The 57671-nt window shown below is 37.0% G+C and carries 59 protein-coding genes, 2 tRNA genes and 2 pseudogenes (2 of these 63 cut by a window edge); 22 read left to right on the forward strand and 41 right to left on the reverse strand.

Annotation, left to right across the window (positions count from 1 at the left end; translation table 11 throughout):
* Both HNQ98_RS07310 and HNQ98_RS07315 read left to right on the forward strand, forming a co-directional pair.
* Positions 1 to 105 carry the 3' end of an aminoacyl-tRNA deacylase gene (locus HNQ98_RS07310; protein ID WP_135197857.1) on the forward strand. The gene continues 396 nt to the left of window position 1, outside the view, so 105 of the gene's 501 nt are visible here — the last part of the coding sequence; its start codon lies beyond the left edge, outside the window; its stop codon occupies positions 103 to 105.
* Positions 98 to 640 (forward strand): metalloprotease family protein, encoded by a 543-nt coding sequence (locus tag HNQ98_RS07315; protein WP_135197858.1) that lies wholly within the window; start codon positions 98 to 100, stop codon positions 638 to 640. Before HNQ98_RS07310 ends, HNQ98_RS07315 begins: the two co-directional genes overlap by 8 nt.
* Before the next feature lie 63 nt (positions 641 to 703).
* Here HNQ98_RS07315 and dnaB read toward each other — a convergent pair whose 3' ends face one another.
* The 15 genes from dnaB to HNQ98_RS07390 form a co-directional block, all read right to left on the reverse strand.
* Positions 704 to 2170, reverse strand: coding sequence for a replicative DNA helicase (gene dnaB / locus HNQ98_RS07320; protein WP_135197859.1), 1467 nt, complete (start codon positions 2168 to 2170; stop codon positions 704 to 706).
* Position 2171: 1 nt separating this feature from the next.
* A complete protein-coding gene (rplI, locus tag HNQ98_RS07325) occupies positions 2172 to 2624 on the reverse strand; it encodes a 50S ribosomal protein L9 (RefSeq protein WP_019040144.1) in 453 nt (150 codons plus the stop codon).
* Between the two features lie 51 nt (positions 2625 to 2675).
* Positions 2676 to 4703, reverse strand: coding sequence for a DHH family phosphoesterase (locus HNQ98_RS07330; RefSeq protein ID WP_135197860.1), 2028 nt, complete (start codon positions 4701 to 4703; stop codon positions 2676 to 2678).
* A gap of 244 nt (positions 4704 to 4947) precedes the next feature.
* Complete coding sequence (gene rpsR / locus HNQ98_RS07335) at positions 4948 to 5232, reverse strand: 30S ribosomal protein S18 (protein ID WP_014974955.1); 285 nt, start codon at positions 5230 to 5232, stop codon at positions 4948 to 4950.
* 36 nt (positions 5233 to 5268) lie between these two features.
* The gene (gene ssb, locus HNQ98_RS07340; protein WP_014974956.1) at positions 5269 to 5817 is read right to left on the reverse strand and encodes a single-stranded DNA-binding protein; all 549 of its coding nucleotides are present in this window, start codon (positions 5815 to 5817) and stop codon (positions 5269 to 5271) included.
* A gap of 33 nt (positions 5818 to 5850) precedes the next feature.
* Positions 5851 to 6147, reverse strand: coding sequence for a 30S ribosomal protein S6 (rpsF, locus tag HNQ98_RS07345; protein ID WP_014974957.1), 297 nt, complete (start codon positions 6145 to 6147; stop codon positions 5851 to 5853).
* A 186-nt stretch (positions 6148 to 6333) separates the two neighbouring features.
* Complete coding sequence (locus HNQ98_RS07350) at positions 6334 to 7782, reverse strand: Sapep family Mn(2+)-dependent dipeptidase (RefSeq protein WP_135197861.1); 1449 nt, start codon at positions 7780 to 7782, stop codon at positions 6334 to 6336.
* Positions 7783 to 7836: 54 nt separating this feature from the next.
* Entirely contained in the window at positions 7837 to 8661 is an 825-nt protein-coding gene (locus HNQ98_RS07355) for an energy-coupling factor transporter transmembrane component T family protein (protein ID WP_135197862.1), read from the reverse strand.
* Between the two features lie 54 nt (positions 8662 to 8715).
* Positions 8716 to 10410 carry an ABC transporter ATP-binding protein gene (locus tag HNQ98_RS07360; RefSeq protein ID WP_135197863.1) on the reverse strand — a complete coding sequence of 565 codons (1695 nt, stop codon included), beginning with the start codon at positions 10408 to 10410 and terminating at the stop codon, positions 8716 to 8718.
* Between the two features lie 52 nt (positions 10411 to 10462).
* Complete coding sequence (locus tag HNQ98_RS07365; RefSeq protein ID WP_014974961.1) at positions 10463 to 11029, reverse strand: ECF-type riboflavin transporter substrate-binding protein; 567 nt, start codon at positions 11027 to 11029, stop codon at positions 10463 to 10465.
* Positions 11022 to 11906, reverse strand: coding sequence for an SAM hydrolase/SAM-dependent halogenase family protein (locus tag HNQ98_RS07370; RefSeq protein WP_041773237.1), 885 nt, complete (start codon positions 11904 to 11906; stop codon positions 11022 to 11024). The genes HNQ98_RS07365 and HNQ98_RS07370 overlap by 8 nt, the downstream gene beginning before the upstream one ends.
* 408 nt (positions 11907 to 12314) lie before the next feature.
* Entirely contained in the window at positions 12315 to 12854 is a 540-nt protein-coding gene (locus HNQ98_RS07375) for a hypothetical protein (RefSeq protein WP_014974963.1), read from the reverse strand.
* 219 nt (positions 12855 to 13073) lie between these two features.
* The gene (gene adhP / locus HNQ98_RS07380; protein ID WP_014974964.1) at positions 13074 to 14129 is read right to left on the reverse strand and encodes an alcohol dehydrogenase AdhP; all 1056 of its coding nucleotides are present in this window, start codon (positions 14127 to 14129) and stop codon (positions 13074 to 13076) included.
* 219 nt (positions 14130 to 14348) lie between these two features.
* The gene (gltX, locus tag HNQ98_RS07385) at positions 14349 to 15845 is read right to left on the reverse strand and encodes a glutamate--tRNA ligase (protein ID WP_135197864.1); all 1497 of its coding nucleotides are present in this window, start codon (positions 15843 to 15845) and stop codon (positions 14349 to 14351) included.
* A gap of 392 nt (positions 15846 to 16237) precedes the next feature.
* The gene (locus tag HNQ98_RS07390; protein ID WP_135197865.1) at positions 16238 to 16639 is read right to left on the reverse strand and encodes a VOC family protein; all 402 of its coding nucleotides are present in this window, start codon (positions 16637 to 16639) and stop codon (positions 16238 to 16240) included.
* Between the two features lie 823 nt (positions 16640 to 17462).
* Here HNQ98_RS07390 and trpX point away from each other — a divergent pair.
* The 4 genes and pseudogenes from trpX to HNQ98_RS07410 form a co-directional block, all read left to right on the forward strand.
* Positions 17463 to 18467, forward strand: coding sequence for a tryptophan ABC transporter substrate-binding protein (trpX, locus tag HNQ98_RS07395; RefSeq protein ID WP_135197866.1), 1005 nt, complete (start codon positions 17463 to 17465; stop codon positions 18465 to 18467).
* Entirely contained in the window at positions 18464 to 19363 is a 900-nt protein-coding gene (locus HNQ98_RS07400) for an ABC transporter permease (RefSeq protein ID WP_135197867.1), read from the forward strand. The genes trpX and HNQ98_RS07400 overlap by 4 nt, the downstream gene beginning before the upstream one ends.
* Entirely contained in the window at positions 19356 to 20111 is a 756-nt protein-coding gene (locus HNQ98_RS07405; protein ID WP_135197868.1) for an ABC transporter ATP-binding protein, read from the forward strand. The genes HNQ98_RS07400 and HNQ98_RS07405 overlap by 8 nt, the downstream gene beginning before the upstream one ends.
* 116 nt (positions 20112 to 20227) lie before the next feature.
* Positions 20228 to 20622 (forward strand): annotated as a pseudogene (locus tag HNQ98_RS07410) (lactate/malate family dehydrogenase); the annotation flags it as partial.
* 68 nt (positions 20623 to 20690) lie between these two features.
* Here the strand turns inward: HNQ98_RS07410 and HNQ98_RS07415 are convergent.
* From HNQ98_RS07415 to HNQ98_RS07435, 5 genes are all read right to left on the reverse strand, one after another.
* On the reverse strand, positions 20691 to 21170 hold the full coding sequence (locus HNQ98_RS07415) for a hypothetical protein (protein ID WP_135197869.1): 480 nt from the start codon (positions 21168 to 21170) through the stop codon (positions 20691 to 20693).
* Entirely contained in the window at positions 21167 to 21823 is a 657-nt protein-coding gene (locus HNQ98_RS07420; protein ID WP_135197870.1) for an ATP-binding cassette domain-containing protein, read from the reverse strand. The genes HNQ98_RS07415 and HNQ98_RS07420 overlap by 4 nt, the downstream gene beginning before the upstream one ends.
* 2 nt (positions 21824 to 21825) lie before the next feature.
* Positions 21826 to 22488 carry a hypothetical protein gene (locus HNQ98_RS07425; RefSeq protein ID WP_135197871.1) on the reverse strand — a complete coding sequence of 221 codons (663 nt, stop codon included), beginning with the start codon at positions 22486 to 22488 and terminating at the stop codon, positions 21826 to 21828.
* Positions 22489 to 23181: 693 nt separating this feature from the next.
* Positions 23182 to 23979, reverse strand: coding sequence for a hypothetical protein (locus tag HNQ98_RS07430; protein ID WP_135197873.1), 798 nt, complete (start codon positions 23977 to 23979; stop codon positions 23182 to 23184).
* Between the two features lie 74 nt (positions 23980 to 24053).
* The gene (locus HNQ98_RS07435) at positions 24054 to 24473 is read right to left on the reverse strand and encodes a hypothetical protein (protein ID WP_135198208.1); all 420 of its coding nucleotides are present in this window, start codon (positions 24471 to 24473) and stop codon (positions 24054 to 24056) included.
* Positions 24474 to 24922: 449 nt separating this feature from the next.
* On the opposite strand from HNQ98_RS07435, the gene HNQ98_RS07440 reads away from it, so the two are divergent.
* Positions 24923 to 25837, forward strand: coding sequence for an L-lactate dehydrogenase (locus HNQ98_RS07440; RefSeq protein WP_135197875.1), 915 nt, complete (start codon positions 24923 to 24925; stop codon positions 25835 to 25837).
* 48 nt (positions 25838 to 25885) lie between these two features.
* Here HNQ98_RS07440 and HNQ98_RS07445 read toward each other — a convergent pair whose 3' ends face one another.
* The 3 genes from HNQ98_RS07445 to HNQ98_RS07455 are packed head-to-tail and all read right to left on the reverse strand — an operon-like array spanning position 25886 to position 29539.
* Entirely contained in the window at positions 25886 to 26842 is a 957-nt protein-coding gene (locus tag HNQ98_RS07445) for an ABC transporter permease (RefSeq protein WP_135197876.1), read from the reverse strand.
* 1 nt (position 26843) lies between these two features.
* Positions 26844 to 27983 (reverse strand): ABC transporter permease, encoded by a 1140-nt coding sequence (locus HNQ98_RS07450; protein WP_135197877.1) that lies wholly within the window; start codon positions 27981 to 27983, stop codon positions 26844 to 26846.
* A complete protein-coding gene (locus HNQ98_RS07455) occupies positions 27983 to 29539 on the reverse strand; it encodes an ABC transporter ATP-binding protein (protein ID WP_135197878.1) in 1557 nt (518 codons plus the stop codon). The genes HNQ98_RS07450 and HNQ98_RS07455 overlap by 1 nt, the downstream gene beginning before the upstream one ends.
* 439 nt (positions 29540 to 29978) lie before the next feature.
* On the opposite strand from HNQ98_RS07455, the gene HNQ98_RS07460 reads away from it, so the two are divergent.
* On the forward strand, positions 29979 to 31382 hold the full coding sequence (locus HNQ98_RS07460) for a TrkH family potassium uptake protein (RefSeq protein ID WP_014974973.1): 1404 nt from the start codon (positions 29979 to 29981) through the stop codon (positions 31380 to 31382).
* Between the two features lie 62 nt (positions 31383 to 31444).
* Entirely contained in the window at positions 31445 to 32107 is a 663-nt protein-coding gene (locus HNQ98_RS07465; RefSeq protein WP_014974974.1) for a potassium channel family protein, read from the forward strand.
* Positions 32108 to 32150: 43 nt separating this feature from the next.
* On the opposite strand, the gene HNQ98_RS09345 is transcribed toward HNQ98_RS07465, so the two are convergent.
* The 6 genes from HNQ98_RS09345 to HNQ98_RS07495 form a co-directional block, all read right to left on the reverse strand.
* Positions 32151 to 32819, reverse strand: a complete 669-nt coding sequence (locus HNQ98_RS09345) for a matrixin family metalloprotease (protein WP_135197879.1) — start codon at positions 32817 to 32819, stop codon at positions 32151 to 32153.
* Between the two features lie 176 nt (positions 32820 to 32995).
* Positions 32996 to 33415 carry an OsmC family protein gene (locus HNQ98_RS07475; RefSeq protein ID WP_135197880.1) on the reverse strand — a complete coding sequence of 140 codons (420 nt, stop codon included), beginning with the start codon at positions 33413 to 33415 and terminating at the stop codon, positions 32996 to 32998.
* 9 nt (positions 33416 to 33424) lie between these two features.
* Entirely contained in the window at positions 33425 to 33952 is a 528-nt protein-coding gene (locus HNQ98_RS07480; protein WP_135197926.1) for a PadR family transcriptional regulator, read from the reverse strand.
* Positions 33953 to 34022: 70 nt separating this feature from the next.
* Positions 34023 to 35558 (reverse strand): MFS transporter, encoded by a 1536-nt coding sequence (locus HNQ98_RS07485; RefSeq protein ID WP_135198209.1) that lies wholly within the window; start codon positions 35556 to 35558, stop codon positions 34023 to 34025.
* A 280-nt stretch (positions 35559 to 35838) separates the two neighbouring features.
* On the reverse strand, positions 35839 to 37170 hold the full coding sequence (locus tag HNQ98_RS07490) for a dihydrolipoyl dehydrogenase family protein (RefSeq protein ID WP_135197882.1): 1332 nt from the start codon (positions 37168 to 37170) through the stop codon (positions 35839 to 35841).
* Positions 37171 to 37291: 121 nt separating this feature from the next.
* The gene (locus tag HNQ98_RS07495) at positions 37292 to 37591 is read right to left on the reverse strand and encodes a hypothetical protein (protein ID WP_014974980.1); all 300 of its coding nucleotides are present in this window, start codon (positions 37589 to 37591) and stop codon (positions 37292 to 37294) included.
* A 97-nt stretch (positions 37592 to 37688) separates the two neighbouring features.
* Here HNQ98_RS07495 and HNQ98_RS07500 point away from each other — a divergent pair, with 97 nt between their 5' ends.
* Positions 37689 to 38078 carry a GTP-binding protein gene (locus tag HNQ98_RS07500; protein ID WP_135197883.1) on the forward strand — a complete coding sequence of 130 codons (390 nt, stop codon included), beginning with the start codon at positions 37689 to 37691 and terminating at the stop codon, positions 38076 to 38078.
* A gap of 2 nt (positions 38079 to 38080) precedes the next feature.
* Positions 38081 to 38587 (forward strand): YbhB/YbcL family Raf kinase inhibitor-like protein, encoded by a 507-nt coding sequence (locus HNQ98_RS07505; RefSeq protein ID WP_135197884.1) that lies wholly within the window; start codon positions 38081 to 38083, stop codon positions 38585 to 38587.
* A 28-nt stretch (positions 38588 to 38615) separates the two neighbouring features.
* On the opposite strand, the gene HNQ98_RS07510 is transcribed toward HNQ98_RS07505, so the two are convergent.
* A complete protein-coding gene (locus HNQ98_RS07510) occupies positions 38616 to 39125 on the reverse strand; it encodes a hypothetical protein (protein WP_223822781.1) in 510 nt (169 codons plus the stop codon).
* Positions 39126 to 39147: 22 nt separating this feature from the next.
* On the reverse strand, positions 39148 to 39447 hold the full coding sequence (locus HNQ98_RS07515; RefSeq protein ID WP_197731447.1) for a PadR family transcriptional regulator: 300 nt from the start codon (positions 39445 to 39447) through the stop codon (positions 39148 to 39150).
* Between the two features lie 243 nt (positions 39448 to 39690).
* Here HNQ98_RS07515 and argC point away from each other — a divergent pair, with 243 nt between their 5' ends.
* The 8 genes from argC (at position 39691) to HNQ98_RS07555 (ending at position 45289) form a co-directional block, all read left to right on the forward strand.
* Positions 39691 to 40731 (forward strand): N-acetyl-gamma-glutamyl-phosphate reductase, encoded by a 1041-nt coding sequence (argC, locus tag HNQ98_RS07520; RefSeq protein ID WP_135197886.1) that lies wholly within the window; start codon positions 39691 to 39693, stop codon positions 40729 to 40731.
* A gap of 22 nt (positions 40732 to 40753) precedes the next feature.
* Positions 40754 to 41968: a bifunctional glutamate N-acetyltransferase/amino-acid acetyltransferase ArgJ gene (gene argJ, locus HNQ98_RS07525; protein ID WP_135197887.1), complete on the forward strand. Its 1215-nt coding sequence runs from the start codon at positions 40754 to 40756 to the stop codon at positions 41966 to 41968.
* A gap of 38 nt (positions 41969 to 42006) precedes the next feature.
* On the forward strand, positions 42007 to 42744 hold the full coding sequence (gene argB / locus HNQ98_RS07530) for an acetylglutamate kinase (protein ID WP_135197927.1): 738 nt from the start codon (positions 42007 to 42009) through the stop codon (positions 42742 to 42744).
* Between the two features lie 24 nt (positions 42745 to 42768).
* Positions 42769 to 43890: an acetylornithine/succinylornithine family transaminase gene (locus tag HNQ98_RS07535; RefSeq protein ID WP_135197888.1), complete on the forward strand. Its 1122-nt coding sequence runs from the start codon at positions 42769 to 42771 to the stop codon at positions 43888 to 43890.
* 55 nt (positions 43891 to 43945) lie between these two features.
* Positions 43946 to 44017 (forward strand) — tRNA-Asn (locus HNQ98_RS07540).
* A 127-nt stretch (positions 44018 to 44144) separates the two neighbouring features.
* Positions 44145 to 44432: an AFWIR motif membrane protein gene (locus tag HNQ98_RS07545; protein WP_014974989.1), complete on the forward strand. Its 288-nt coding sequence runs from the start codon at positions 44145 to 44147 to the stop codon at positions 44430 to 44432.
* A 40-nt stretch (positions 44433 to 44472) separates the two neighbouring features.
* Positions 44473 to 44847, forward strand: a complete 375-nt coding sequence (locus tag HNQ98_RS07550; RefSeq protein ID WP_135197889.1) for a TIGR02328 family protein — start codon at positions 44473 to 44475, stop codon at positions 44845 to 44847.
* Between the two features lie 202 nt (positions 44848 to 45049).
* Positions 45050 to 45289 carry a hypothetical protein gene (locus HNQ98_RS07555; protein ID WP_135197890.1) on the forward strand — a complete coding sequence of 80 codons (240 nt, stop codon included), beginning with the start codon at positions 45050 to 45052 and terminating at the stop codon, positions 45287 to 45289.
* Between the two features lie 26 nt (positions 45290 to 45315).
* On the opposite strand, the gene HNQ98_RS07560 is transcribed toward HNQ98_RS07555, so the two are convergent.
* The 5 genes from HNQ98_RS07560 to HNQ98_RS07580 all read right to left on the reverse strand — a co-directional run bounded on the left by HNQ98_RS07560 (position 45316) and on the right by HNQ98_RS07580 (position 50158).
* Positions 45316 to 46083 (reverse strand): helix-turn-helix domain-containing protein, encoded by a 768-nt coding sequence (locus HNQ98_RS07560; RefSeq protein ID WP_135197928.1) that lies wholly within the window; start codon positions 46081 to 46083, stop codon positions 45316 to 45318.
* A gap of 375 nt (positions 46084 to 46458) precedes the next feature.
* Positions 46459 to 46546, reverse strand: a tRNA-Ser gene (locus HNQ98_RS07565).
* A 50-nt stretch (positions 46547 to 46596) separates the two neighbouring features.
* Complete coding sequence (recQ, locus tag HNQ98_RS07570) at positions 46597 to 48414, reverse strand: DNA helicase RecQ (protein ID WP_014974993.1); 1818 nt, start codon at positions 48412 to 48414, stop codon at positions 46597 to 46599.
* Between the two features lie 95 nt (positions 48415 to 48509).
* Positions 48510 to 49166: a histidine phosphatase family protein gene (locus HNQ98_RS07575; protein ID WP_135198210.1), complete on the reverse strand. Its 657-nt coding sequence runs from the start codon at positions 49164 to 49166 to the stop codon at positions 48510 to 48512.
* A 167-nt stretch (positions 49167 to 49333) separates the two neighbouring features.
* Complete coding sequence (locus HNQ98_RS07580) at positions 49334 to 50158, reverse strand: LysR family transcriptional regulator (protein ID WP_135197892.1); 825 nt, start codon at positions 50156 to 50158, stop codon at positions 49334 to 49336.
* A 142-nt stretch (positions 50159 to 50300) separates the two neighbouring features.
* Here HNQ98_RS07580 and HNQ98_RS07585 point away from each other — a divergent pair, with 142 nt between their 5' ends.
* On the forward strand, positions 50301 to 51299 hold the full coding sequence (locus tag HNQ98_RS07585) for a YeiH family protein (RefSeq protein WP_014974996.1): 999 nt from the start codon (positions 50301 to 50303) through the stop codon (positions 51297 to 51299).
* 96 nt (positions 51300 to 51395) lie between these two features.
* On the forward strand, positions 51396 to 51734 hold the full coding sequence (locus HNQ98_RS07590; RefSeq protein ID WP_019040374.1) for a hypothetical protein: 339 nt from the start codon (positions 51396 to 51398) through the stop codon (positions 51732 to 51734).
* A 29-nt stretch (positions 51735 to 51763) separates the two neighbouring features.
* Here the strand turns inward: HNQ98_RS07590 and HNQ98_RS07595 are convergent, their stop codons facing one another.
* Both HNQ98_RS07595 and HNQ98_RS07600 read right to left on the reverse strand, forming a co-directional pair.
* Positions 51764 to 53119, reverse strand: a complete 1356-nt coding sequence (locus HNQ98_RS07595; protein ID WP_135197893.1) for a Na+/H+ antiporter NhaC family protein — start codon at positions 53117 to 53119, stop codon at positions 51764 to 51766.
* Between the two features lie 321 nt (positions 53120 to 53440).
* Complete coding sequence (locus HNQ98_RS07600; protein ID WP_014974999.1) at positions 53441 to 54658, reverse strand: MDR family MFS transporter; 1218 nt, start codon at positions 54656 to 54658, stop codon at positions 53441 to 53443.
* Positions 54659 to 54822: 164 nt separating this feature from the next.
* On the opposite strand from HNQ98_RS07600, the gene zwf reads away from it, so the two are divergent.
* Positions 54823 to 56283, forward strand: a complete 1461-nt coding sequence (gene zwf / locus HNQ98_RS07605) for a glucose-6-phosphate dehydrogenase (protein WP_014975000.1) — start codon at positions 54823 to 54825, stop codon at positions 56281 to 56283.
* 68 nt (positions 56284 to 56351) lie between these two features.
* Here zwf and HNQ98_RS07610 read toward each other — a convergent pair.
* From HNQ98_RS07610 to HNQ98_RS07620, 3 genes and pseudogenes are all read right to left on the reverse strand, one after another.
* Positions 56352 to 56531, reverse strand: a pseudogene (locus HNQ98_RS07610) (hypothetical protein); the annotation flags it as partial.
* Positions 56532 to 56814: 283 nt separating this feature from the next.
* The gene (locus HNQ98_RS07615) at positions 56815 to 57162 is read right to left on the reverse strand and encodes a DUF6176 family protein (RefSeq protein ID WP_172600988.1); all 348 of its coding nucleotides are present in this window, start codon (positions 57160 to 57162) and stop codon (positions 56815 to 56817) included.
* A gap of 193 nt (positions 57163 to 57355) precedes the next feature.
* On the reverse strand, positions 57356 to 57671 hold the final stretch of the coding sequence (locus HNQ98_RS07620; protein WP_135197894.1) for an ABC transporter substrate-binding protein. The gene runs 1550 nt beyond the window's last position; the window shows 316 of its 1866 coding nt (coding positions 1551-1866); the start codon falls outside the window, past its right edge — the gene reads right to left on this strand; it ends in the stop codon at positions 57356 to 57358.

Raw genomic sequence — 57671 nt, forward strand, 5'->3', positions numbered from 1 at the left:
TTTCTAGTTAGCGGTGGTGAACTGAGTAAATCAGATAAAGTTAAACCAACAGATGTTGCAACACTTACCAGTGCAACTTTTGTCGATCTATTAGAACATGATTGATTTACTCGTTCGACACTATATTTGGTGGTTCATCATCCCTATCATCATAACCTATATCCTCAGCTTAATCTCACAACAGATTACTCGTTGGGCGATGCAGCAAACTTCGTATGCCATTATCGCAATAATTGGATTTTTTGGCATTGTCATTCATGAGTTGAGCCACTTAATCATCGCGATACTGTTTCATCACAATATTACTGATTTTAAACTATGGCAAATCAGTAATGACGGTGTGCTTGGCTATGTTAATCACACATATAACAAGAACAGCTTTTATCAGCGCTTTGGTAATGTCTTTATTGGGTTGGCACCTATTTTTGGTTTGGGTCTAGCGGTTTATAGTTTGACATTGTTCATGTATCCACCCCTATTATCTTGGCGATTGCTGGTGGTTATCTGTTTGATGATTAGCTTCGTTTTTGGTTTCAATTTATCACGTGCTGATTGGATAAATTTTTGGTATGGTGTCCCATTTTACCTTATCATTATTTTCATTGTCACTATTATACAGATGCTATTAAAAAAGGATTGAATCTTTTCTGATTCAATCCTTTTTAATAGCATCTGTGACTAGGAATACCGGCAACGTTGATAATTACCAACCTGGGTTACCATTTGGCCCAGCAATCGGATCGTCTCTAAATAGTGGCGCCATAGGACTAAATTTAAATGTTGGTTTATTAAACATTAACGTCGCCGTACCACGGGCACCTGCTCGGTTTTTTTCTAAAATGATCTCGATAGGAACTGCTTCTTCTTCATCTCGAGGATCAGTTTCGCCGCTGTCTTCGCTACCATCATTGCGATAATAATCATCACGATATAAAAATGCGACAATATCTGCATCTTGTTCAATAGAACCAGATTCTCGCAAATCTGATAGTACAGGTCTTTTATCCGTGCGTTGCTCCACACCACGACTTAACTGCGCTAGCGCTAAAATTGGCGTATGCAATTCTTTGGCTAATTTTTTGATTGATCTAGAAATTTCTGCAACAGCTTGCTGCCTGCTCTCAGTATTATTAGATTCAATCAAACCAAGATAATCAATAATTACCATGCCAATTGGATGTGGATTTTCCACACGTTGCTCAGGCGTCATATCCGCAACCAAATCTTTTTCTAATTTACGTAATTTAGCACTGATTTGATTGATTTTTATACCAGCAGTATCATCCATATAAATTTGCATATTAGCTAACGACTGCATAGCTAAAGTTAGTGATTGCCAATCATCTGATGTCATCTGACCAGTGGTTAGGTGGTTCGAATCAATCGCTCCTTCGGCAGCAACCAATCGTGTTACTAAATCAACTGCCCCCATTTCCAAACTAAACACAACTACTGGTACTTGTTCAGCTTTAGCAACATTTTTAGCAATATTTAATACGAACGCCGTTTTACCAACAGCCGGACGCGCACCAAGAACAACCATCTGATCCTCACGAAACCCATGAGTTAATTTATCTAATTCTGGATAACCTGTGGCTAACCCAACGATATCATTGTCGTTATCCACAGCATTGTCTAAGTTCGATTGGAATTCTTGCAAAACATCTTTTATCTTTTGAAAATCTTCATCACCACGGTTTTCAGCTAAGGTATCTAGATTACGATTTAACACTTCCAAAATTTCTTCACTAGGTTCAGCAGAATCATATGCCAATGACATACTGCGTGTCATCAAATCAATCATACGTCTTAAAATCGCTTTTTCTCGAACAATATTAGCATAATGCCGTAAATTAGCTGATGATGCAGATGATTCTGAAATCTCAGCAAGATACGGCATGCCACCAACATTATTTAACTGCTGCATACTATTTAATTTATCTTGCAAAGTCAACATATCAATTGGACGTTGTTCATCGACCAATTGTTGCATTGCTTTAAAAATTGTTTGATGTGCTTGTCGATAGAAATCATCAGCTTGCAAAATAGCGCCAGCTGCTACCATCGCATTATCTGATTTAACATCAAAAAAAATGGCGCCGAGTACCGCACGTTCGGCATCCACATCTTGTGGTACTTGTCTATATTCGTATGATCCCGGATTGTCCATATTAACCCTCGCTCACGTGCACCCGCAAATTAGCTGTTACTTCTCGATGTAACTTCAATGGCACACTCGTATATCCCAAAACATGAATCGGTTGATTCAATACAAGTTTGCGCTTATCAATTTTCAAATGTTTTTGTTGTTCTAAAGCAGCAACAATTTGTTTAGTTGATACCGCACCAAACAAGCGCCCATCAGCACCTGATTTACCAGTCAACTCAACCACAAAACTATCATCTTCAATTTTTGACTTCAATGCATTTGCATTTGCCAAAGCTTCGGCAGCTGCTTTTTCTTCAGCTTTTTGACGACCCTTGACGGCACCTAAGTTTTTACCTGTTGCTGGTTCGGCTTTCTTATTTTTAATCAAGAAATTATTGGCATAACCATCTGGTACATCCTTAATTTCACCTTTTTTACCGCGTCCCTTAACATCTTCCAAAAATACGACTTTCATATGACTCTATCCTCCAAGTTCAAGGTGTTCCCCACCGTTTGTCTTAATTAATTATTCTTCTGCAGCCTCTGCTAACGCTGTGTGCAATTTTTCAGTTGCCTCATCAGTTGTGACATCGGATATTTGTGTTGCAGCATTAGATAGATGACCACCGCCGTCCAATGCTTCCATAACACGCTGCACATTACGTTGACCTGTAGAACGTGCTGAAATGCCAACACGATCATCATTACGTTTAGTGATCACATAAGATGCCTCTACACCACTAATTTGTAATAATTCATCAGCTGCTTGGGCAGTAATCAACCCAGAATAAACAGCCCCATCTTCACCTGTTACAATCGCATTACCATCTTTCACTATTGCTAAATTAGTGAGATGCGTCCGTGATTTGAAATCTGTGAACTTTTCTTTCATGAATGACTGAATCAAGTTACTATCAGCACCATTGGCACGCAAATAACTTGCTGCATCAAATGTACGAGAACCGGTGCGCAATGTGAAATTCTTTGTGTCAATCTGAATACCACCAAGCATGGCAGTTGCCTCTAATTTAGTAATAGGTGCATGACTTTGATCCTGATACTGTAGCAATTCTACTACCAACTCCGAAGTTGACGATGCATATGGTTCAACGTATGATAATAATGGCTTTTCAGAAAGCCCCTGCTCAGCCAAACGATGATGATCAATCACGACAACACGATTAGCTAAACGTTCAAGTAATTGCGGCACACTAGTAATTGACGCACGCGCGTGATCGACTAAAATCAATAAGGTATTATTACGTACAAGTTTCAGCGCACGAGCTTCATCCACAATTGAATCATTGATATTTGCACCTGGTGCAACAATGTCTGGTGGATTCTTCCTAATTTCCTGTAGCAACAGTGTAATATCACTATACACTGATTTTTCATCCACAACCAAAAAAGCCGGTTTATTTTTGGTTTGTGCCATTCGCCAAATGCCCAATCCTGCACCAATTGCATCAAGGTCAGGCGTCTTATGGCCAGCGATCATGATATTATCTGATTGCTCCATCAATTCAGCGACTGTTTGTGAAATCATCCGCGCGCGTACACGTGTACGTTTTTCCATTGGATTGGTTGCACCACCATAGAAACGCGCTGCCTCTTGACTAGACTTAACAACAACTTGATCACCACCGCGACCTAATGCCAAATCTAAATGCGTTTGTGCCATTTTTGCCAATGCAATAATATCTTGTTCACCATAGGCAATACCCATAGATAGTGTCACAGGCGAATTTTGTTGAGCTGTTGCTTCACGAATAGACTTTAAAATTGAAAATTTATCTTTTTCAGCTTCTTGTAAAGCTTTCTGATATCCAAACATGACATAATGAATCGTATTTAGTCGACGCAAATAAATATGGTGCGTTGTCGCCCACTCAGAAAGTGCACCAGTGACGTAAGTCCGCAATGTGGATGTTTCTGACTCACTCATACCGTCAGTGACTTCCTCATAATTATCAACTGAAATCAAGCCACTAAACAATTGATGTTCATCATATTCTTGTGAAATTGCCGCATATTCACTAATATCCATCATGTAAATCACACGCAAATTCTGCTGTACATAAAGTGAGAATTGTTTATTTTGCCATGTGATTGTATTTGTTTCTCTAGCATCTGAATAATTTTTAATGCTTGATGCTAATTGCGTATCTAATTCATCTAATGTTAAACCTAATACATCTCGCTTATTAAGATAAGCCTGCATATATGGATTAATCCAATCAATTTTCTCGGATTCATTCAGTAATATGATCCCAATTGGCATCCGAATTAAGGCCTCTTGCTCACTGCGGGAAATACGATATCCCAAACCTGACAGATATTCCTGAACATCTTCGTTAACTTCTTTCAATGCTTGAACAGAGTAGACTAAACCAATAATAACAACGATGATCCATATTAAACCAAAAATCCAATTGATGAGCAACGCAAAAATAACACTTAGTCCGCTGACTGAAAACAATAGCAGTGCAACCATACCAAGTTTTGAATTTTGAAAGAATATGGGTAATGATTTAAAATCCAATAGCTTTTTCACAAATAACCTCAATGCTCTCTCATTGTGTCCTATTTTAAAACATCAAACACAAAAATAAATGTATACTCTATTTTACCACAGTTATGATTTTCCAAAATAAACAAAACAGTCAATACTTTGCGACCGAAGTTTGCTAAAAATTACAAACTTGCTTTATTGACGATAAAACCCCCAAGGCTGGATTAAAATCCAATCTTGGAGGTTTTTTATAATTACCTAAGTTTCCAAAGGTAATTGATATTAATTAGTCTTCTGTAACGAATGGTAGCAAAGCCATGATACGTGCACGCTTGATAGCTGCAGTAACTTTACGTTGGTTCTTTGCTGAAGTACCAGTCACACGACGTGGCAAAATCTTGCCGCGTTCTGAAATGAAGCGTTCCAACAATTCAGTGTTCTTGTAGTCGATGTAGTCGATGTGGTTAGCTGCAATAAAGTCAACCTTACGACGACGACGTGGACCGCCTTGTGGGCGACGTGAACGTTGTGGACGTTCTGAGTTTTGTGGACGTGAGTTTTGTTCTGACATGATTAAAGCTCCTTTCTTAATGTTTAATTTATATTTTTAGAATGGTAAATCATCATCTGATATATCAATTTCTGTATTGCCACTAGCCGCAAATGGGTTAGGTGCATCATTTTGTGTCGTTGCTGTCGATTGTGAGTTTGAATTTTGGTTCGCACTTGCAAATGGATCAACACCACTAAATGAATTATCACTTGGTGCACCAAAGTTGCCACCATTGTTAGATGGTGTTGATGAGCCGTTTTGTGAACGACGTTTCTCACTTTCAGCGCGTGATTCAAGCAATGAGAAATTATCTACAACAACTTCGGTAACGTAAACACGTTGACCTTGATTATTTTCATAATTTCTTGTTTGCAATCGGCCTTCAACGGCTACCAAAGCACCTTTACCAGTAAAATTCGAGAAATTTTCAGCTGCTTTACGCCAGATAACAGCGTTAATAAAGTCAGCTTCCCGCTCACCAGCTTGGTTAGTAAATTGGCGGTTAACTGCAAGACTAAATGTCCCAACAGCTGTACCTGATTGCGTATAGCGCAATTCCACGTCACGGGTCAATCGCCCAATCAATACTACTCGATTAATCATATTAAAAGCTCCTTCACCAGTGGAATTTCAGAATTATTCTGCGTCGCGCTTAACGATCATGTGACGCAAGATGTCTTGTGAAATCTTTGCCAAACGATCAAATTCGTTGATAGCAGCATCGTCTTCTGCAGTAAAAGTAATTACGTGATACAAGCCTTCGCGGTATCCAGCAACTTCATAAGCAAAACGACGAGTTGCCCAGTCAGCTGACTTAACAATTGTTGCGCCATTGTCAGATAAGATACCATCAAAACGCTCTACAAGCGTCTTTTTTGCATCTGAATCCAAATCTGGGCGAACGATATAAGTCAATTCGTATGATATAGCCATGTTTTATTTCCTCCTTTTGGTCTCTGGCAGCCTAAGCTGCAAGGAGTGCATGCAATTTTATGCATTCACAGTTATTAATGATACTACAAAACTACTAGTAATTTCAAGTACTTCGCAAAATTTTCCACCTGGTACGATCATAATACGTTTGACACGGACCTCATACTTACTGAACCTCATCACAGTTTATTTTGATATGTCATGCAATGCGTGTGCAAAAATAGCCTGTGTCTTTGGAATATGATCTAGTAAAGCATACTCATCAGGTTGATGACTAGTAATCTCCACGTCAGGAAATTGACCACCAAATGCCACACCTCGTTTTAATAACCGTGCATAGGAACCACCGTTGGAAATTTTATACGTTTTTTGTGTGTGCGTATGCTCAGCGTAAATTTCTTCTAACACATTGACAATAGGATCTTTTAAGTCCACCATATGTGGCTGGTTACCAAACTGAGCTTCTTTAAAAATTCTAGCCTTTAACCCACCGATATGCCGCTGTACTTGAGTCAAAATAGCCGTTTCTGTGATCCCAATTGGGAAACGAAATTGAATGCGAATATCACTATTTGCACTGTGATAATAATTCATCTGGCCAATATTCATGGTTAAATCACCCATGATATCATCATGAAACACTAATCCCAACTTTTCTCCAAAAACATTTTGATGGTTACCATTTCCCAAAAATTCAATAAATGCATGCGCTTGATCCGTAAATTCAAATTGATCTAAGAAATGTGCCAAATAAGTACCTGCATTGAGGCCATCTTCAGGATAGGCACCATGAACTGATTTACCGTATAACGTTAATGAAATATGACCATCATCGTACTGTCCAATACCCGTAATCACTGGTAAATTAGTTAGATAGGCTTCATATTGTGCCAAAAACTTATTGATATCTGCGCCATCGGGTAAACGTACAATAGCTTTTGCTACACCCGGTACGACGTTATCACGATTCCCAGATTCGAAGCTAATCAGCTGCATGTATGTTGTATTATACATTTGATTACCTTGAAATTTGATCACAATTGTTTGTACACCCTTTTCTCCAGGGACAACAGGAAACGTGCCATCAGGTGAAAATCCAAGTGTTGGCTCGCCGATTTGTTCAAGATAGGTTTTCATGTCACGCCAATCTGACTCTTCATCACTACCAAAAATTAAACGAATTTTACGTCGTGGCCAAAAGCCGCTATCTCTTAATTGACGTAGTGCATAATAACTTGCCAATAGATCGACCTTCATATCGTGAGCACCGCGTGCGTAGATTCTATTACCAATAATTTTAGGACTAAAAGGTAACGTTGTACGCCATGATGCCGCATTCCCTGGGACAACATCTACGTGAGATAACACACCGACTGTTTCGCTGGCATCACTTGGACCATAATCAACGACCACAACCATATTATCTGCTACACGCTCGACAGTGAAGCCATCTCTAGTTGCTATATCTACTAAATAAGCCAAAGCCATTTCAATACCAGCTCCAAATGGGTGCTGTAATGTTGCAGTTACGGGATCTAATACCGATGGAATAGCTAAGAATTGTAACAAATCCTGAACTAATTCCGGTTGGTAAGCTTCTGCCTCTTGTTGCCATTGAACAATCGATTTTATCATATTACATCAAGCACACTGATAGTCATTAGCAACAATACCAGTATCCATTCTCCTTTACTTGAAGGGATTATATAGCCGACCACCATTATGAATCAAAAGTGCCACACCAATGCCGACGATGATTAATGAACCAATAAACATGCAGACATCGCGTATTGAAAACGACTGCTCTTGGTACCAAGAGCGTTGTTTCTGCCGACCAAAACGGCGTAACTCCATCGCTTGGCTGATTGTTTCAATACGATCTAAGCTCGTGAATACCAATGGCAAAATAATTTGCACAGCACCTTTGGCGCGGTTTTTCAATGATGCTTTTTTAGAAATTTCATAACCACGTGCCTGCTGTGCCAAATTAATCGTATGATAATCACTTTGAACATCAGGAATATAGCGTAAGGTAATCGAGAACGCGTAAGCAATTTTGTATGGCACCCCAATTTTGTTTAATCCAGCTGAAAATTCGCTTGGGTTAGTGGTAAATAAAAGAATAATCGCCAAAGGCAGTGAAAAGAGATATTTAAGCAACAGATTAAATTCATAAAACAGTTGTTCTTGGGTAATCGACCAATAGCCACTACCAAAAACCACATGGCGTGTACCATATAATTGAGTACCATATTGAGGTGCCAAAACAGCGATCATCACTAAATTAATCACTGCAAAAATTAACACTAATTTCAGCATGACAGCATACTCACGATATTTTATTTGTGCCGTTTGCATTAAAATCACTGCAAATAACCCAAGAGCAAACAAGAAACGTGTATCATATGATATCATCCCCATCGTCGTCAGTAACAAAAAACCAACCAGTTTCGACGTACCTGTTGTGTGATTTAGCCAAGTGTTTCTCTTCTTATATCCAAATAAATTATTCATTGTTTCACATTATTCCCCATAGCAGTTGCTGAAATTAATAGCTATCATAATTCATTACGGATTCCAGACTGGTTCAGTTACAATTGCAGCATTTAACTCTTCTGGATGAGAGATATCTAACCGTGCCGCCAATTGGTAAATACTTGTCGTACATAAACTTGCCATTTCAACTAACTGCTCATTGGCAAGTAATTCTGCCGGTGTCGTATCACCAATTAACTGACCATTAACAATCACCAATGTCCGTTGAACAAAATTAGCAAGTAAATGCATATCATGTGTAATGATAATAATCGTTGTCTGTTCATTATGATTGATACGCGATAAAAACTTGAGTAAATTAGCTGTATGTGTCGCATCTTGACCCGCGGTAGGCTCGTCTAAAATCAAAATTTCAGGTGATAAAACAAGTACTGAAGCAATGGTCAATCGTTTTTTTTGTCCAAAACTTAATGCCGATATTGGCCAATGTCGCATGCTATCTAAATCAATTAACTTCAAAACGCGACGAACACGTGCCTCAATTTCATCTTCTGAGACATGTCGTAAAATCAAACCACTAGCCACTTCTTCAAAAACTGTGGTTTTCGTAATCATGTGATTGGGATTTTGTAACACATAACCAATATGATCAGCACGTTCCTTAATTGACTGCTGTAACACGGATGTCCCATCCAGCAAAATATCGCCAGAATCTGGTGTTAAAAAACCAGTTAATAAATGTGATAATGTCGTTTTACCAGAACCATTTTTACCAACAATACCTAAAATTTCACCTTGATTGATCACTGTGTGAAATTGTTTAAATAATGGTTGGCTCCTCTCATAACTAAAATCTAAGTCTTCAATGATTAGCTGTGGCGTTAAATGGCGGTCTCGTTTGACTGTTTGTTTGAGCTGCTCAATGGCCAATTTATGCTGGCTAACATCGACCGCCTTAACATCCGATATGCGCGGTATTGCCGTGATATCAATTTGCGCGCGTCGCAATAATTGAATGTATAGTGGTTCATCTAACCCGTTTTGAGAGAGAATACCAGACTGAATGATTTTTGTTGGTGTCCCATTAGCCACAATACGTCCCTGTGACATCACAATCACACGGTCAACATTTGCATTGAGCACCTCCTCAATACGATGTTCAATAATCACAACTGTTAAATCACGTTCTGTTTGTAACTTATCAATCATTGCCATAGCCGCAGCGCCTGCTGCTGGATCTAAACTAGCTAGTGGTTCATCAAACAATAATAATTTACCGTCATCAACCAATACACCAGCCATAGCTGTACGCTGTTTTTGACCACCAGATAACGCCTGTGGAGACAGATCTAAGCGTTCTCCCAAGCCAAATCGTTTAGCCCACTTGGACACAGCTGTTTTAATTTTACCCACTGGTTGATGATCATTTTCTAAAGCAAAAGCAATATCTTCCGCTACTGTTAGACCAACAAATTGAGCATCAGAATCTTGTAAAACAGTCCCTGCTTGTAATGATAAATCAAACAGTGACTGATCCAATATATCTTGACCATTTAAAGTTAATGATCCAGATACATCACCAGGATAAGCTTGTGGTATTAAGCCATTCAATAGACGTAATAGTGTTGTTTTCCCCGACCCAGAAGCACCTGCAATCAAGACTTTTTCACCGGGATAAATCTGGAAACTTAAGTCGTGTAATGTTGGTTCTGCTTGTGCATGATATTTGAATGTCACATGTTTAAAATCGATTAACGGCGCTGTCATGATGTTTCCTTGACTTTCTATATGTACGCAGGATTAGAACCTGCTTGCTGAGTTATTCACTGCGAAGGCTACTCTTTTTGGGACGTGATTTCACGTAGGCCACCAAAAGTAGCGAACCAATCACAGCCACTGACACAATATTAACCACAGCTGTCACCGCGCCTTGTAAAAATACTTTTTGTGCTGCTTCTTTATAAATTAAAATATCTCCAACTGGTGCTACCACAACCCAAACAAATATATTAACAACAACTTGCCAGATATTGAATTGGATTAATTTTTTAGCTGTTAAATCACCATACTCTAATAATAAGAACCGTCTGCTGAGACCAAGTAAGAAGCCAAATAACGCGTCAGCAATAACCCATGACCACCATGGTGAGCCATAAGTCACGGCATCATTTAATGTGTGGCCAATGAACCCTACCAAAAGACCCACGACTGGACCAAATAAACCAGCAATTAATGCTAACCAACCTTCAGCAACGTTAATGTTTGTATTTGAAATACCAGTTGGAATTGATATAAACTTCATCAGTACAAAAAATACGGCAGCCCCAATACCTGTTGCAACTACTGAACGTACTGAAAAACCATTTGATTTCTTTCTGTTATTCATTGTCTTCTCCTACTTTCTGTACTGTTTTGGTGAGTGTAACTTGCCAATCTGGCCCAGCCCCCACATGGTAGCTTTGCTCAAAACTACCAGTGTGTACACCCAAAGCCACCGTATAAACAGAATTAATATAAATTAGTGCTTCACCTGGATTAACGTCATTGAAAGTGTGTACATAAGGTAATAACTCATCAAACAACATATGACCTTGATTTTTAATTTGTACACGCAATACATCACCGTACGACAACTGCAATTTTTCAAACTCATTTAATGGTATATTTGACCAGAGTGAGCCAAAGTTGACATCAGTAATATCTATATTACCAACCAACTGTGGCTGGCCAGCCGTATTTTCTTGATAACGACCTGGCTGGATTGGCAGTTTAACCAAATCATCTGGTGCTAATGTTTGTCCATAATCATCATAATGAGTCTTCCCACTCGCTAATTGTGCCCCATTAAAGGCATAGATATCACGACCATGGAAAGTAGATGATTTTTCTGATCCTGGCAAACGTTGTGTCGTTTCATTAATCACACGTGCACTTTCAATCAAGTGATGTGACAATAAATGAGATAATGTGCCATTATCCGGTGTTACAATGTACTGTCCACTGATTGTTTTAGCGACGATTGATAACCGTTTAGAGCCAACACCTGGATCAACCACTGAGACAAAAACTGTCCCTGCTTGCCAATAACTAAAGGTTTGAAACAAACGAAACGACCCCTCAAAAATATTAAATGGTGCAATACCATGTGTTAAATCACTCACAATAATGTCATTTGAAACACCATAGGCGACGCCATGCATGGAGCTCACGGCACCATCTTGTAGCCCAAAATCAGTTTGCAAAACGAGATGTTTATTTGTCATATTCTTTAATGTGTCTGGCATGAATTGATTTAGTCAGTTCCGAATGAATCTGGTACTGAGGGACATCTGTACGAAACACGTTTCCTTTCAATATTGTTAAACTAATAAAAAAGCCCTGTTAATTATCAAATTAACAGGGACGTAAAGACGTGGTACCACCCAAATTCAACGATAATTGAGATAAGCATTCCAATCATCATACTCTTAGTTGATAACGGTACTAACCGAATAAATAGCTTTCACTATTGATCTCTTCCACGCTCATCTTCAACACATTGCATCATGTCAGTTTCCACTACCCTGACTCACTTGTTTTCTGCGCCCTGCCTACTCTTCGCTTCACTGATTTATTAACATGAGTTAATTTTAAGACAGTTATTAACATTTGTCAATCAAACAACCATTTTATTAATCTGGCAAAATAATTTGTGTTGATGGTCCTTGTTTATCTGGCTTATTTTCTTGCTCCTGTACCAAATAACTCGGAAACAAAGTCAATTCTTTCTCTTCGAAACCCACAACCGATGAACCCAGAATACGTGTCACAAGTTCTAGTAACCGTTCTTCAAATATCTCTTTATCAATTGTCTCAATTTCTGGTTTTAAAGCTTGTTGATACATATTAATATGTACATTTGGTACGAGCGCATAGTCACGGCTGATTAACCCAGCCCATTCTTCAAATACTTCGTTGGGAATTTCTTCGTTTTCGTTGGCAATAGGCATAAAATTAATACTAAACGTATTATTAGCTTCACCAGCCTCGTCAAACTCTGCTTTCGTGATATTGCCTTCAGTTAATTCCAAGGCAAAATCAAAATCAAAAGCACGTCGCTCATCAAAAATATGAATAAATCCCGCCGTTATTTGATCCTGACTAGCAGCATCTACGACACGTAGAATACGGTCACGCTGACCATTAAACAATTGTTGTGTAAAGTATGGCATTTTTTTATTACGTCGCAGGATCGCTGGTCCTTAAACTAAAGCAACCAAGCAACATATTTCCTCCACTGTATTTGTTACCCAATTCTAACACAAACTCGCTTCTCAGGTCACCAAAGCTCATGTTAAACTCAAAATTAGAAATCAAAGTACATTTTATTCATAAAAACAGCAGACAAGCTTTAAGCCAATCTGCTGTTTTTTAATATTTATTAAATCATATTAGAGTGTTGTGAAATCAAATACTTTACGGCCTGTAATACTACCAGCCTTCATTTCATCAATTACTTCATTCATATCGTTAAAGTTAACTTTTTCAACAATAGGCTTAACCTTACCTTCAGCACCAAATTGGAAAGCTTCCTTCAAATCAGCACGTGTACCAACTAATGAACCACGTACTTCAATGCCATCCAAAACTGTCTTAGCAATATTCAAAGCCATATCACCTTGTGGCAAAGCGACAGCTACTAACTTTCCCATTGGGCGAAGTGAGTTAACAGCTTGGTTAAATGCTGCTGCATTCACAGCAGTTACTTGTGCAGTGTGGGCACCACCAGTTGCTTTTTGTACCTCTTCAGCAACATCAGCTACCTTTTTACGATTAATCAACACTTCAGCACCATTAGCCTTAGCAGCTGCTAACTTGTCATCATTCCCATCAATGACAGCTACGTGTGCACCAAAGACGTTATGAGCATATTGCACAGCCAAATTACCTAAACCACCAGCACCATGAACTGAAACCCATTGACCAGGCTTTGTTTCACCAACTTTAAGTGACTTATACATTGTGACACCAGCACATGTGATAGATGTTGCCTCAACAGGGTCTAAGCCATCTGGTACTTTAACGGCATACTGGGCATTAACAACAACTTGTTGTGACATCGCACCATCAACTGTATAGCCAGAATTACGAACTTTACGGCAAAATGTTTCATTACCTGAAACACAAAAGTCACAAACACCACAAGCATCGTAGAACCAAGCGACTGAAACACGATCGCCAATCTTTAAATAATCACTAGCGCCTTCAGCTAATTTTGATACACGCCCAACACCTTCATGCCCAACAACACGACGGAAATTACCATTACGTTGTCCTATTTCATTTGGATTACCAAAGTCACCACTAGCTACATGTAAATCTGTATGGCATAAGCCAACATATTCCATATCAACCAAGGCTTCGCCAAAAGCTAATGGCTTTGGCTCCCAATTATCTACTAAATCAACGTAACCATCTGGTGTTTCACGTACAATTGCTGCTTTCATGAGCAAACTCCTTTATCTTCGTGCGATTTCATGTGAACTATTTTACATGTAAGTTGTACCCGTTTTGATAGTGATTGTAAAGGTTTGCATCATTAAAATTACAAATTCTAAAAAAGTAAGTGAAATTTATCGTTTTTTGCACAATAGCATATAACTATACTCTGATTAGTGACTCAAAAAAAGTTTCTATGAAATTTAATTTCATAGAAACTTTGTCAATTAATTCAAATACTTAGTTTTAACATCAGCCATTGTTTGTAATACAGTTGCTTTATCCAAAACGACCAACATTTCAGGCAAATTTGGTCCTTGTACTTCATGTGTGGTGGCGATACGGATGGGATTCCATAGATTACGCCCTTTAATCTCAAGATCATTTTGGATTGCACGAATTGTATTCATGTAATCATCGGCAGTAGCTGTCTCGGGCAATGCAGTATAAGCTTTTTCCCAAGCTGAAAATACTTTACGCCCATCGTCAGATGTCAAGTAATCCAACATTTCTTCTGTAAGTTCACCTAGCGCAAAGAATGGTTGACGCACTAACTCCACAATCTCTCGCGTATAAGAAATACCTTCGACACCAGCGACTTTAATCACTTCAGTCAACCAGTCATTTTTTTCTTGCGCTTCAGCTTCAGAAACAAATCCCGCATCGACTAATTCTTGAATGAGTTGTGGCATCACATTATTCAAGTCACGACGCATCCATTGATTATTAATCCATTCTAATTTTTTCTGATCAAACTTAGCATTAGCCTTTGACAGACGAGTTTCATCAAACATTTGCTTAAATTCTTCAAGTGAGAAAATTTCATCTTCACCTTTGGGTGACCAACCAAGTAACCCAATGAAGTTTACCATAGCTTGTGGTTGATAGCCTAACTCTTTATATTGTTCGACAAACTGCAAGACATTTTCATCACGCTTTGACAACTTTTTACCTGTCTCACCATTAATTATCAATGCCATGTGCCCAAACTTTGGAATATCCCAACCTAATGCTTCAAAAATCATCATTTGCTTAGGTGTATTTGAGACATGGTCATCCCCACGCAAGACATGCGAGATTGCCATTAAATGATCGTCAACAACAACAGCAAAGTTGTAAGTTGGCATGCCATCAGCTTTTTGGATAACCCAATCGCCACCAATTTCTTTGCCTCCAATTTCAATATGTCCTTTAACAATATCATCCCACGCATAGATTTTGTCTTCTGGTACACGAAAACGAATAACAGGCTTTAACCCTTGAGACTCAAATTCAGCATACTTAGCCTCACGCGCTTCATCTGATAAGCCTTTATATTCATAAACGTAATGTGGTGCTTGTTTAGCGGCTTGCTGCGCTGCACGTTCTTGTGCCAATTGCTCAGAAGTCTTATAAGATTTATAAGCTAAACCTTTTGCCAATAACTCGTCAATAAATTCTTGATAAATACCTTGCTCATTACGTTCTGATTGACGATATGGCCCGTATTCACCTGGCTTTTCAGGTGATTCATCCCAATCTAAACCAAGCCAAGCCAGATTATCTAGCTGTGACTTCTCACCGTCGGCAATATTTCTGGCTGCATCAGTATCTTCAATTCGAATAATAAATTGCCCATTATAATGACGCGCAAAAAGCCAATTAAAAATGGCTGTACGCGCATTACCAATATGTAAATGTCCAGTTGGTGATGGCGCATAGCGGACACGAATGTCATTTGTCATGTTTCAAAATCTCCTATTTTGGAATATTAATCATGTTTTGTCTAGATACTAGTATACAACATTCTACGCCTTAATTTCCAACACACTACGTGCAAAAACACAAAGTATCATAACTCCAACATCTCTAAGCGAAAATGAAATAATATTGATATTCATAACAACAATAGACATGGTATGTTGCTGAAAGTCAATCTCTCAGAATAAATATTAATAAGCAATAGTTAATTTCATTTATTGGCATGGACGATTGGAGAGCTAAATTCACCACAAATCCTATAGCCATTAAATAAATTAAATAAGTAGTTTAAATAACTAATCAACATAATAGCAGTTACCAAAAATAAAAAAGAATTGAATCTTAATTAACTGACTCAATCTTTTTGCCTGATAAATTATAATTCTGTACTAACTAATTCCACTTTGATTCGATCTGGATCTTCAAAATACAACGCATAACTTTCAGAACTTGCAGCATGAGGATAACGCTCAGGATATAATTCGATATAGTGAGCATTAATCATTTGTAAACGTATATTATCTAATTGATTATTTTTTGCTACAGAAAAAGCTAAGTGGTTTAGCCCTACTCTTGTCCGATTATATTCGGGTGTTATTTTATTTGATTGGACAAAGACAATGTAGGTATTATTTAAAATATAGCTAATACCAGTGTTCCACTTCTGGTGAATGCTGTAACCTAAATTATCCAAAAGTAATAAGTCCCAAAATAATCGTGTTTTATTTAAATCGCTGACGTAAATTTCTATATGATTTATCAGACCGTTACTACTCATGTTTTCACATTCCAATCATTTATCTAAGTAAGCTCAAAATTCTATTTTATAATAGTTTATCATCTATTTATATTCAATGCCTAATCAAGTGCTATCTCTTTATTTTTCTCATGTATTTAATAACTAATAATAAAATACTTCAGTAATTAGAAATTGTTGAACAGAAAGAAGTAGCCAGGTATGTTCCAAAATTAATATTAGACTTAAAAATTATACTGACTTTTAGATCAACATGTATATTATTTTCCATGAATAATAATTTCGTACAACACCATATAACAAAATAGCAAAAATACTTCCAGTTGCTATTAAAACTATTAATTTAAATATTTTCGCTAAAATAGAATTTACTGAAATGATCCTATACGGAATTTATTAGATTGAATAGGCATAAGTCCATATTATACACATTCAGTGTTAGTACAAAACCAGTTATAGGTAAACCCAATTCTTCCCTAAAAACTAGACCTCACTGTCCACTAATGGACTGACAGAATTTTTTACATTACTGAAAGACTTGATTTAAAAAAACTATTGACAACTCATCAAATTCTTAGTATTCTTAATTTACAAACAACTCGGAGAATAATTATGCAAAATACATTAGCACAATTTAGCAATGCCTGGTGGCGTCGATAAAGTCAGCTTTTCGGTAACGGATAAAGCTGATGTTTAAAACATTCGTTTTATCCATATCGACGTATTTTGTGCAACATTTGAGTCTGTGTGGAAATATGCCATGCGGACTTTTCTTTTGACCTTGGAAAGCCCTGTGTGGCTAATCAAGGTCAATTTTTATTTTGAAGAAAATGTGGAGAATATTATGAATAAACGCCTTCTATCAACTATTGCTATTATTATTGCATTTCTAGCGGTAGCCTTTGTGATCACGAGTAAGCCCACACAGCAATCACGTACCAAAACATATGTTCCAACTGTGGGTATCTTACAATTAGTCACTCATCCAGCACTTGATGAAATTCATCGTGGTGTCGTTGCTGGCTTGAAATCCCAAGGTTATTCTGGTAACAAAATTAAAATTGATTATCAAAATGCCCAAGCTGATCAGTCCAATTTAAAAACAATGTCACAAAAGTTTACTAATGAAAATGCTGATTTGGCAGTTGGCATTGCAACACCTGCTGCCTTGTCTCTCGCAAAAACGGCTGATGGTAGTAGTCCAGTCATTCTAGCAGGTATTACTGATCCTGCTGGTTCTGGTTTAGTGAAAAGTACAAAACGTCCTGGCAATAATGTGACAGGTACCTCTGGTGATTCACCCTTACAACAACATCTCGGTGTAATCAAAAGAGTTGCTCCTCAAGCTAAAAAATTAGGCATTATTTATACAACATCTGATCATGGTGGTGAATACAATGCTAAAAATATGGAAAAAATAGCCAAAAAAGCTGGTTATGACGTTAAGCTATATACCATTTCAACAACAAATGACATGCAACAAGTTGCTGAAACAATGGCAAATGCCGTCGACGTCGTCTATGCACCACAAGATAATGGTGTAGCAAGTGCCATGAAAACATTAATTAACATCACCAATAAGGAAAAAATACCTGTTATTCCAGCAGTCAATACGATGGTTAAAGATGGTGGTATCGCAACCATTTCAGTCAGTCAATATAATATTGGTTACCAAGCTGGTGTAATGGCTGGCCGTGTCCTTAAAGGTAAAGACACCGCTAACTACCCCGTCAAAACAATTACTGATGGCGATATGACAGTTAACTTAAAACAAGCGAAGTTATTGGGTATTAAACTGCCAACTAGTATGGTAACCGAAGCTGAAAATAAGGGAGAGGTATTCAAATGAGTATGATTGTATCAAGTATTGGACAGGGACTTCTGTGGGCTGTCCTTGGTGTTGCTCTATTCCTAACATTTCGTATTTTAAACTTCCCAGATATGACAGTTGAAGGTTCCTTTCCTCTAGGTGCATCAACAGCGGTTACGATGATTACACATGGAATTAACCCCTTTGCAGCAACTTTAGCTGCCTTCTTCGTTGGAACAATTGCCGGTTTGATTACTGGTTTACTTTATACAAAAGGCAAGATTCCTATTTTACTTGCGGGTATTTTAGTCATGACCGCTTCATTATCTATTAATTTACGAATTATGGGTTCAGCCAATATTTCATTGCTGGATCAAAAATCGATTTTTTCAATCAAAATATTGCAACATCTGCCTAAATATTTTGATTCCGTATTTCTAGGATTTGTTATCATTGTCATTATCACAGCTGGATTAATTTTCTTTTTGCAAACCGAACTAGGACAAGCATTTATTGCTACTGGGGATAATCCTAATATGGCGCAATCCATTGGTATCCAAACAGATCGTATGACCATAATGGGCTTAATGTTATCCAATGGCCTTATTGCCTTAGGTGGTGCAGTTATCGCTCAAAACAATGGCTATGCAGATATTAATATGGGTATTGGTATTATTGTTATTGCCTTAGCCTCAATCATTATTGGTGAAGTTGTTTTTGGTGAATTAACATTGAACGAACGTCTGATAGCTGTTATTATCGGCTCTATCTTATATCGCTTAGTTCTCTTAGTTGTCCTACGACTTGGTTTTTCAACCAACGATGTCAATCTTATCTCAGCAATTGTCTTGGCGGTCGCTATGATATTACCCCAACTACGCCATGCCCTCAAACTCGACAAAGTCATTAAGAAAGGTGTTACCACACATGAGTAAACCAGTTTTTTCTCTCAAAAATGTTGTTGTCACTGTTGGAGATGGCATTCAAATTTTAAAATCAATTAACTTTGATATTTACGATGGTGATTTTATTACTGTGCTTGGCACAAATGGTGCTGGTAAATCAACTTTATTCAATGCCATTGCCGGTAATTTAGCTATTGCATCCGGTGAAATTTTACATCATAATAAAAATATTGCACACGAAACCGCTGTCAAACGCACAGATTATCTTGCACGCGTTTTCCAAGATCCTAAAATGGGTACTGCTCCAAGAATGACTGTCGCTGAGAACTTATTGCTCGCTGAAAAACGCGGTAGTAAGCGCACATTGCGTAACCGTGGTTTGACTCAAGACAAATTAACCCAATACGCTGACATCACTAAAGTAATGGGTAATAACTTAGATAGCCACCTTAATACAGCAACTGGTGATCTATCAGGTGGGCAACGTCAAGCATTGAGCTTTTTAATGGCAACCCGTGTCAAACCAGAACTGCTCCTTTTAGATGAGCATACTGCTGCTTTAGATCCTAAAACATCTGAACAATTAATGCATGCCACAAATGATCAAGTTGAGACACATCATTTAACAGCACTCATGATTACACATAATTTAGCTGATGCACTGAAATATGGTAATCGCCTGATCATTTTAAATGCTGGTAACATTGTACTTGATGTCCGTGATGATGAAAAGCAAGCACTAGACGAATCACAAATATTGAAATACTTTGTCAGTTAGCTTAAATCTATAAAACCGTAGTCATGTTTCACGTGAAACATGACTACGGTTTTAATTTCGTCTAAATATGTGTATAAACTAATTTGTAACACATAATATATTAATAAGGTACTCACATGAGAAAAATAGGTATTGTAGGTATTGGACACGTTGGGGCTACAGTCGCCCATATTATTATTGCGCAAGGTTTGACTGACGAATTAATTTTGGTAGATAAAAACACAGCCAAGCTCGTAGCAGATGAATTGGATTTTCGTGATGCTGCGAGTCTATTGCGCAATCATGGCACTGTTTATGCGGCACTGCTAATGATTTGGCAGATGCAGATCTTGTCATTTCAGCGCTTGGACATATTGACTTAATTAAACCGGGTGGTGATCGATTCACTGAATTAAAAGCGAACACACCTGAAGTACAACAAGTTGGTAATGATTTGAAAAAAGTAGGCTTCAATGGCGTGTTAATTGTTATTTCAAACCCCGTTGATGTCATTACAAGTATGTATCAAAAACAGATTGTTCTTGGCTTAATGATCATAAACTAACGCAATTAAATTTCAACACAACCTCAACATATGCATTAATTAATATTAATTAAATCAAATTTTTTCTGACTATGCTGCACAAAAACTAAATAATATTTAGTTGCTTTGTTTAAAATTGGTGTCGTCATTTCGATTTTATTTGTACCTACAATCAATTTTTTACTATCGTCTATACCATTAGTTTTAAACTCAAGAAAATTATTTGGTGCGTATGGCTGCCCATTTTTTTCAGAATATAGACGAAAAGACTCAACTGGGAACGTCATTTCTGGTTTTTTTACATTGACAGTTAGATTAACCATATATAAGTCAGCATTTTCGTCAACACCATGCTTAACTATTTTCTGATAATGTTTTAATAAGATAATATTTTTATTTAATGATAAATCTGAATTTGCTAAATTAATACTGGACTGATTAATTTCGAAATCAGAATATTTTTTTTGCATAGACAACTTAACTGTAACCAACAACACTAATAAAAAAAATATAACTAGTACTAGATATTTTTTCATAGTATTTGCTCACCTACAATAGTGCCCTCGTTAAATTTAAATATGTGGTCAGAGATTTTATTCAAAAAATATTTATCGTGGCTGGATATCAAAATAGTCTTACCTTTTAGCTTTAAATCGTTAATCATCGCGACAAGAAAATCTTGTCCTGAATCATCTAACGCATTAGTAGGTTCATCAAAAATAAGAATCTTATTATCATTTAAAAGCGCAACTGCTAATGATAATCTTTGTTTCATACCAAGTGAATAGTGCTTAACCTTATCTTTATTATTAGGATCCAACCCGACATATGATAATAGTTGTTGTATATTCATGTCAGCTGTTTCAACCTGATTATTTAATATGTTGAGTAAGGATAAATTTTCTGTAGCTGTTTTATCTCCTAATACACCATATTCTTGAATTGAAAAACCAATATTTTCAGCAAACATAACTTCTTTTCTGATAAATTTTCCTTCAACTATCACGTCACCATTGTTAGGCTTTATAAAACCTAATATTGTTTTAAATGTCAGCGTTTTTCCAGCACCATTGGGACCACTAAAACCATAAACATGATTCTCATAAATTTTTAAATTGACATTGTTCAGTATATTTTTCCTTTTAAATTTTTTATTAACATGACGTAACTCAACAACAATTTGTGACATTTTTATTTCCTTATCTGTGTAAATTCTATGTACCGAATGCAACTAAATAATATGATCATAATTAAAATCAAAATAATTGTGTTAAACAGGTTAATCATTAAATTTGAATCAAAACGACTAAGCATAAATTGAGATAGTATTGGTAATTTATTATTCGCAATTGTCCCCATTGCTAACAATATAGCTATAAAATATGCAATAACTGGCGATAAAAACAAGCTGATCAATGAGAAAATAAATATACTCAGACTACTATTTAAAAATAAAATAACACTAAATAAATAATACTGATTATTCCCAGGTATTAAAATCCATAAAAGCCAAAACAGAAATAACATTTCAGACATGATTTGAAATATACTGAGAATATAAGTACCTAATCCCACACGATTCAACAATGGATACTCTATCTTAACTAATTGGTTGAAACTATCGCCAATGACAGCAACGGGCATTAGCATGATGAAAAACCATTGGATTGGCATGACAAAATCATTTGGTGCTTGTAGCACACCATAGAAGACACCGTAGAATTGTTGCTGATATCTTGCTTGTAGCAGAAGCATCACATAAACTAGCGTGACAATTATAAACTTGATTCGTATTTGTTCCCAATACAACATACGATTCCTTTTTAATAACAAATTATAGTGCTGCTGTGTCATAAATTTATACCAATTTTTAAAAACAACTTATTTGAGTTGTAGATACAATATAAATATACTGGGAAGATAAGCAGATTGAAAATCAATAAACTATTATAACTTTTGGGGTCAATCCACAACCCACGGGAGAAAAATAACGTTGCATGTAAATTTGTAAATAAAAAATTTTCAAAAAAAAGTAGTATGAATCCGAACATTAATCCAACTAATTTATTGAATATGACGGTCAAGAAATTCAACAATAATATTAAAGTAAACATACTCAGAAAATACAATAATAAAAGTATTAAACTAAAAATCACTGTATTCTGCTTCACAACATAGTGATCGTCTTGAATCAACGCATAAAAAATAAGTAAAGATGTCACTGAACCCCATAAAAAAAATAAAGCAATTTTAAAAGAATAAAGCCACACAAATTTTCCCAAAGACTTATTATTAATTAAAATATAGATCTCATGCGCAGTAGGTTTAATGAACATTATTAAAGCCATCACAATCATTAGAGGAATGCCATAATGGACTTGATTTCTAGGATTCTGAATTGTAGTAAAAAAAAGTTCGAATAAATTTTGTTCCGATTTTAGGTGGTTAGTGGCACCCACAATACCGAAAAGACACAAAACAGTCCATGTCATAAAAATTAGCAATTCTGCTATTCGTTGTATACTCGTTTTTTTTCTTGTAAGATATTTACTGATTAACATAACGTTTAACTCCTAATGTAATTGATATACAAATAAATGACATTATGATCATACAGCTAGAAACAACGCGTAGAAAATTTGGTAAGTAAACTGGACTAGAAGCTATGGAGATTAAGTTTGGCGCATAAAATATATTGGGCAAAATTCCTGATATAACAGATAATACAGATACAAATAGAAAACTGGCCGTTACACTCAAAAATTTTTTCCCCGTAAAGCAAGCAATCATAGTCGAAAATAAAGCGTATATTCCACCAAAAAATGACGGTAGTAGCATGTAAAAAACTATAAACAATAATGGATTGGTGTAATATGTATTAGCAAAAAAAGACGTTGTGTTTAACACTGTTAAATTTTCGTTAATAATTAAATTTGGCAATAGGTACGGTAAAAAAAACCACAAAATAGCATAGTTTATTAATAATGGTATAAAAACCGTTACAAATCCACTAAAAAAAGAAATCATCTCAATATTTAATATATATTTTCTTAATGGTTTTTTTTGAACAACATGCCAAATAAAACCAGATTCAACATCATCAATATATATTTGGCTCCCTGATAAACAACACAATAGTGGCAAACTCAAAAATAAGAGCAGTGTTAATGGCCCGGAATCAATTGAAATCCATTTTGTAAATGGTGTAAATAAAAAAGGTGACTGATCTAAAAATGACCAGTTATTTAAAATTGTTGAACCAGCGTGAAAAATAACAATAGCCATGGCAATCATGATACCAATAAAATACTGTTTTAATTTGAATCGATGTACCCAAAAACTCATCTTATTTCCCCCATATGTGTCTTATTATTAGCCATAAAAAAAATCCATGAATGGAATTCACAGATCCTTTTGAATTAATCCGCGTACCAACTACCATCGGCACTGCCGTTGTTTTGAGAATATGCGTTAATAAACGCATTATTACCAGTTCCATACCACTCAACTAATTTATTATAAAGATATACATTGCTGTATGGCCTGACAACATAGCTTCGCCCTTCAGAAACATTAGCGTTACCGGTACGACCAGCTAGATAAGAATGCCCCCAAGCTGTGGCTTTATAAGATGGCACGGACATTTTTGTCGCATATAATTTATATGCTGATGTTGCCCATTTTTGCTGGTTATAGCTCCAATCAGTCGGGCTATTCCATCTAAATTCTTGATGACCAGTATAAATATTTTCTGCTGATACATTAACATTTGGTGATGTTAATAAAAATCCTGTAGCCAATACTGTGGCACCCATTGTAGTTAAACAAAGTTTTGTCACTCTATTCACTAAAAATATAATATTACAGGTTAATATAAAACCTGTCAATAAGAACTTAATTTTTTATCAAATCAAAGCATATTATAAAATATACTATGCAATTTGCAATCACGTGATCAGTCAAGATTTAATTGTTGTCACACGCAACAATATCTTGATCCTTCATAGTGCGTCATGATACGTGGTTAGTTTTGATCTTTATATAAGTCGACAGCTAGTGTTCATACTTGCGATGTATTATCCTTTGAGTACAAAAATAAGGCAACGACCAAACCACCAGAAATAGCCATAGCCACAACTGCATTCCGTTTAGCTGACATACCTGCGTATTGCTCATAAATCTATAAAACCGTAGTCATTTTCACGTGAAACATGACTGCGGTTTTAATTCTGTCTAAATATGTGTATAATCTAATTTATAACACATAATATATTAATGAGGTACTCACATGAGAAAAATAGGTATTGTTGGTATTGGACACGTTGGTGCAACTGTCGCACATATCATTATCGCGCAAGGTTTAGCAGATGAACTTGTTTTAGTTGACAAGAATCCAAATAAATTAGCAGCGGAAGAACTCGATTTTCGTGATGCAGCTAGTTTACTTAATCATCACGTTTATGTTCATGCTGGTACGGCCAAAGATTTATCAGATGCTGAAGTTGTTATTTCTGCACTTGGGCATATTGAATTAATCGAACCTGGTGGTGATCGCTTTACTGAATTAAAAGCGAACACACCTGAAGTGCAACAGGTTGGTGCTGATTTGCAATATGTCGGTTTCAATGGTGTCTTAATTGTTATTTCTAATCCTGTCGATGTTATTACAGGTATCTACCAAAAAGCCACTGGTCTACCGGCAAATCAAGTTTTTGGTACAGGCACTTACTTGGATACTGCGCGTTTAAAGCGCGCACTTGGTGATGCCCTGCATGTTGACCCTCGTAGTATTAATGGCTATATGTTGGGCGAGCACGGTAATTCACAATTTGCCGCTTGGTCTACCGTTAATATCCTTGGTAAGACGGCCGAAGATTTAGTTTCATATTACAATCTTGATTTAGATCAGGTTGCTGAAGCAGCACGTATTGGTGGTTTTACTGTCTTTGATGGTAAAAAATATACGAACTTTGCAATTGCTCATGCTGCTGTATCATTAGCTCAGCTAGTATTGTCTGACGCACACAAAGAAGCCATCGTTTCACATTACGATGATCGTTTCAATGGTTACATCTCAACGCCTGCTGTAATTGGCCGTAATGGTATATCAGCCGAGTTTGATTTACCATTAACTGATGATGAAAAAGCTTTATTACAGAAATCAGCTGATGCTATCGCTGAAAATACAAAAGCTTATTTGTAACCACTAAAAAAACGAATCATATGATTCGTTTTTTTTTACAAATACTCGCTAAGCTGCTTTAATATAATTCACACCATCAGCCTTAGGTGCTTTTGTCTTACCAAAGAAGAACACAAGAACAATAATAGTGAATACATATGGTGCAATTTGCAACCAAATTGATGGTACATTATTCAAACCTGGTAACTGTGCACCAATCACTGCAAGCGACTGTGATAGACCAAAGAATAATGAAGCGCCTAGCGCGCCAATTGGATTCCAACGGCCAAAAATCATTGCCGCCATTGCCATAAATCCTTGTCCTACAATCGTGCTAGCGGAATAATTCAGGGAAATTGATTGCGCAACAACTGCGCCACCGATACCACCGAGTAAGCCAGAAAGCATAACACCAGAATAACGTAGACGCGCAACATTTAAGCCTAAAGTATCTGCCGCTTGTGGATTTTCACCAACAGAACGTAAGCGCAAACCAAACTTTGTTTTGAAAATAATATACCATGAAGCCACCGCTACTAGAATGGCTAACCAAGCTGGGCCTGATGTTTTTTCAAAAAATAATTGTCCAAGTACAGGAATTTTCGATAATCCAGGTACAGTGGTATAACCAAAATCTTGGGTAATTGGTTCTGTCTGTCCCTTCCCGTATAAGACTTTGATTAAGAACACACCCAACGCAGGTGCCATTAAATTAATAACAGTACCCGAAATAATATGATCAGCACGTAAGGTCACAGTCGCCACAGCATGTAAAAGTGAGAATACTAGCCCAACGACGGCACCAGCAAGTAGGCTTAACCATGGTGTTGCAGCACCAAATTGATCAGCAAAAGTTAAATTAAACACAACAGATGCAAAGGCGCCCATCCCCATGATACCTTCTAAACCAACGTTAACAACACCGGAACGTTCAGAAAACGTGCCACCAATCGACGTAAATATCAGTGGTGCCGAATAAACCAATGTACTAGATATAACAAGTGATAACATTGCCATTAATGACATCTTATTCACCGCCTTTCTGATGACTATTGTCTTTTTTGGATGTTGTATTCGCAGCTTTCTTATTCGCTGTAGCAACCGCAGCTTTTTCATCCATGGCACTCACGCGTGCCTGCATGACCATAATTAAGTAACGTGCACCAACAAAGAAAATAATGGATGCTGTCACGATGTCAACTAATTCAAAAGGAACCCCTGATGTCATTGGCATACCTAATCCACCAATTTTTAACACGGAGAAAATTGCGGCAGCACCAAGTACACCGAGGTATGAACCACCACCTAACAAGGCAACAGCCATCCCGTCAAAACCAATAGCCGGTGAACCGTTTTGTGTGAAGAAGTTCAAGTAATTACCTAAGCCTTCGATGGTTCCAGCTAAACCAGCCAAACCACCAGACATCGTCATAGCAATCACTGCGTTTCTTTTGGCTGACATACCAGCATATCGAGCTGCATCTGGGTTTAACCCCACGGAGCGAATTTCAAAGCCAAGTGTTGTTTTTGTCATAATAAACCAAACAACAATAGTCATAATGAAAGCAATAAAAATACCAGTAGAAATACTTGATCCTTGCGTAATATCCGTTAACCACTTGACCTGCAATGAAGCATTAGAGCCAACTTGCTTAGTTGTTTCAGCAGATTCCTTAATCGTCTTCGACATGGTATTTTGTAAAATATCATTACCTAAGAATAATAAGATATAGTTCATCATAATAGTGACAATCACTTCACTAGCACCAAATTGTGCGCGTAACCAACCTGGAATAGCACCTGCTAGACCACCTAAAGCCGTACCTAGAATCAAGACACTAGGTATCATGAGATAAGCTGGCATGTCTGGAAAACTTAATGCATACCAAACCGAGCCAACCCAACCAGCCAAAGCTTGACCAGATAAACCAATGTTGAAAAATCCTGCCGTTTGCGCGATAGTAAAGCCTAACGCCGTCAATATCAGTGGTGTCATTTGTGTAAAGACACCACCAATATTTTGCATAGAACCAAAAGCCGAACCGATTAATGCGACATAACCCGAAATTGGATTATAACCAAATACTAACATGATAATAGCGCCCACTATTAATCCAAAAAGGATTGAAAATAGCGCAATAGATAATGAGTTTTTTTGTACAGTCATTACGCATCTACCTCTTCTTTAAGTGCTGCGCGAGCATCGGCTAAGCTCATCCCCGTCATCAACAAACCTAACTCTTGTTTATTAGTATCTTTAGCATTAACAATACCAACAATTTGACCGGCATTAATCACTGCAATACGATCAGATAAATTCAATATCTCATCAAGTTCAAAACTAACTACCAACACTGCCTTACCCGCATCGCGCTGTTTAATGAGTCTATGATGAATATATTCAATGGCCCCAACATCTAAACCACGTGTTGGTTGGGCAGCAATGACTAGTTCATTATCACGATTAAGTTCACGCGCAATAACTGCTTTTTGCTGGTTTCCACCAGACATCGAGCCAGCAAGCACATCAATGCCTGCTGCACGAACGTCGAATTCTGAAACCAACTTGTTAGCCAGCTTATCCATTTCAGCTTGTTGCAATACCCCACCTTTTGAAATAGGTGATTTATAGTATGTTTGCAATGCCAAATTTTCAGACAAGGTCATGTCAATTTCCATCCCAAAACGTAAACGATCTTCCGGAATATGACCAACACCTGCTTCTGTGATTTGTCGCGGCTTTTTATTGGTAATATCCTTACCTTGAAGCACAACTGAACCGGCTTGTATTTTTGTTAGTCCGGTAATACCTTGAATTAACTGTGTTTGACCATTACCATCAATACCGGCAATACCAACGATTTCACCCGCTTTCACTGTTAGCGAGAAATCTTTGACAGCAGCGATACCTCGTGAATCTTGAACTTCAAGATTCTTAATGTTGAGTATTGTATTACCTGTCACAGCATCGGCTTTTTCTGTTTTAAAGCTCACCTCGCGACCAACCATTAAATCAGCAAGTGCTTGTGATGATACCCCAGCAACAGGGAAAGTATCGATTGATTTTCCAGAGCGAATCACTGTAACAGTATCAGCTGCTGCTCGGATTTCATCCAATTTGTGAGTAATTAAAACAATTGATTTACCTTCTTTTGCCAAATTATGCAAAATAGTAATTAATTCGTCAATTTCTTGTGGTGTCAAAACAGCCGTTGGCTCATCAAAAATCAAAATGTCAGCACCACGATATAATGTCTTTAAAATTTCGACACGTTGTTGTTGTCCAACAGAAATATCTGAAATTTTAGCGTAAGGGTCAACTTGTAAGCCATACCGTTCAGACAATTGCTGAATTTTTAATGCTGCTGTCTTAGTATCTAATGACAACCCTTTGGTGACTTCAGATCCTAAAATAATATTTTCTGTTACGGTAAAAGCATCAATCAACATAAAATGTTGATGAACCATGCCGATGCCCAAAGCGTCTGACTTAGATGGTGAATCAACTTGTACGGCTTTTCCATTAATCAAAATATCTCCTGAGGTTGGTTGTAGTAACCCCGTTAAAATATTCATCAAAGTAGATTTTCCAGCACCGTTCTCACCAAGTAACGCGTGAATTTCACCTTGTTGGACTTGCAAATTAATGTCATCATTGGCTGCAAAATCGCCGAATTTCTTGACGATATGTCGCATCTCAATGACTGGTGTTGATTCGGTCATATGTTCTTTGCTTCTTTCGTTTGAATTTCAAAAAAATCCGCGGACAAGGCTGTTCGCGGATTTTCCTTTATATTATATTATAACATGATTCGCAAAATCCAGATGTATAATCTCCTAAAATCTCATCAGTTATTCTACTACTTTAAATTATCTCGTAAATTGGAGGCTATCTAATACTGTACTATATAAATTTTATCCATAATTTGTATAATTATATAGTTAGTATGTTATCTTAATAGAGCATACAAATAAAACAGAGTGACAAGCGATTTTATAATTGAATTCTCAGATTAAATCACGACAGTCTCAACAGCAAAAAATATACTCTGCCAATATGAATGACTACCTCATACACTTCAATTTTATACAGTGTATAATGTAACAAAGAACGTTATAATAGGTAATCTACATACATTTAGAAGGTAATACTAATCTCACTATGTCACGGAAAATTGAACTCCCTACACCAGCGGAGATGAAAAAATTTCATAATCAATCCCAGCGCCATACCTTTTGGTCGCGTATTTCTATGCCCCAACGCTTAACGCTTGGATTTTTAACTGTCATTTCATTTGGTGCCTTGTTACTTATGTTGCCATTTAGTTATAATGGCTCAGCTAGCCATAGTTTCATGGACGCACTATTCACTGCCACTTCAGCAGCTTCAGTCACCGGGTTAACGGTCGTCGATACAACAACCCATTGGACTGTATTTGGTCAAATTGTCATTATGATCTTAATTGAAATAGGCGCGCTGGGCTTCATGTCGTTTTCTGTTTTACTCTTCACAGCAACACGACGACAAATGGATTTGCGTAGCAAAATGATGGTACAAGAAGTATATAGTTTAGAGAGTTTGTACGATACTCGTGTCGTATTTGGTTACGTGATTAAATTATCCGTTATTATTCAAATTGTTGGTGCACTACTCTTATCGCCCTTTTTTATAACTGAATTTGGCATCAAACGTGGCGCATTTTATGCAGTTTTTCACGCTATTTCAGCCTTTGGAAATGCCGGATTTACTATTTTACCGCATGGTAGTAATGCCTATATTAACCAACCTTGGATTTTATTTATCCTTGCTGGTTTGGTGGTTGCTGGCTCTCTTGGCTTCCTTGTATGGCGAGATCTATTAGTCTATCGTCATACTCGTCGGCTCACATTACACTCCAAACTTGCACTCGTTATGACTGGTAGTTTAATTTTGGGTGGCTGGTTGCTCTTTGAATTAACTGAAAAAAATTTAGCTATTGCTTCTGATGTTTCACCATTAAATCGTGTTGCGAATACTTTGTTTATGTCTATATCGTACCGTACAGCTGGTTTTACACAATTTAGTTTTAGCCAAATGGCTCCAGCTACTATCCTGCTCACAATTATGCTGATGTATGTCGGTGGCACACCTGGTTCAACAGCGGGCGGGATCAAGACAACTACACTGGGTGTACTACTATTAAAAACAACAGCTGCGCTACGTGGCAAAACTAACGTGACTTTTGCCCATCGTCGACTCACACAAGAAAACATCACTCGTTCCTTATTGCTTGTTTTTGTTTCATTAGTTTTTCTTGGCATCCTGTCCTTTTTACTCATGTTAACGCAAGGTACGGATTCTAAATTTGGGCTCGAATATATTATATTTGAAGTCGTTAGCGCATTTGCTACCGCAGGATTAACTTTAGGGCTAACACCACATTTAAATATTTTTGGGCAAATCGTCATTATGTTGACTATGTTTATTGGCCGTGTAGGTATCTATACTGTTATGTTTTCAGTATTAAATGTCCACAGCGACCATGCCCCCTATAAATATCCCGAAGAATCTGTTATTATTGGCTAATCTATTTTGAAAGGAGCTACATGTCACTGAGTTATTAAAAGACCAGGTGACATCAAACTATCATGAAACAGACATATGCTATTATTGGACTCGGCCGTTTCGGTGGTGCCCTACTAGAAACTCTTGTTGCTAACGGACAAGATGTCCTAGGTATTGATATAAATGAGGAAAATGTCAATGACTACCGAGATATTGCGACACAGGTTGTTATTGCTGATGCCCAAGAAGATGATGTCCTTAGAAAGCTAGACATTGGTAGCTTTGACCATGTGGTAATTGCCATTGGTCACAACATGCAAGCAAGCATTTTAGCGACAATTAATGCTAAAGATCTTGGTGCCAAAAATGTGATTGCCAAAGCCGAAAACAAAATACATCTCCGTGTGCTCACAAAAATCGGTGCTGATTTAGTCGTGCAGCCCGAACGTGAAATGGGTGAACGTGTCGGACGAAAACTCTTGGCGCCAAATATGTTGAATTTCATCGAACTATCAGATGAGTATTCTATGGCTGAAGTGCAAGTCGTTAATCCACAATTTGCTGGTAAAACAATTTCTGAACTTAATATTCATAAAAAATTCGGCTTGAATGTCATCGCCGTTCGGCATGAAGGTGAAGTTCTTGTTGCACCTAAAGCCAGTTATCGTATCCATGATAAAGACATTCTATCTGTTGTTGGACCAAAGGATATGGTCGATGATTTTGACCAAATGACAAATAATTAAATCATGACAATCAAAAAGGCAGCTATATGATATAGTTGCCTTTTTAATCATTATAGAGTGCTTTAAGTCGGTCAATATCAACTTTTTGGATGCCATACTCAGAGCCTTGCGCTTGCATAACAGACACGCGATCGGATACATGATCTAATCCAAGGGCATGCCCTAATTCATGTTCAGCCGTGTTAACTTTTCTGGTTTCCGAATACCGATCTAGATAATATGTATTTAATTTAGTCACAACTGATGTCATCACTTTTTTTCCTGTTACTGGGTTAACTAAAAATTGATTTTCTGACACACCAGCCTGTGATGTGTCACTACGATTTTCAGTTGTTAACACAATATCAGCCTGATTTCTCTCAGTAACCTTCACCAATGTCAGCACTTTTACTGCATTCCAATTATCAAAAGCTTGATGCCAAGCTACTGAGTATAACGGCATACTACTTTCAGAAACATCAAAATAGACTTTTAATGTTTTTTTTGGCCATATAGCACCGTCTAAATGTGTCACATCATGGCTTGTGGTTGTTGAGCTAGTATAACTTGATGTGCTATCTTTCGGTTCACCAGGTGAATCTAAAAGTACCTGCCATTGCTGAATTTTATTATTGAGCCAAATTTGGCCTTCTGTTATTTTACTCGGATTATAAACTAAGTAAATCACAATCCCTAATAATAGTGCTAGTTTAATTATTCTTGAAAATTTCACCTCGCATCCTCCTATAGTTATTGTTTAGTATCGCCTTTTAATTATACACATGTAAGATTAAAGCAACCTTAACTAACTATTAGTAAGATAATAGCAATTGAAACATCATCCTAATCAAAAAGCTGCTGGTGGTTAACCAACAGCTTTTTGATTTACTAAAATAACTGAATTGTACTTTAATTTAGACTATCAACTAAAGAAATACTCACATTATCGTTACCCATTAGTAATTTTGAAACAGGACAACGACGCTCGGCAATTGACAAAATTTCTTCTGCTTCTTGAGCACTCACATGTGGTATTTTTACCTGAACATGCACGATAAACTGAAATCCTTCCGTATCTCGAATCATATCAATTGCGACACGTACAATGCTCTGATGTGTCAGTTGACGACGCTTCTCTTCTGCTTCAATTGTCGCATTTAAACAAGTTGAGAAAGATGCAGCTAATAACTGTTCTGGGTTCGTGCCTGCTTGGTCACTCAGTGGCCCACTAGTCACAACATCGAGATCATGACTAGTAATTGTCTTGACATGCCCTATTAAACCATCAGTATTTTCAACTTCAGTATGATACAATGCTTGTTCTGTCATCGTAAACACCTATTCTGTCCCATTTTTGTACTGTGCTAAGGTATCATTTAGCACGGCCAAGGTTGACTTATAGTAAGCAATCCCATAATTAAACGCAATTTTTTGAGTGGTCGTCATACCACTGCCCACCCATTGATTTAATTGCTCTTTTAAATTAACTAATTTAGCCGACTTCCGAGCAATTTCTTCCTTAATAAAGGCTATCACTTGTTCTTCTGGTAACTGTTCACTAAAATACAATCTCATTAGAAAATCAGATTTCAGTACTTCATCAGAAGTTGGTTTTAAAAGTGCTACTGAAAAAACTTTTTCTCCCGCTGGTGTAATAGAATAAACATTTTTATTTGGTTTGTCTGTCTGTGCAACTTGCTCTTTACTGACTAATCCCTCAATTTCTAGTTTCTTCAATGTTGGATAAATCATCCCAAAGGTACCATCAAAAAAATGGTTCAATCGCGTTTGAAAAATGTCATTGATTTCGTAACCAGTATGCGGACCATCTTGTAAAATACCTAAAATGATCTCTTTGCCTTTCATTGTCACAATGATGGCCTCCAATTTGTATGTTACCTAACATTATACACTACGTTAATATAACATACATCAATTAGAATTTTTTATCCTTCAAAAATGCACTCACAACAACACCTAGTAAGATAAATGGCAATGAGAAAATATACAGTTTTTCAAAACCATGTCTTAATCCAACAACCACATGCTGTTCAATATCTGAAACACTATTGGCTAAAGCTTCAGGCAATTGCTTCGTATTTGTTGGTTCAAACTGAGATTTATTCATATTCTTATCAATTTTTTGTATGACAACTTTTTTCTGTGGCTCTGGCATTTGTGTCTTCTCTATCTTTTGATATGCATAATCTGCTGATTGTTTTCTAGCAACATCTAAGTTCACATATAACCCTGTCACAAAAATAGCCACTGATAGCATTGTCCCAACTTGCCGTAAGACACCAGTTACACTTTGAGAGGCTGTGAGCAATTTATCTTGAAAACTACCAGCTGCAATCACAAGAATGGGGCCAGTAATTAAGCCATATCCAATACCAACTATTAATCCTGCAACCATAGCAGACCACTGATATGCTAACGCACCATATGCCAACCAAGCAAAACCAGCGGCCATAAATGCAAATCCCATCATGAGCAACCAACTACTTCTAATGTGATCTCTTGCAAAACCGGATATTGGTGATACCACGAAAATAGCAAATGATATAGGTGCAATAAGCAAGGAGGCACGCAAATCATCATATCCTTGAATATTTATAAAATAATTAGGCAGGATAACAGTAGTCGCAGCTAAAAATAAATTACTCAACACAATAATAAGTGATGCAATTGTAAATGTACGATTATTAAATAGTTCTAAGGGTACCATTGGATTGCTGCTACGTCGTTCAGTTACCAAGAAACAGATAAAAGTTATCACGCTGATAGCAAAACACGATATGGTTAGCCATGAATACCAACCCCAGACACGTCCTTGCATCATGCCTAACGATAACGTAGATAGAAAGACAATACTAAATACTGCCCCCAGTACATCCAATGGTTGTCGATGTTGTACCTCATTTTTAATTTTTAAATTAGCCAAACCAAGTACAATCATAATCACGGTTAAAGGAACATTGATCAAAAATATCCAGCGCCAACCCAAAAATTGTGTCACAACACCACCAACAGTAGGGCCAAGGGCAGCCGAAATGCCTTGCGTAATTCCCAAAATGGCAATCATCCCTGTTCGGCGAGAAACGGGTACTAGGCTAATCCCTAATGTCATGGATAACGGAAATACCAGTGCCGCACCAATACTCTGTATTGCTCGACCAACAAGTAAAATATTTAAGCCAAATGCACAGGCCGAAATGACTGAACCAGTACCAAATAATGCCACGCCAATTAAAAACCAGCGATGACTACCAAGTACTTCTGCTAATCTGGTTAACGGTATCGTTAATGCCGCAAATAAAATGAGATACACATTCAATGCCCATGATAATTCATCAAGCCCAACATGCAGATGCTCACTAATATTTGGTAAACTCACATTCATAATGGTTGTATCTAGCATGCAAATAAAGATACCCAGTACAAATAAGGTCGTTAAATATTTTGTTTTCATAATCGCTGTCCTTTTTATTAACTTTATTTATATTAATATTGTTAGTATAAATAAAGTTAATAAATTTGTCAATAGTTATTTTATTTAGGACAGCTTAGTTTAAAAAATAGCCGTCAAAGGCAAATAACATATCATTAAAGCACCAATAAAAGTAGATCTAAAATTACCACTTGCATTTCAATTCATCACATAAAAAAACGCGGCCTACGCCGCGCTAATAAACTGCTAACTATTTCTAAAAAATCCTAGCTACAATATTCTTTTTATTAGCCACCCATCTTCATAATTGTGCCCATGTTGCGGCACCTATTGATGGGAATAAGTGAATTAGTCGTTCAATTTCAGCCGATCCAAATTTAAATTCGATCGCTGGCAACAAGGAATTAACGACATTTTCAGCTTGCTCACTGACTTCGGTAACACCAATCAAATGATGTTGTTGATCAAAAATTAATGTGTTATCTGCGATTGCTTCATTGTCTACTTGACGATACCAATCTTTTGTTAAATCTGTTTGCTGCACAGTATAACCATTGTGTTCCGCATCTTGCGCCAACATGCCCGCCTGTGCGATTCTTGGTGAGGTAAAGACAACTGAAGGCACAACAGGATACTGAATTGGTGCTGTTGTTTGACCAGAAAACTGTTTGAAAAGATACGTTGATTCAAAGATTGCTGTTGGGGTCAATTTGGGTTGTGTTTTATCAATGACATCTCCTGATGCATAAATATTATCAATATTTGTCTGTAAATGATCATTTACAACAACACCTGAGTCATTGTACTTCAAACCGATTTTTTCTAACCCAATATTGTCAACATTTGGTATCCGACCCGAAGCATCTAACACCCAATCAACTGTCAACAACTGATCATCACTATATTTTACTTGAATTTGTTTACCATCTTGTTCAAACGCTGTAACATCAGCATTTGAAATAAATTTAACCCCACGATGCTTTAAGTCAGTCACAACCTTATCAACGTACGGTGCATAAAATTGTCGTAATACTCGTTCACCATGCATTAACACCGTGATATCAGCACCTGCTGCGTTAGCAATTGTTGCAAATTCCATACTAATGTAACCGGATCCGATAATAACTATTTTTTTAGGCAAAGTAGTCAAATCCATAAAATCACGACTATCATGAGCCAAATCAGCGCCCGGAATATCAAGGCGATGTGGTCGTAGCCCAGTCGAAATGACAATTTTATCAGCAGTTATTGACCGACCATCAACAGTAATTGTATGATTATCTTCAAACATACCATGTCCGTGAATCACATCGATCCCTGAATCATTTAATAAGCCACCAATCATATCTGGTAATTCTTTGATGACCGCTTCTTTATGTGCCTCATTTTGAGTCCAATTAATGGTCAGGTTTCCTTCAACAATCCCAGATAATCGTTCTGCTGTTCGTGTCAATTCCACTGGTGCATCGAGCGTGATTTTGGCATTACAACCATAATTAGGACACGTCCCACCAATCATATCAGCTTCGATAACACCTACTTTAGCGCCTGACTGTGCTAGTGGCATTGCCCCATCAAATGTGCCATGCCCACTACCAAGATATAAAACATCGTAATCATATTGACTTGTCATTAACTAACCTCCTAATGGCATACTAAGAATTTGCGCTAAGCACAAACTTGCTTAGCGCTTACATTACCTATAGTATAAACCGTTATTAGTGAAGTTACTAAAAATCAGCTTTCAAATAATTCTAACGCCCATCTTCGTCAATTTGATTAATCTTATTAAATACATGAAATAGGTTTTCCATCTCGGTTAGTCGATATTTTTTTGAGTTACGATCATAAATAATTTCTGATTGCACTGGTTCACCGACCTGTAAGTCATGCAAAAAAGTACGAATTTCTGAAATATCACGCTGCACTGTTTTGCGTCCGATAAAAAACATATCTTCTATTTCTTCAATTGATAACGCACGTCGGCTAATTAATGCTGAATATAATCGCAAAATACGTTGCTTGTCATTAAATACTGTTTTACGTGCTGCCATGATTTTCCTCAGTTTTAAAAGTTAAATTTATTGTACCAAATAAAACAAATGTTCGGTACAATAAAGTTATAAATATTTTTCAAGAAAGGTGAAAAGCATGTCGCTATTTCATTTATTTAAAAAAAAGCCAAAAACTACTGTGACAAAAAAGGCATCACCTATTGAAGATGAACCAATTACTTGGGAAAACACAACAGACCCTAATGTGTTTTTCAAAGGTTATCATCAAGCGATTGCTGACTTAGAGAATAATGAACAGGTAGCGGCGGCCGAAACATTACGTGCCAACGCGCCTGCCCTGCAGAAAGCATTTATCGACCGTTTTGAGGTAGCTACCACACAACAAATTAGCGCCATAACTGACATTGATCAACGGACTGAAGCTATTATTACCGCCATCAAGGCCATTCGTGTTTATAATAAAGAAATGACAATCGATGTGCGCGCACACCTTGCACAAACAAAGAAAGATTTGATAGGAGAATAATTATGGAACTTCATGTTGAATTAGATAATGACCTACTGCCTGATAAATATGCCAAATATGCACCAATTGATTATCGTACAAATGATATGCCAACGGTTAATTTTCCAGTAATAATCACAGATATTCCGGCAGGAACTCAATCATTATCAGTGAGCCTCATTGACTACGATGCAGTACCAGTGACTGGTTTTCCTTGGATTCACTGGTTAGCAGCTAATTTACCTGTCGCCAATATTCCAGAAAATTTGCGAGCCAGTGGCCATGCCGTATCTGGTACTAATTCTACTTGGCACATGGTACAAACAACAAACGAAACAGCCAATCCTGACATTAATCAGGCTTACATTGGCCCTATGCCACCAGACAAAACGCACAACTACACACTGACTGTATTTGCACTCGATACTAAACTTAACATTCAAGACGGTTTCTTCTTGAATGAATTACGTACAAAAAGTAATGGTCATGTTTTATCCATTGCAATGGTAGAATTGCCTGCACGTGCCTAACACTTCTTCGGAAGTGTTTTTTTCTGATCTAAAAATGAATTACCCAAACATTTTTTACTAGGTTTATTGCCCACGTTAGAATAAACATATGAGCAACCACACCAGCTAATCCAAAATAAACAATACGTCGATCAGTACGTATAATCACTGTAGCAATGAACTCACGGTAATGATGTAATATTGCTAATACAATGGCTGATATCATAAAACTCATAACCAGCTTTCCGCCATAAAAAACATGGCCCCTCAATACATTAAAAATAGGTTCACTCAAACTTAATAACATAAAAGCCATTACTGCTAACCAATATTGTTTTAATAGGGTAAACAAATTCATATCAGGTATTTCTAATAAGGTATTAACAACCAAATCATGTGCATCCCCAAAAATAACTTTCGCATCATGGCCATTACGCTGTGCATCCAATATATCTCGTAAAATATCTAATAACATGGTTTCCACCAACTGATCTGACTTTAACGCTCCTTGCATACGTCCATAAATAACAACTTGTTCATAATACGCAGTATTAATCATGTTCAGCTACTTTTGTAACTCATTATTTTCCCCAATAACGTCTTTGATTCTCATCAATTAATCCCTCCATATTTTGCTTTAATCGCGACCACGTTTCAATAAATAACTGCAAATATATTCTACCTTCAGCTGTTATTTTAAAATATTTTCGTGCTGGTCCTTCGGGTGATTTTCTCATTTCACCGACAATATATCCTTCGCGTTGTAATTTTTGTAACGCGGGATAGATTGTGCCATCAGATACCGTATCAAATCCCGATTCCTGTAACCTTTGGTTTAAGACATACCCATACAATTCTTCACGAGAAATGATGAGTAACATGGCACCCTCTAATGTGCCTTTTAATAGTTGCGTATTCAATTTTGACACATGTCGCCTCCTAACTTGTAAAACAATATAGCTATCAAAAATAGTTTAACATCAACTACCTCGTTTTACAAGTTAGTAAATTAATGTATTTATATACATTAATTTACTAATATTCATGTTAATAATGCATATTAATTGTATTTTAATGCACAAGAGTTTAATATTTATAACATCATATGAACGAGGAGAACCAGCATGAACAAAAAAATAATTAATGTTGCCATTATTGGTATTACAGGTTATGGTGGTCTTGAATTGCTGCGATTATTGTACAATCATCCTGCTGTTCATGTTGTATCAATTCACAATACGTCAGATCATGCAGAAGAGATTAGTACAACATATCCTCATCTTAAATCAATGTATAATTTAACACCAATACCAGTTGACCCTTTGCATATTATGCAATCTGCTGATGTCGTATTCTTCTCTACTTCTAGTGGCGTCAGCAAAGATATGGCGCAACCATTCATTGAAGCTAATTTTCCAGTCATTGATCTATCCGGAGATTTCCGACTCAATGCATCTGAATATGCCACTTGGTACAAGAAAACACCAGCCCCACAACACTTACTTGACCAAGCTAAATATAGCTTAGCTGATTTTTATCAAAATGATAGCCACTATATTGCTAATCCTGGCTGTTATGCGACAGCAACATTGCTTGCTTTAGCGCCTCTCGCTCAGCAAGGTTTGTTGGATGAAGAAAATATCATTATCGATGCCAAAAGCGGTATGTCTGGTGCTGGTAAATCATTGACAACCAGTAGCCACTTTATCAATGTTAATGAAAATTTCACAATGTATAAAGCAAACCATCACCAACACATCCCCGAAATCACGCAACAGTTGAAGCAGTGGCAACCAAATATTAACCATATTCAATTTACGACATCGTTACTTCCCATTAATCGCGGTATCTTTGTCAGTGCCTATGTCAAACTCCATAGCGAGTTATCGGCTGACTCACTACAAAAAATATATGAAGATACTTATCAAAATAAACCTTTTATTCGTGTCATGACGCAAGATCAATTACCCAATATTAAACAAGTAATTGGCACAAATTTTGCAGATATTGGCTTAACATACAATCCTGACACCAAATACCTCACAATCATTAGTGTCATCGACAATATGGTGAAAGGTGCTGCAGGTCAAGCTATTCAAAATATGAACCACTTATTTGATTTAGATGAAACGACTGGTCTAGAACTCATCGCACAATACGCCTAAACAAAACTTACAAGGAAGAACTATGACAGAATTACTTTCAAAAATAACACAGTTAGATAGTGCTAATATAGCAAAACCCATCGGTTTTCACGCCGATGGTCAACATGTTGGCCTAAAACATAAATCAAAAGATCTTGGCTGGATTTTCAGTGATGTACCTGCAGCGGTAGCAGGCGTATTTACCACCAACCAAGTACAGGCAGCACCCATAAAACTTGATAAAGAAACGATTAAAGATGGTCTGTTGCAAGCAATTATTGTCAATTCTGGCAATGCTAATGCCGTAACTGGCAAAATTGGTCATCAACATGCTAAGACAATGCAACAGACAGCAGCTGATAGTCTCAACATTGATCCTAACCTCGTTGCTGTGGCTTCAACTGGTATTATTGGACAAGTTTTACCCATTGATAAAGTAGTTAATGGCATACATCAGCTCCATATCGCTGGTGATTCAAAAGCTTTCGCACATGCCATTATGACAACCGATACCGTTGAAAAATCAATTACAATTCAAAGCCAAATTGATGGTCATACTGTGACAATGAGTGGTGTTGCCAAAGGATCTGGTATGTTGCATCCAAATATGGCTACTATGCTTGGTTTCATTACCACAGACGCTAGTATCTCGCCTGTCCTACTTCAAAAAGCCTTATCCGAAGATGTTGAAACGAGTTTCAACCAGATTACAATCGATGGTGATACGAGTACCAACGACACCGTGCTAGTTATGGCTAACGGACAAGCTGGGCATGACAAAATCACAACTGCATCATCAACCTATGATCATTTTAAAACAATGTTACATACAGTTACCACAGCCTTGTCTATTGGTATTGCCAGCGATGGTGAAGGTGCAACTAAGCTGCTTGCCGTGACCGTCAAAAACAGCGAATCATCATTAGATGCACGTATGGTAGCTAAAAAAGTTGTTGGCTCTTCGTTAGTGAAGACAGCAATGTTTGGTAAGGATCCTAACTGGGGACGAATTATTGCTGCTATTGGCGCAAGTGATGTAACCGTTGATCCTGATATTATTGATATATCACTTAATACGATCCCCGTCATGACCGACGGTGCACCAACAGATTTTAATCAAGAAGCTATAACAGAAGCCCTTGAACAGAAAAAAATCGCAATTGACATTGATTTGCATAATGGCTCAGCTTCTGGTCAAGCTTGGGGTTCTGACCTCACTTATGATTATGTTAAAATCAATGCCTTGTACTCAACATAAACAATAATTAGACATATAGAAACACGGAGGCTTGCATGATGACTAAAAAAATGATTATTAAAATTGGTGGTTCAACGACAACACAACTGACACCTGCTTTTTTTGATACACTCAAGCATTGGCAAAAACTCGGCTATCAAATTGCCATTGTCCATGGTGGTGGAAACATCATTTCAGATCTCATGTCACAGCTCAATGAACCAGTAGAAAAAATTAATGGTATCCGTTTCACCACACAAAAAGGTATTGATATCACTAAAATGGCCTTACTTGGCCAAGTACAGCCCTCACTGATTGAATCTTTCCGCCAAAATGGTGTACCAGCTATTGGCCTCAATGCTGGTAGCAATCAGCTATTAACTGGCCATGTGTTAGATCAAGACACTTATGGCTACGTTGGCACCATTCACCAAGTCAATACCCAACTCATTCAAAAAATGTGGCAACAAAATTTAATACCAATCATTGCCCCATTAGCTATTACCAACGAAGGCCAATGGTTAAATGTCAACGCTGATACTGCTGCTAGTGCGATTGCCAAATATTTAAAGGCTGACAAACTGTACTTACTCACAGACGTTTCTGGTATCAAAGTAAGTGGCAATATTTTGCAACAACTAACACCAAAGATGGCCTTGGAACTAAAAAAATCACATATCATCACTGGTGGTATGATTCCCAAAGTCAATAGTGCGCTTCATGCCGTACAGCTAGGGGTTCATCATGTTCACATTACTGACACCGTAACGCAACCAGGTACGGTTGTCACTTTATAATCATATTTTACAGGGAGAATATTCATGCCACTATTTCCAAATTATCATCGTGCACCAGTAACTTTTATCCAAGCCAATAATGCAACTTGGGTGGACGATAAAAACCAATCGTATAGCGATTTATCCAGCGGTATCGGTGTTTACAATGTCGGTGCATGTCACCCACAAGTTGAATCAGCTCTTGTCGAACAAGCTCACCATCTTTGGCACGTACCTAATTTATATCAAAATCCGTTGCAAGAAACAGTCGCACAAAAACTTGGTGGTGATATATACACCGCCTATTTTGCTAATTCAGGTGCTGAGGCTAACGAGGCAGCAATTAAATTAGCTCGTCTCGCAACTGGTAAATCAACGATTATTTCTTTTACCAACTCTTTCCATGGACGGACATATGCTGCTATGGCTGCTACTGGTCAAGATAGTATCCATGCTGGTATGCCTATGCTTACTGGGTTTGAATATGCCAAATTCAACGATATTAATAGTGTCAAATCACTACTTAATGATGACGTCGCAGCGATTATGCTTGAACTTGTTCAAGGTGAAGGCGGCGTCATTCCAGCTGAACAAGCATTCATTGATGAATTAATTGCCCTCGCCCACCAACAACATATTTTAGTGATTATCGATGAAGTACAAACAGGCATGGGCCGTACTGGAAAAAAATTTGCTTTTGAGCATTTTGGATTTGAACCAGATATTTTTACAAGTGCTAAAGGACTAGCCAATGGTATCCCTGTGGGTGCTATGTTAGCCAAAAATGAACTAGCCCCAGCATTAGCCTATGGCACACATGGCTCAACATTTGGTGGTAATCCGCTAGCTATGGCAGCAGCCAGTGCTACGCTAACCGTCTTAGATGGTGTACTTAATGATATTGATGATAAAATTAAACATTTTTGGCTAAAGTTAGATGAATTTCGGCAACTTCCGACAGTAAAAGAAGTCCGTGGCCTAGGAATGATGGCCGGCATTACATTAAATATCCCTGTGAATGATGTTGTATCTGAACTACTAAAAGCACATATTATTGTACTGTCAGCAGGAAATAACACTTTACGTCTGTTACCTCCATTAACCATCAGTACAGAACAATTAACAGATTCACTAGAGAAAATAAAATATTATCTTCTTAAAAAATAAGTATTGACATTTTTTTCCAATCTTGGTATACTGTAATAGTTGATTAGTTAACTATTGCTCCATAGTTCAGTGGTAGAATAACGCACTGTTAATGCGCAGGTCCTTGGTTCGAATCCAAGTGGAGCAGTACAAAACATCGAAAACTTAAATGTTTTCGATGTTTTTATTTTATAATTTATCTCATACAAATACATAGAATTGGTTGACTAGATATTAATCAAGGTGTTACGCTATTACAAACGGAGGTACATTACATGTTCGGTATACTTTTCTTTGCATTATTTGCAGTTTTATGGGTCATTTATCTTGTGTCACTTTTATTTGCAAGTACATTTGGCATTATTCCAAGGCTCATATTGGCCATCATACTCATTCTAATTTTCAGTTTTATTATCAAAAACTTTTGGGCAATCGCTGGTGTCATCATCCTCATCTCACTTGCATTCTGGATCCGTTCAAAATTTATTCAACCACGTCAAAGCAAAGTTGATGACAGTATATTTGATGGCGATTTCGAAGAAATAAATAAAGACAAAAAATAATGTTGGCCTATCGCAAGCCTACGTGAGGAGAATAATAACCATGCGTTTATGGCATGAAAATCTAATCAAACAGTTGCCTAGACAACAGCTATTAGGACAACATCGTGAATGCTGTGCGCTACGTGGTAAAGGTTGGGGCAAACCGCATGCTACGGTGAATTATGTATTTGACCACTCACCCTTAAAATTGTATCAATACCACAAACTTGTGATAACAGAAATGCTATCACGCGACTATCAACCAGATCCATTGTGGCTGGAGCCCCTGTATCGTGGTAAACATACCCTACCTTACACAACATTAGAATCGATTGTACCTACCCATCCGCTTTATCCTGAGCATAACGAGACCTACCTTGCAGACTGCTTAGAGAATCTCAGGCAGAAAAATATTTTCATTGATCATGTGATATAACAAAAAGCCTCCGCCCATCTTATTTAGATGAGCGGAGGCTTTTTAGATAATTATTTCGTTAAAATTATTTCCATGAATTTTCAGAAAGTTTCAATCATTTTCTTTCTTTGATATAATTATTTTTATACTAAATAGAATCAATCAATTAACACTAACCATACGTGCATTGAACCACGTTAAAAGCATTATTGGGGATGACCATATGAATAAAACAAGTGCAATGCCAATTTGGCTTATGATTTTCGGATTAATATTATTACTTTTGACTATAATCGCACAGATTCTTACAGGCAATCATATTTTTTCAAAAATTGGGTTGTATATATTTGCTATTTTTTGTTTAATTAATGCTATCTATGACTATAAAGTCACGCAGAAAATAACTGCTTCAGCTGCAAGTATTTGCGTAGCCGTTTGCTTTTTATTAGTGGCCTGGACATAAGCAACGCTCAGGACATTCAACTGGTCTTATTCCACAACTAATTCTTGAATTGCCCTAGAATAATGGATTTTATGTTTCAATGTCTTGGTAGGTCCCATGTTTAAACTTAAATTTTCCTTATTTTTTGAATATACTAATCTGTTAACGGCAGATACATTACTTTTCATCACCTGACTAACTGAACTGCCTGGCACAATTCTAGCTACTTTGACATAACTACCTTTATGATAAGCCATCACGTATGGATCTTTAACACCTGGATTCATGCCAGTGGTTAGTGTCAATTTATGCCAATCTGTACCCATTTCATTATCAGAAAACCACCTTGTCCAATACCCATGATTTTTTTGATTATTTGGATTAATTTCTTTGTCGTCAGGCATTTTAGTGTACGCCACTTGATACTGCAAAAATGGATTCAACCGGTCAATTGTATTAATTCCTTTTTGATAGCCAATTGTTAAAGTGACAACCCAAGCAATCAACAATAATAACATCGAGCCAAATATAATAGCTACCTTTTTATATCTTTGTTTCAACGACACATCTTTGTCAATTGATTCCGCAACACTTATCCGTTTATCTTTCATATCTACTTCTTCTCCAAACATTATTTTTTCGAAAGATATGTCAAACAAGAGACTTAAACTACGTAAAACATCTAAACTAGGATAATTTTTCCCAGTTTCCCACGTTGAAACGGTTTGACGACTAACATGAACCCGATCAGCCAATTCTTGTTGCGTCATCCCCTGTCCCATACGCAGTTTTTTTATATCTTGTTCAAAGCTCATATCTTTCACCTCTAATTTAACTTTATTATCAAGAACAATACTAGCAATTAAAGCTATCATTTGTAAAGCAAGCGAGACTAGCACCAAAGACACCACCTCTTCAACCGCATTTCAATTGATATCAAAAACCAACTAATAGGCACTGCAACGTCATTGTATGTATGATATATGCTTGTTGATGTGGTGGAGATTTCCTTTTTCTGCAAAGAAAAAACGGCTTAAACGCCGTTATATTGCTTACTCGCTTGATTTAATTTAGTACCTAAAAAGTACCTTTTTGTGTGAAATGCTATGAAATACAGTGCAACGTTTTTCATAAGAAAAAGCGCTACATTAAGGTTTTTGCAACCTTATGCAACGCCATGAAATGCTGAATGGAGAAGAAGGGATTCGAACCCTCGCACGCTTTAACACGTCTACACCCTTAGCAAGGGCGCCTCTTCAGCCGCTTGAGTACTTCTCCATAACAGATACTACTATACCAGATAAACAAGCTAGTAGCAAGTGTTTTCTCTATTCTCGTACTTGTAAGTCATCTGCAAGCACATGAGCAAAGTCGTTATGATAGATTTCAAACTTCTTTTCACCAACACCAGAAAGTGCCAAAAATTCTTCATCTGTTTTTGGCCTGAGAATTGCCATATTCATCAAAGTCTTATCCGAAAAAATAAGAAACGGTGGAATACCTGCCTCTCGAGCCAATTCCAGCCTTTTTGCCTTCAACCGAGCAAATAATTGATTATCATCATCAGATAATTTCAACCCTTTGGCAGCAGACGTAACTACTTTTTGCTGTGCCACCACAGAACGATTCAGTCGTTTTTCCACAACCAATTGTCCTTTAAGCACACGAGCACCGATTTCTGTCACCTTAAGCACTGGGAACTCGCCACCCGCTGTTTTCAAGTAACCATCAGCCGTTAGAAAATCAATAAAAGCCGTTAAATCTTTCAATGTATGTGCTTTCATCAAGCCATATGTGGGTAATTGGGTCAAATAATCATACTTTTTCACAGTGGCATCATGTGAACCCTTTAATATTTTGGCAACCATTGTTTTACCAAAGCTCTGATTCATACGCATCACATTGGCCAGGACCTTTTGGGTATCTGTCGTCACATCAACCATCTCGCGAGAATCTAAGCAGTTCGAACACATCTTGCAATCTTGGTCAACGATTTCACCAAAATATCCTAATAAATAGCGTGGTAAACAAGTTTGCGTATTAGCAAATGCGTTCATTTCTCGGATTTTATTATATTCATTTTGCTTATATTCTTCTGAACCACCAGATTTTTGTACAAAAAATTCTTGTAAATGCATATCTTGTGGTGCATATAATAGTACAGCTTCAGCAGGCAAGCCATCACGTCCAGCGCGCCCAATTTCTTGATAATAGGCTTCGATATTTCCTGGTACAGAGTAATGGATAACAAAGCGCACATTGGGCTTATTAATGCCCATACCAAAAGCATTGGTTGCGACGATTACCTGCACATCATCATATAAGAATGCTTCCTGCATGGCTTGCCGTTCATGTTCAGGTAACCCTGCATGATAACGACCAACTTTAACCCCTTTTTTATGTAAAAATTCATATAATTCATCAACTTGTTTACGTGTAGCCGCATAAATAATACCACTTTGCTCACTATTTTCACGTAAATAATCTTGCACGTAACGTCGTTTGTCAACATAATGCATGATTTTAAGCGCAAGATTATCACGAGCAAAACCTGTCAGCACAGTATCTTCGTCAGAGACATCAAGTAACTGCTGCAAGCTCTCACGAACACGTTCAGTAGCTGTTGCAGTTAATCCTAAAACAGCTGGAGAACCAGGAATTTCATGTAATAATGGTAAAATATTTAAATAACTAGGTCGAAAATCATGCCCCCATTGTGACATGACGTGCGCTTCATCAATCGCAACTAAATCAATTGGCAACTGTTGAATAAAACCAAAAAAACTTGGAATTTCCAAGCGCTCTGGTGATACATACAACATTTTATAGAGACCCGCACGAATATCTGACATGCGCTGCGCCTGCTCTTGTCCTGTTAATGTAGAATTGAGAAAAGTTGCATCAATCCCCATCGTATTAAGACCATCAACCTGGTCTTTCATCAAAGAAATTAATGGTGAAATAACTAAAGTCAACCCCTCAAACATCAGTGCTGGTAATTGATACGTGATCGATTTACCACCACCAGTTGGCATAATTGCCAATGTATGTTTATGGGCTAACACTTTTTCAATAATATCTAATTGTCCTGCACGAAAATCATCGTACCCAAATACTTCTTTTAAAATCTCACGCGGTGTTTGCATATTATTATTATAAGCTATTGTACCAAATCATGTTTGAACAAATAAGTAAATTTCCAGGAAACTAACCCATGATATATTTTAAACGCATTAACCGTTCAAAATACAGTACTTGTATCATTAAACATTTCAACACTTAATGTGCCATCATTAGCCATATCAAAAACTGCTACTGCACCATTTTGAGGTCGATTTGCTGTAGACAAATGACCATAATGCTGTGCTAAATTCCAAATTAATTGACCGTGGGAAACTAACAATACTGTTGCATCACTAGCATATGTTTTGTGTAATGTTACCAGCGAGTGATCTATCCTTTGCCAAAAATCTGAAGCACTTTCACCTAAATGTTTGGGATCTATCTGATAAATTGTATCCATAATCGTTGTCATATCAACTTGTTTGGTAATCTCATCTGGTGAATCCGAATCAATACCTAATGCTTGACCAGTGGCTTTCCACACATCCGCATTTAGTCCGCCCTCAAAGCTACCAAAAAAATATTCTCGCCAGTCTGATGTAAACGTCAGTTTAGGTGAGTCACGGTTATTAGCTGATAAGATGTATTCTGCTGTGTGAATTGCACGCGATGTATCGGATGATATTGCTGCATCAAATTTCACATTTTGCAAACGCCGTCCTGCTGCTTGCCCATCTTGTTTACCCTGATCTGTCAACGGTGTATCTGCCCAACCTTGCACTTTATCTAGCGTGTTAAAAATCGTCTGCCCATGCCGCACTGCATAAATTTTCATGAAAATTCTCCTTAATTATTTTTATATCATAATATTATTGATATTGTCATCGCCTATTACAAAAAATGTAAACTATGATAATGGCAAGATTAATTGATGTTATCAAGCGGTTTTGGCCGCACCATATCGCGTACATAATAACTCTCTCAAACTGACTACACAAGCCATTATTCCGCTACATCACGTGCTATGTCTACCACTTGCTTATACCATTTTAAAATATCTGTCCGATTTTCGTGAGCCGAACGAATCACATAAAAAGATCGATTAAACATACTATCCAAGGTTTGGTAAGGCATATTATCAGTTAATGCTTGCACGCTAACAATTGATTTTCCAAAATTTTCTGATAACATTTTTACGATAATATCGTTGTTAGAAATTGTCAAAAAATGATTAGGCACCAAGTTATTTTGTTTAAAATACTGCTGTGTGTAGTGATAAACGCCAGAACCTTTTTCACGCACTAACCACAAATCCGAACCTAAATTTCCCGCTAACACAAGTTGATCCTTAGCAATTTCTTCTCGTACAATAAAATCATGTGTAATCGGTTTTTCAATAATGCCAAAATTGAATCGATGGTTCAATACACCTGCCAAAATTTCTTCAGAATTGTGCATCTCGATTTGTATATCCATTGTATTAAATTGCGTGTGTTCAATTTTTGAAAATATTTTTGGTAGTAAAACTGTTGCTGAAGTTTGAGAAGCCGCAATTTTAATGTTCGTACGCTGTTCTTTTTCCAAACTATCTGTAATAGTCTGCCATTGGTCTAACAGCTGTGCTGCTTTTTGATACAGCATCCGTGCATTATTTGTTGGCGTGAATTCAGTTCTACCATTACGATGAAATAATATGATATTTAATTCTTTTTCCAATTGTTGAATGTGCACACTAACCGTGGGTTGAGAAATAAATAATTGGTCGGCTGCTTTAGAAAACGATCGTGTTTCATAAACAGCAATAAAAGTTCTCAATAATTTAAACATAAGTTTTCCTATTAGTTTTATTAATTAAACACATTATAAATATTTATTTTACAAATAGCAAACACAGGGGTAGCATTAACTATATTGAAAATTAAAATTGCATGCCGAAATACTCAGCTGCAGTCATACATGGAGAGAGATTATGAGAATTAAATCAAATATGGTATCTGGTATCATCATTACCTTAATACTATCTGCAGTTGCAAAAATTTTAGCCATTTGGTTACCATTTTTAGGTGCTGAAGCGATTGCCATGCTGCTTGGTATTCTACTTGGAAATACCATCCTGAATCAAGCTGCATTTGCCCCTGGTATGAAATGGGCTGAAAAATTCCCTATTGAAATTGGTATTGCTTTAATGGGATTAACAGTTACTTTAAGAACAATTGAAAATCTCAAACTGCATGGTTTGCTTTTCATTATTCTCCAAATGACCTTAACTATTGTGATTGTCTTATGGATGGGTGGTCGTTTATTTAAAGTAACCAGTAAATCAGCCATGTTAATGGGCGCAGGAAATGCGGTTTGTGGTTCAAGTGCGATTGCATCAGTTGCACCAGCCATAGGCGCAACTGATGATCAACGTCGTACAGCTGTGGCCACTGTGAGTTTGACCGGTGTTGTCCTCTTACTGATTTTACCAATCGTTGGCCCACATTTAGTTGGCCATAATAACTTACTCCTTGGTGCTTTAGTTGGTGGTGTTGTTCAATCTGTCGGCCAAGTTGTTGGAACAGCAGCCTTAATCAATCCTACAGTTGTCACCTATGCCACTTTATTCAAGATGTTACGCATCATCCTCTTAACAGTTGTCGTACTGATCTTTTCAAAAATGGCACAAAAACAAGACCAAGCTGCTGCTAATATCAATGAAACACATCATGGCGTTAAAATCCCTTGGTTTATCATTGCCTTTGTTATCCTATTACTCGTCAACAGTTTCATTATATTGCCACATGCAATGACTTTCAGTGCAAAAACGATATCTGGATTCTTCGGTGTTGTCAACCTAGCCGGTATTGGTTTAAATTTGAAAATTGATACGATTAAGAAATCAGGTGGTAAGTTCTTAACTTACGGACTGGTAACTGGTTTAATCCAAGTCGTTATAGCCGTTATCTTAATTACTGTCTTGTTTTAGACAAGTATTTTACACTAAAAAAACTATCATATCTTAATGATAGTTTTTTTAGTGTAAATAAGCTTTCCTTCGTATCATCTATCAGAGGCATATCAAATGAAATTATCAGTTATCATATCAGCGTTATTCATCACATGTTTAATTACTATACCTATACAAAAAGCCATCATTCCCTCTGTATCAGCCACCAAAAATGAAGCTGGAAAAATAAAAATAACTAATCACAACACAAGTTATCTCACAATCAACATAACAACTGCCGATGAAGTTTGGATTAAAGATAGCAAAACAGAATCCTTACGAAAAAACTATCAAATCGCGCCCAATCAAAGCATCGTTATTTCTGCACACGGATCTGGTAGACCCTGCTGTGTTGACATATCAAAACCCAACCATTTTCTCAAAAAATTCACCTTCAGATCGTTACCTATGTAAAAAATACGCCCTTATTAAAGGCGCATTTTTTACTGCTTTCTCTGTTTTAAACCAATACCTGTAAATGCTGTCACCACTGACATCACTGGCGATAAAATAGCAAAAAATGTAAATGGTGCAAAATCAATGACTGAAACATGTAAAGTTTGCGCAGCGAATGCACCAGCTACGCCCCACGGTACCAAATAATTCATAACCGTACCAGAATCCTCAATTGTTCTCCCCAAAGCCAAAGGTGATAAATTAACACGTTTGAACGACTCTTTGAATAACTGTCCTGGCAAAATTGTGGCTAAATACTGTTCCCCAACTAAGAAATTAGCAGCAATACCAGTTGCTAACGTGGCTAAAATAACCGAACGAGATGATTTGAGATGTTTGGCAACAGGTGCCATCACTGCTTTCAAAATACCTAAGCCATTTAATAAACCACCCATTGCCAAAGCCAATAGAATAATCATCACGGTACTCATCATCGATGCCATACCACCACGATTCAATAGTGCAGTCAAGGTTGGGTCTGTACTCGTTGTTTTAAAACCATCCACCAACAAAACAGACCAAGATTGAACTGAATGATCAGCTAAAAATGCAATACTAGATACAAAAATGTTAATTGTCAACGCTGCTACAGCTGGAATTTTAAGAAATGCTGTCACAATCAGAACAAAAATAGGAACAATTGCCCACCAAGTTGGTTGTAAAACAGCCATCATGGCGCTACTTTGCTGTGAAATATCTTGATGCGTTTCATGACCCAAACCAAAACCAACTGCTAACAACAGTGTCAGAATCAAGGCGGGCAATGTTGTCCACATTAAATTTTTAATGTGCGCAAATAAATCTGTCTCGGAAATGGCTGATGCCAAATTTGTTGAATCAGATAATGGTGAACTTTTGTCCCCAAATATAGCACCAGATAAAAGCGTACCTGCAACCAATGCAGGATTTAACCCCATTAATGTCCCAATACCCATAAAAGCCACACCAACGGTTGATAAGGTCGTAAAAGCACTACCAATCACTGTCCCAACGACTGCCATTGTCATCAAAGCCGTTGGTAAAAACCAAGTTGGATTTAGAATTTTAAAGCCAGCCCAAATCATGGTTGGTATGACACCAGTGGCTGACCATAAAGCAATCATAGCACCAATTAACAAAAACAAAAAAATAGGTGCAATGCCCGACTCCAGACCTTTGATTAATGCCGCTTGTGAGGTTAGCCAACTCACGCCATACAAACGTGCCACAATCATAATCAATCCAATAGCAACCAGTAAAGGCGCTATTGGGCTAAGTCCAAAACTAATAATCCCAGTAGCTAGGATGACAATAATAGCTATCAATAGTACAAATGATAGGCGTCCAGATAATTTATGCACCATAAATCCAATCCTCCATATAAGTGTAATATAAAAAATCCCTGCTCTAGCCAATTAAGACTACAACAGGGACGAATCGATATTTTTAGAAATCCGTGGTACCACCCAGCTTACACTTCAGACAATGGTTAATTATCAAAAGTATCACTTAAACATTTGCTATCGTGGTGGTGCCACGCTTAAATGTACGCAATAATATATTGCGCGCAGTAACGAATCGTAATTCAGATTTTTGCACCTGTGTAGCTCACACCACCCGCTACTTCTCTTAACACCGAATGCATATCTTACTAGAATTGCTTTATTTAAGATAGGCTAATTTTACTATGCTTGACCAGCAGTGTCAATATTTTTACTACGATACACAATTACCGATAAACTGATCGTGATACCAATCATAACCACAAAAACTGATATAAATAAGATGTTCATTAAACCATGATCCATCATAATACCAGAATACATTGGGCCTACCACACGTCCTGATTGTATCATCATGGATACAAATCCTTGTGCTTGTCCTGCCACTGATTTTGGGGTAATCTGCGCCACCCAAGCAGGTACTTGTGGACTTTGTAACATTTCACCAATAGTTAACAATTCAAACACTAAAACAATTTGCCAAAATGACTGAACAAAGATTAAAAAGAAGAAGCTTGAAGCAAAAATAACACTGCCAAGAATTACAGAAACATGATACGGATGTTTATTCGCCCAGTTAGATACAAATTTTTGTAAGAAAATAATTGTTATACCATTAATCATCCACAAATCAGCATAATTTCGCGTTGGCATACCCAAATCTTTCATATGTGGTGCCATGACTGTTTCCCAAAGCATATAAGATAAATAAGTAATAAATAATAAACCGCCAATAGCAATCAATACAGATGTTAACTGAAATTTTACTTCATGTTGTTTTGGTGCCAACGTCTGCTCTGCTGAAAAATCTGTTGAACTCGTAAAATGATGGGTTGGTACGTTAAACTTCGTCACAATAATCAACAGTAAACCTGAATATAAGACAGTCGAAATCATCATTAACAGACTAAAACCATAGTCAAATAAGTAACCAACAGCCAATGTGCCTAAAACCACACCAATATTTAATACAATATACATGTTATTGAACACAATCCGTGTTTTTTCACCAGGAATTGTGGTGGCAAATGAATTAACCAACGTTTGTTCTAATCCCATGCCAAAATTAGCTAACCAAATTAATCCAGCAAACACCGGCCATCCATTCCAAAAAATCAGGCTCACCACTGAAACTAAAATGATAATCGCAGCAATGATCATTGATTCATATGGTCGCCAGCGATCAAACAATTTGCCACCAACAAAAGCACCAAAGACACTAATTAACGCACCAATCATTAAAACTAGACCAGCTGTTGTAAAACTTTGCTGTAAAACACTTGTCATATATAATGTTGTGACTGGCCACAACATTGAATTTCCAGTATTGGATAATAACGTCCCGACCAGCAGCCATTTTTCATTCAAACTTTTTGGCTTACCGGTTACATTATTCTGCATAAATACCCCCTAACACGTACTGAACAATAGGATTATTGTAACATGAAATATATTTTATTGTACGGCGCGGGTAATATGTTTGTGAAAAGCCATACTTTTACACTATTTTTGCGTTATAATAAATAGTGAATAAATACTTATACTATTAAATTAAGGGGAACATCATGGTTTCAGAAATCAAGACGTTGGTAACATTTTTCGGTGGTACTGGTGATTTGGCAAAGCGTAAGCTTTACCCATCAGTTTTCAACCTTTACAAAAAAGGTTACCTACAAAAACACTTTGCCATTGTCGGAACAGCCCGTCAAAACTTGACTGATGATGAGTTTAAACAATTAGTTCGTGAGTCAATTGCAGACTTTACAGACGATAAGTCACAAGCAGAAGAATTCATCACGCACTTTTCATATCGTGCACATGATGTTACAGACGCAGCATCATACGGCATTTTGAAGGAAGCGATTGAAGAAGCCGCTGATAAGTTTGATATCGACGGTAACCGTATTTTCTATATGTCAGTTGCCCCACGTTTCTTTGGTACAATTGCTAAATATTTGAAGTCTGAAGGTCTATTAGCATCAACTGGTTACAACCGTTTGATGATAGAAAAGCCTTTTGGTACATCATATGATACAGCTGAAGAATTACAACGTGACTTGGAAAATGCTTTTGATGATAATCAATTGTTCCGTATTGACCACTACCTTGGAAAAGAAATGGTTCAAAATATTGCGGCACTTCGTTTCGGTAACCCAATTTTTGATGCAGCTTGGAACAAAGACTACATCAAAAACGTACAAGTTACATTGTCCGAAGTCTTAGGCGTTGAAGAACGTGCTGGCTATTATGATACAGCTGGGGCATTGTTGGATATGATTCAAAATCATACCATGCAAATCGTCGGTTGGTTAGCTATGGAAAAGCCAGAATCTTTCAATGATAAAGATATTCGTGCTGCCAAGAATGCTGCGTTTAATGCCTTAAAAATTTACAATGAAGAAGAAGTTAACAAGTACTTCGTTCGCGCACAATATGGTGCCGGTGATTCTGCAGCATTTAAGCCATACTTGGAAGAAATGGATGTTCCTGCTGACTCAAAGAACAATACCTTTATGGCTGGTGAATTACAATTTGATTTGCCACGTTGGGAAGGCGTACCGTTCTATGTTCGTTCAGGTAAGCGTCTAGCTGCTAAACAAACACGTGTGGACATTGTCTTTAAGTCTGGTACATTTAACTTTGGTACAGAACAAGAAGCGCAAGAAGCTGTGTTGTCAATTATCATTGATCCTAAGGGTGCGATTGACTTCAAGATTAACTCAAAGTCAGTCGAAGATGCTTTCAATACACGTATGATTAATCTTGATTGGACCGTTTCTGATGAAGATAAGCAAAACACACCTGAACCATACGAACGTATGATTCATGACACCATGAATGGTGATGGCTCAAACTTCGCTGACTGGAATGGTGTATCTATTGCCTGGAAGTTCGTTGATGCTATTTCAGACGTATATGCTGCTGATAAAGCACCACTTGAGACATACAAATCTGGATCTATGGGTCCTGAAGCATCTGATAAATTATTAGCTGCTAATGGTGATGCCTGGGTATTTAAAGGTTAATCTCCCAATTCTTAAAAAAACACCAAATAAAAAAGCAAAGTCTTGATTTTTAGGACTTTGCTTTTTTATTATTGAATAAGTGTTTTACGATCTAAAACTGGTGGCACAACTTTTTTAGCTGTACTTGTCATCGTTTGAATATAATTCACGAAGGTATCTGTATCGGTTCCAACTGCACCCACAAGTTTTGTACCTTTAAATGCCGTGAAATTATCACCACCACCGTGCAAAAAATCATTAATCACAACAAATTGATATGTCAGTGTTCATCATCGGAAAACTTGATATACCATATTGTTATAAGGAAAAATAATTCTTGATAAAATAAATAAAATTGTGAATGCTTTTTTGACGAAACTGGCGAGATATTCCAAAGTACTATTGGTAAATCAAAACAATCCATTCAAACTGTACAAGAGGTTCTTATTGAATAAATAAAAATGTCTATTTTTTAATTGATATCGCTAGAAGCATAGATTCTTTCCAAAAAACTCTACCTAGCAAGTATGCGTTTATATTAGGTTAATCATATTATGCCATAATATGTCGTACATTATTAGGTATCATAATGACCGAAGGCTTTAAATCCTTTGTTATAAAAGTGTTATCAATACACTCGTTCCAATACTGTAAATGCTTTTTATCAACCCAACTATCTGATTCTTCTACTTGCTGTCCTCCCTTACCTTGTATTGAATACCAATAAAGAAATTCTTCACCGTTCAATTTTTCTCTAAAAATGTTTTCTACATACATTTTTTCTCTATCTAATGTAAGTAACGTTTCTTCTATATTTTCATTTAAGAATGCTAACCACTCATCAACTACTTTAGATTTACCTTCTTTCACTCTAAACCGACTTAATTCAATATTCACCATCTCGTTTACCTTCCTATATTTCCATATGTGGATACACAATACCAAATCTTTAACATTTGGTATTGCTAACTATAATTATTTTTAAAAAGAACGCCAAAATCCTCAAATAAAGGGTTTCTGACGTTCCTGGATAATCTCTATCTTATTTTTCTAACTACAAGTACTTTTATTTAGTATCACATTACCTATGTGTTTACTTTCTTGGATCGCCCGAAGTTACAGGCTTATCTTGAGAAACACCTATCTTAGCATACAAATCATTAGTATCTTTGGTAGCTGCTGTCGTCCAGCCTGTCACACGACCATTGACTAATTGTACCTTAATATTAGTGTATGTTGGTATTGTATAAGCTTGTTCATCAACAACTAATTTTTGGAATTGCTTAATATTCTTCTTTAAGTCATCTTCAGACGTTGATTTTTGAGTATCTTCTAAGTTTTGAGTTAACTTGTCCGAAACAACATGGCCAAAGTTATATGGCGCTGCCTTACTCCACAATTGATCAAAT

The sequence above is a fragment of the Leuconostoc carnosum genome (genome assembly GCF_014207505.1).
Taxonomy (GTDB): domain Bacteria; phylum Bacillota; class Bacilli; order Lactobacillales; family Lactobacillaceae; genus Leuconostoc; species Leuconostoc carnosum.

Excerpts from the sequence above, each read along its gene's own strand:
- HNQ98_RS07580 (WP_135197892.1), bottom strand. The coding sequence starts at position 50,158 with ATGTTTAAATTATTGAGAACTTTTATTGCTGTTTATGAAACACGATCG.
- HNQ98_RS07490 (WP_135197882.1), bottom strand. The coding sequence starts at position 37,170 with ATGACAAGTCAATATGATTACGATGTTTTATATCTTGGTAGTGGGCAT.
- HNQ98_RS07455 (WP_135197878.1), bottom strand. The coding sequence starts at position 29,539 with ATGACCGAATCAACACCAGTCATTGAGATGCGACATATCGTCAAGAAA.
- HNQ98_RS07360 (WP_135197863.1), bottom strand. The coding sequence starts at position 10,410 with ATGACAGCGCCGTTAATCGATTTTAAACATGTGACATTCAAATATCAT.
- rplI (WP_019040144.1), bottom strand. The coding sequence starts at position 2,624 with ATGAAAGTCGTATTTTTGGAAGATGTTAAGGGACGCGGTAAAAAAGGT.
- argC (WP_135197886.1), top strand. The coding sequence starts at position 39,691 with ATGAACAAAAAAATAATTAATGTTGCCATTATTGGTATTACAGGTTAT.
- HNQ98_RS07510 (WP_223822781.1), bottom strand. The coding sequence starts at position 39,125 with ATGATTAATACTGCGTATTATGAACAAGTTGTTATTTATGGACGTATG.
- HNQ98_RS07460 (WP_014974973.1), top strand. The coding sequence starts at position 29,979 with ATGTCACGGAAAATTGAACTCCCTACACCAGCGGAGATGAAAAAATTT.
- HNQ98_RS07400 (WP_135197867.1), top strand. The coding sequence starts at position 18,464 with ATGAGTATGATTGTATCAAGTATTGGACAGGGACTTCTGTGGGCTGTC.
- HNQ98_RS07515 (WP_197731447.1), bottom strand. The coding sequence starts at position 39,447 with ATGTTACTCATCATTTCTCGTGAAGAATTGTATGGGTATGTCTTAAAC.
- HNQ98_RS07550 (WP_135197889.1), top strand. The coding sequence starts at position 44,473 with ATGCGTTTATGGCATGAAAATCTAATCAAACAGTTGCCTAGACAACAG.
- HNQ98_RS07465 (WP_014974974.1), top strand. The coding sequence starts at position 31,445 with ATGAAACAGACATATGCTATTATTGGACTCGGCCGTTTCGGTGGTGCC.
- HNQ98_RS07350 (WP_135197861.1), bottom strand. The coding sequence starts at position 7,782 with ATGATAAAATCGATTGTTCAATGGCAACAAGAGGCAGAAGCTTACCAA.
- HNQ98_RS07595 (WP_135197893.1), bottom strand. The coding sequence starts at position 53,119 with ATGGTGCATAAATTATCTGGACGCCTATCATTTGTACTATTGATAGCT.
- ssb (WP_014974956.1), bottom strand. The coding sequence starts at position 5,817 with ATGATTAATCGAGTAGTATTGATTGGGCGATTGACCCGTGACGTGGAA.
- adhP (WP_014974964.1), bottom strand. The coding sequence starts at position 14,129 with ATGAAAGCAGCAATTGTACGTGAAACACCAGATGGTTACGTTGATTTA.
- HNQ98_RS07440 (WP_135197875.1), top strand. The coding sequence starts at position 24,923 with ATGAGAAAAATAGGTATTGTTGGTATTGGACACGTTGGTGCAACTGTC.
- HNQ98_RS07485 (WP_135198209.1), bottom strand. The coding sequence starts at position 35,558 with ATGAAAACAAAATATTTAACGACCTTATTTGTACTGGGTATCTTTATT.
- HNQ98_RS07480 (WP_135197926.1), bottom strand. The coding sequence starts at position 33,952 with ATGAAAGGCAAAGAGATCATTTTAGGTATTTTACAAGATGGTCCGCAT.
- HNQ98_RS07450 (WP_135197877.1), bottom strand. The coding sequence starts at position 27,983 with ATGACTGTACAAAAAAACTCATTATCTATTGCGCTATTTTCAATCCTT.
- HNQ98_RS07575 (WP_135198210.1), bottom strand. The coding sequence starts at position 49,166 with ATGAAAATTTATGCAGTGCGGCATGGGCAGACGATTTTTAACACGCTA.
- HNQ98_RS07505 (WP_135197884.1), top strand. The coding sequence starts at position 38,081 with ATGGAACTTCATGTTGAATTAGATAATGACCTACTGCCTGATAAATAT.
- rpsF (WP_014974957.1), bottom strand. The coding sequence starts at position 6,147 with ATGGCTATATCATACGAATTGACTTATATCGTTCGCCCAGATTTGGAT.
- rpsR (WP_014974955.1), bottom strand. The coding sequence starts at position 5,232 with ATGTCAGAACAAAACTCACGTCCACAAAACTCAGAACGTCCACAACGT.
- gltX (WP_135197864.1), bottom strand. The coding sequence starts at position 15,845 with ATGACAAATGACATTCGTGTCCGCTATGCGCCATCACCAACTGGACAT.
- HNQ98_RS07445 (WP_135197876.1), bottom strand. The coding sequence starts at position 26,842 with ATGTCATTAATGGCAATGTTATCACTTGTTATATCTAGTACATTGGTT.
- HNQ98_RS07585 (WP_014974996.1), top strand. The coding sequence starts at position 50,301 with ATGAGAATTAAATCAAATATGGTATCTGGTATCATCATTACCTTAATA.
- HNQ98_RS07315 (WP_135197858.1), top strand. The coding sequence starts at position 98 with ATGATTGATTTACTCGTTCGACACTATATTTGGTGGTTCATCATCCCT.
- HNQ98_RS07415 (WP_135197869.1), bottom strand. The coding sequence starts at position 21,170 with ATGAAAAAATATCTAGTACTAGTTATATTTTTTTTATTAGTGTTGTTG.
- dnaB (WP_135197859.1), bottom strand. The coding sequence starts at position 2,170 with ATGGACAATCCGGGATCATACGAATATAGACAAGTACCACAAGATGTG.
- HNQ98_RS07405 (WP_135197868.1), top strand. The coding sequence starts at position 19,356 with ATGAGTAAACCAGTTTTTTCTCTCAAAAATGTTGTTGTCACTGTTGGA.
- HNQ98_RS07615 (WP_172600988.1), bottom strand. The coding sequence starts at position 57,162 with ATGGTGAATATTGAATTAAGTCGGTTTAGAGTGAAAGAAGGTAAATCT.
- HNQ98_RS07560 (WP_135197928.1), bottom strand. The coding sequence starts at position 46,083 with ATGAGCTTTGAACAAGATATAAAAAAACTGCGTATGGGACAGGGGATG.
- HNQ98_RS07500 (WP_135197883.1), top strand. The coding sequence starts at position 37,689 with ATGTCGCTATTTCATTTATTTAAAAAAAAGCCAAAAACTACTGTGACA.
- argJ (WP_135197887.1), top strand. The coding sequence starts at position 40,754 with ATGACAGAATTACTTTCAAAAATAACACAGTTAGATAGTGCTAATATA.
- HNQ98_RS07535 (WP_135197888.1), top strand. The coding sequence starts at position 42,769 with ATGCCACTATTTCCAAATTATCATCGTGCACCAGTAACTTTTATCCAA.
- HNQ98_RS07355 (WP_135197862.1), bottom strand. The coding sequence starts at position 8,661 with ATGAATAATTTATTTGGATATAAGAAGAGAAACACTTGGCTAAATCAC.
- argB (WP_135197927.1), top strand. The coding sequence starts at position 42,007 with ATGACTAAAAAAATGATTATTAAAATTGGTGGTTCAACGACAACACAA.
- HNQ98_RS07370 (WP_041773237.1), bottom strand. The coding sequence starts at position 11,906 with ATGACAAATAAACATCTCGTTTTGCAAACTGATTTTGGGCTACAAGAT.
- HNQ98_RS07390 (WP_135197865.1), bottom strand. The coding sequence starts at position 16,639 with ATGAGTAGTAACGGTCTGATAAATCATATAGAAATTTACGTCAGCGAT.
- HNQ98_RS07590 (WP_019040374.1), top strand. The coding sequence starts at position 51,396 with ATGAAATTATCAGTTATCATATCAGCGTTATTCATCACATGTTTAATT.
- recQ (WP_014974993.1), bottom strand. The coding sequence starts at position 48,414 with ATGCAAACACCGCGTGAGATTTTAAAAGAAGTATTTGGGTACGATGAT.
- trpX (WP_135197866.1), top strand. The coding sequence starts at position 17,463 with ATGAATAAACGCCTTCTATCAACTATTGCTATTATTATTGCATTTCTA.
- HNQ98_RS07545 (WP_014974989.1), top strand. The coding sequence starts at position 44,145 with ATGTTCGGTATACTTTTCTTTGCATTATTTGCAGTTTTATGGGTCATT.
- HNQ98_RS07425 (WP_135197871.1), bottom strand. The coding sequence starts at position 22,488 with ATGACACAGCAGCACTATAATTTGTTATTAAAAAGGAATCGTATGTTG.
- zwf (WP_014975000.1), top strand. The coding sequence starts at position 54,823 with ATGGTTTCAGAAATCAAGACGTTGGTAACATTTTTCGGTGGTACTGGT.
- HNQ98_RS07555 (WP_135197890.1), top strand. The coding sequence starts at position 45,050 with ATGAATAAAACAAGTGCAATGCCAATTTGGCTTATGATTTTCGGATTA.
- HNQ98_RS07600 (WP_014974999.1), bottom strand. The coding sequence starts at position 54,658 with ATGCAGAATAATGTAACCGGTAAGCCAAAAAGTTTGAATGAAAAATGG.
- HNQ98_RS07375 (WP_014974963.1), bottom strand. The coding sequence starts at position 12,854 with ATGCCATACTTTACACAACAATTGTTTAATGGTCAGCGTGACCGTATT.
- HNQ98_RS07475 (WP_135197880.1), bottom strand. The coding sequence starts at position 33,415 with ATGACAGAACAAGCATTGTATCATACTGAAGTTGAAAATACTGATGGT.
- HNQ98_RS07430 (WP_135197873.1), bottom strand. The coding sequence starts at position 23,979 with ATGAGTTTTTGGGTACATCGATTCAAATTAAAACAGTATTTTATTGGT.
- HNQ98_RS07495 (WP_014974980.1), bottom strand. The coding sequence starts at position 37,591 with ATGGCAGCACGTAAAACAGTATTTAATGACAAGCAACGTATTTTGCGA.
- HNQ98_RS07365 (WP_014974961.1), bottom strand. The coding sequence starts at position 11,029 with ATGAATAACAGAAAGAAATCAAATGGTTTTTCAGTACGTTCAGTAGTT.
- HNQ98_RS07420 (WP_135197870.1), bottom strand. The coding sequence starts at position 21,823 with ATGTCACAAATTGTTGTTGAGTTACGTCATGTTAATAAAAAATTTAAA.